The sequence below is a fragment of the Streptomyces sp. NPDC001922 genome (genome assembly GCF_042891165.1).
In the GTDB taxonomy this organism is placed as follows: Bacteria; Actinomycetota; Actinomycetes; order Streptomycetales; family Streptomycetaceae; genus Streptomyces.
The window spans coordinates 322,914-379,279 of sequence record NZ_JBIASV010000001.1; the positions used below are offsets into that span (position 1 = coordinate 322,914).

The 56,366-nt window shown below is 73.2% G+C and carries 47 protein-coding genes, 2 tRNA genes and 2 pseudogenes; 28 read left to right on the forward strand and 23 right to left on the reverse strand.

Translation table 11 applies throughout. The annotated features are described in order from the left end of the window. Positions 1–270: 270 nt before the first annotated feature. A complete protein-coding gene (locus ACFYYR_RS01400) occupies positions 271–942 on the reverse strand; it encodes a pirin family protein (RefSeq protein WP_388845536.1) in 672 nt (223 codons plus the stop codon). Positions 943–994: 52 nt separating this feature from the next. Between ACFYYR_RS01400 and ACFYYR_RS01405 the strand changes: the two genes are divergently transcribed. The 5 genes from ACFYYR_RS01405 to fabF all read left to right on the forward strand — a co-directional run bounded on the left by ACFYYR_RS01405 (position 995) and on the right by fabF (position 5,952). After that, positions 995–2,197 carry a PucR family transcriptional regulator gene (locus tag ACFYYR_RS01405; protein ID WP_388845539.1) on the forward strand — a complete coding sequence of 401 codons (1,203 nt, stop codon included), beginning with the start codon at positions 995–997 and terminating at the stop codon, positions 2,195–2,197. Between the two features lie 89 nt (positions 2,198–2,286). Further along, positions 2,287–3,237, forward strand: coding sequence for an ACP S-malonyltransferase (locus tag ACFYYR_RS01410; RefSeq protein WP_388846413.1), 951 nt, complete (start codon positions 2,287–2,289; stop codon positions 3,235–3,237). Between the two features lie 13 nt (positions 3,238–3,250). Beyond that, entirely contained in the window at positions 3,251–4,285 is a 1,035-nt protein-coding gene (locus ACFYYR_RS01415; protein WP_388845541.1) for a ketoacyl-ACP synthase III, read from the forward strand. Between the two features lie 83 nt (positions 4,286–4,368). Further along, a complete protein-coding gene (locus ACFYYR_RS01420) occupies positions 4,369–4,614 on the forward strand; it encodes an acyl carrier protein (RefSeq protein ID WP_388845544.1) in 246 nt (81 codons plus the stop codon). 75 nt (positions 4,615–4,689) lie between these two features. After that, the gene (gene fabF, locus ACFYYR_RS01425; RefSeq protein ID WP_388845547.1) at positions 4,690–5,952 is read left to right on the forward strand and encodes a beta-ketoacyl-ACP synthase II; all 1,263 of its coding nucleotides are present in this window, start codon (positions 4,690–4,692) and stop codon (positions 5,950–5,952) included. Positions 5,953–6,234: 282 nt separating this feature from the next. Here fabF and ACFYYR_RS01430 read toward each other — a convergent pair whose 3' ends face one another. Together ACFYYR_RS01430 and ACFYYR_RS01435 are read right to left on the reverse strand one after the other, a co-directional pair. Continuing rightward, a complete protein-coding gene (locus ACFYYR_RS01430) occupies positions 6,235–7,116 on the reverse strand; it encodes an NAD(P)-dependent oxidoreductase (RefSeq protein ID WP_388845549.1) in 882 nt (293 codons plus the stop codon). 109 nt (positions 7,117–7,225) lie between these two features. Further along, complete coding sequence (locus ACFYYR_RS01435) at positions 7,226–7,720, reverse strand: DUF3145 domain-containing protein (protein ID WP_388845552.1); 495 nt, start codon at positions 7,718–7,720, stop codon at positions 7,226–7,228. A 461-nt stretch (positions 7,721–8,181) separates the two neighbouring features. On the opposite strand from ACFYYR_RS01435, the gene ACFYYR_RS01440 reads away from it, so the two are divergent. Beyond that, positions 8,182–9,246 (forward strand): SGNH/GDSL hydrolase family protein, encoded by a 1,065-nt coding sequence (locus ACFYYR_RS01440; protein ID WP_388845555.1) that lies wholly within the window; start codon positions 8,182–8,184, stop codon positions 9,244–9,246. 195 nt (positions 9,247–9,441) lie between these two features. Here the strand turns inward: ACFYYR_RS01440 and ACFYYR_RS01445 are convergent, their stop codons facing one another. Then, positions 9,442–12,231, reverse strand: coding sequence for a glycoside hydrolase family 3 protein (locus ACFYYR_RS01445; RefSeq protein WP_388845558.1), 2,790 nt, complete (start codon positions 12,229–12,231; stop codon positions 9,442–9,444). A 267-nt stretch (positions 12,232–12,498) separates the two neighbouring features. On the opposite strand from ACFYYR_RS01445, the gene ACFYYR_RS01450 reads away from it, so the two are divergent. Both ACFYYR_RS01450 and ACFYYR_RS01455 read left to right on the forward strand, forming a co-directional pair. Further along, a complete protein-coding gene (locus tag ACFYYR_RS01450; protein WP_388845561.1) occupies positions 12,499–13,797 on the forward strand; it encodes a pyroglutamyl peptidase in 1,299 nt (432 codons plus the stop codon). A 171-nt stretch (positions 13,798–13,968) separates the two neighbouring features. After that, complete coding sequence (locus ACFYYR_RS01455; RefSeq protein ID WP_388845565.1) at positions 13,969–15,168, forward strand: hypothetical protein; 1,200 nt, start codon at positions 13,969–13,971, stop codon at positions 15,166–15,168. Between the two features lie 194 nt (positions 15,169–15,362). Here ACFYYR_RS01455 and ACFYYR_RS01460 read toward each other — a convergent pair whose 3' ends face one another. From ACFYYR_RS01460 to ACFYYR_RS01470, 3 genes and pseudogenes are all read right to left on the reverse strand, one after another. Beyond that, positions 15,363–16,208: an EI24 domain-containing protein gene (locus ACFYYR_RS01460; RefSeq protein WP_388845567.1), complete on the reverse strand. Its 846-nt coding sequence runs from the start codon at positions 16,206–16,208 to the stop codon at positions 15,363–15,365. Positions 16,209–16,388: 180 nt separating this feature from the next. Next, a complete protein-coding gene (locus ACFYYR_RS01465) occupies positions 16,389–17,363 on the reverse strand; it encodes a hypothetical protein (RefSeq protein ID WP_388845570.1) in 975 nt (324 codons plus the stop codon). Between the two features lie 271 nt (positions 17,364–17,634). Beyond that, positions 17,635–18,192 (reverse strand): annotated as a pseudogene (locus ACFYYR_RS01470) (RNA polymerase sigma factor); the annotation flags it as partial. 196 nt (positions 18,193–18,388) lie between these two features. Between ACFYYR_RS01470 and ACFYYR_RS01475 the strand changes: the two are divergent. Further along, on the forward strand, positions 18,389–18,868 hold the full coding sequence (locus ACFYYR_RS01475) for a cupredoxin domain-containing protein (protein ID WP_388845573.1): 480 nt from the start codon (positions 18,389–18,391) through the stop codon (positions 18,866–18,868). Between the two features lie 263 nt (positions 18,869–19,131). Here the strand turns inward: ACFYYR_RS01475 and ACFYYR_RS01480 are convergent, their stop codons facing one another. Continuing rightward, positions 19,132–19,560, reverse strand: a complete 429-nt coding sequence (locus tag ACFYYR_RS01480; protein WP_351506468.1) for an organic hydroperoxide resistance protein — start codon at positions 19,558–19,560, stop codon at positions 19,132–19,134. 140 nt (positions 19,561–19,700) lie between these two features. Further along, on the reverse strand, positions 19,701–20,720 hold the full coding sequence (locus tag ACFYYR_RS01485; RefSeq protein WP_388845576.1) for an NADP-dependent oxidoreductase: 1,020 nt from the start codon (positions 20,718–20,720) through the stop codon (positions 19,701–19,703). A 132-nt stretch (positions 20,721–20,852) separates the two neighbouring features. Between ACFYYR_RS01485 and ACFYYR_RS01490 the strand changes: the two genes are divergently transcribed. Together ACFYYR_RS01490 and ACFYYR_RS01495 are read left to right on the forward strand one after the other, a co-directional pair. Next, the gene (locus tag ACFYYR_RS01490; protein ID WP_388845578.1) at positions 20,853–21,290 is read left to right on the forward strand and encodes a MarR family winged helix-turn-helix transcriptional regulator; all 438 of its coding nucleotides are present in this window, start codon (positions 20,853–20,855) and stop codon (positions 21,288–21,290) included. A gap of 220 nt (positions 21,291–21,510) precedes the next feature. Continuing rightward, positions 21,511–22,134 (forward strand): DsbA family protein, encoded by a 624-nt coding sequence (locus ACFYYR_RS01495; RefSeq protein WP_388845581.1) that lies wholly within the window; start codon positions 21,511–21,513, stop codon positions 22,132–22,134. A gap of 108 nt (positions 22,135–22,242) precedes the next feature. Here the strand turns inward: ACFYYR_RS01495 and ACFYYR_RS01500 are convergent, their stop codons facing one another. The 3 genes from ACFYYR_RS01500 to ACFYYR_RS01510 form a co-directional block, all read right to left on the reverse strand. Continuing rightward, the gene (locus ACFYYR_RS01500) at positions 22,243–23,022 is read right to left on the reverse strand and encodes a hypothetical protein (protein ID WP_388845583.1); all 780 of its coding nucleotides are present in this window, start codon (positions 23,020–23,022) and stop codon (positions 22,243–22,245) included. Positions 23,023–23,331: 309 nt separating this feature from the next. Then, entirely contained in the window at positions 23,332–24,534 is a 1,203-nt protein-coding gene (locus tag ACFYYR_RS01505; RefSeq protein WP_388845586.1) for a PucR family transcriptional regulator, read from the reverse strand. A 3-nt stretch (positions 24,535–24,537) separates the two neighbouring features. After that, positions 24,538–24,705 carry a hypothetical protein gene (locus tag ACFYYR_RS01510; protein WP_351506455.1) on the reverse strand — a complete coding sequence of 56 codons (168 nt, stop codon included), beginning with the start codon at positions 24,703–24,705 and terminating at the stop codon, positions 24,538–24,540. Positions 24,706–25,175: 470 nt separating this feature from the next. On the opposite strand from ACFYYR_RS01510, the gene ACFYYR_RS01515 reads away from it, so the two are divergent. The 10 genes from ACFYYR_RS01515 to ACFYYR_RS01560 all read left to right on the forward strand — a co-directional run bounded on the left by ACFYYR_RS01515 (position 25,176) and on the right by ACFYYR_RS01560 (position 38,388). Further along, positions 25,176–26,111, forward strand: a complete 936-nt coding sequence (locus ACFYYR_RS01515) for a DUF3068 domain-containing protein (protein WP_388845589.1) — start codon at positions 25,176–25,178, stop codon at positions 26,109–26,111. 483 nt (positions 26,112–26,594) lie between these two features. Next, positions 26,595–27,884: a glycosyltransferase family 4 protein gene (locus tag ACFYYR_RS01520; protein ID WP_388845592.1), complete on the forward strand. Its 1,290-nt coding sequence runs from the start codon at positions 26,595–26,597 to the stop codon at positions 27,882–27,884. After that, the gene (locus ACFYYR_RS01525) at positions 27,881–28,630 is read left to right on the forward strand and encodes a class I SAM-dependent methyltransferase (protein WP_388845594.1); all 750 of its coding nucleotides are present in this window, start codon (positions 27,881–27,883) and stop codon (positions 28,628–28,630) included. Before ACFYYR_RS01520 ends, ACFYYR_RS01525 begins: the two co-directional genes overlap by 4 nt. Then, a complete protein-coding gene (locus ACFYYR_RS01530; RefSeq protein WP_388845597.1) occupies positions 28,627–33,231 on the forward strand; it encodes an alpha-(1->3)-arabinofuranosyltransferase family protein in 4,605 nt (1,534 codons plus the stop codon). The genes ACFYYR_RS01525 and ACFYYR_RS01530 overlap by 4 nt, the downstream gene beginning before the upstream one ends. Then, positions 33,228–34,739, forward strand: coding sequence for a condensation protein (locus ACFYYR_RS01535; protein ID WP_388845599.1), 1,512 nt, complete (start codon positions 33,228–33,230; stop codon positions 34,737–34,739). Before ACFYYR_RS01530 ends, ACFYYR_RS01535 begins: the two co-directional genes overlap by 4 nt. Continuing rightward, positions 34,736–35,521, forward strand: coding sequence for a class I SAM-dependent methyltransferase (locus ACFYYR_RS01540; RefSeq protein WP_388845602.1), 786 nt, complete (start codon positions 34,736–34,738; stop codon positions 35,519–35,521). The genes ACFYYR_RS01535 and ACFYYR_RS01540 overlap by 4 nt, the downstream gene beginning before the upstream one ends. Before the next feature lie 16 nt (positions 35,522–35,537). Continuing rightward, positions 35,538–36,605 carry a hypothetical protein gene (locus ACFYYR_RS01545; protein ID WP_388845605.1) on the forward strand — a complete coding sequence of 356 codons (1,068 nt, stop codon included), beginning with the start codon at positions 35,538–35,540 and terminating at the stop codon, positions 36,603–36,605. A gap of 114 nt (positions 36,606–36,719) precedes the next feature. Continuing rightward, positions 36,720–36,929: a Trm112 family protein gene (locus ACFYYR_RS01550; RefSeq protein WP_351506439.1), complete on the forward strand. Its 210-nt coding sequence runs from the start codon at positions 36,720–36,722 to the stop codon at positions 36,927–36,929. Next, complete coding sequence (locus tag ACFYYR_RS01555; protein WP_388845607.1) at positions 36,926–37,702, forward strand: FkbM family methyltransferase; 777 nt, start codon at positions 36,926–36,928, stop codon at positions 37,700–37,702. The genes ACFYYR_RS01550 and ACFYYR_RS01555 overlap by 4 nt, the downstream gene beginning before the upstream one ends. Before the next feature lie 38 nt (positions 37,703–37,740). Beyond that, complete coding sequence (locus ACFYYR_RS01560) at positions 37,741–38,388, forward strand: hypothetical protein (RefSeq protein WP_388845609.1); 648 nt, start codon at positions 37,741–37,743, stop codon at positions 38,386–38,388. Positions 38,389–38,623: 235 nt separating this feature from the next. Here ACFYYR_RS01560 and ACFYYR_RS01565 read toward each other — a convergent pair whose 3' ends face one another. Beyond that, on the reverse strand, positions 38,624–39,301 hold the full coding sequence (locus tag ACFYYR_RS01565; RefSeq protein WP_388845612.1) for an endonuclease: 678 nt from the start codon (positions 39,299–39,301) through the stop codon (positions 38,624–38,626). Between the two features lie 307 nt (positions 39,302–39,608). Between ACFYYR_RS01565 and ACFYYR_RS01570 the strand changes: the two genes are divergently transcribed. The 3 genes from ACFYYR_RS01570 (at position 39,609) to ACFYYR_RS01580 (ending at position 41,833) form a co-directional block, all read left to right on the forward strand. After that, positions 39,609–40,139, forward strand: coding sequence for a DUF6328 family protein (locus ACFYYR_RS01570; RefSeq protein ID WP_388845615.1), 531 nt, complete (start codon positions 39,609–39,611; stop codon positions 40,137–40,139). 66 nt (positions 40,140–40,205) lie between these two features. After that, positions 40,206–40,718 carry a hypothetical protein gene (locus ACFYYR_RS01575; protein WP_388845616.1) on the forward strand — a complete coding sequence of 171 codons (513 nt, stop codon included), beginning with the start codon at positions 40,206–40,208 and terminating at the stop codon, positions 40,716–40,718. Positions 40,719–41,164: 446 nt separating this feature from the next. Next, positions 41,165–41,833 carry an HAD family hydrolase gene (locus ACFYYR_RS01580; RefSeq protein ID WP_388845618.1) on the forward strand — a complete coding sequence of 223 codons (669 nt, stop codon included), beginning with the start codon at positions 41,165–41,167 and terminating at the stop codon, positions 41,831–41,833. A gap of 189 nt (positions 41,834–42,022) precedes the next feature. Here the strand turns inward: ACFYYR_RS01580 and ACFYYR_RS01585 are convergent, their stop codons facing one another. Continuing rightward, positions 42,023–42,880: a maleylpyruvate isomerase family mycothiol-dependent enzyme gene (locus tag ACFYYR_RS01585; protein WP_388845621.1), complete on the reverse strand. Its 858-nt coding sequence runs from the start codon at positions 42,878–42,880 to the stop codon at positions 42,023–42,025. Positions 42,881–43,079: 199 nt separating this feature from the next. On the opposite strand from ACFYYR_RS01585, the gene ACFYYR_RS01590 reads away from it, so the two are divergent. After that, entirely contained in the window at positions 43,080–43,526 is a 447-nt protein-coding gene (locus tag ACFYYR_RS01590; protein ID WP_388845624.1) for a hypothetical protein, read from the forward strand. A gap of 659 nt (positions 43,527–44,185) precedes the next feature. On the opposite strand, the gene ACFYYR_RS01595 is transcribed toward ACFYYR_RS01590, so the two are convergent. From ACFYYR_RS01595 to ACFYYR_RS01615, 5 genes are all read right to left on the reverse strand, one after another. Beyond that, positions 44,186–46,750 carry an ABC transporter permease gene (locus ACFYYR_RS01595; protein ID WP_388845627.1) on the reverse strand — a complete coding sequence of 855 codons (2,565 nt, stop codon included), beginning with the start codon at positions 46,748–46,750 and terminating at the stop codon, positions 44,186–44,188. A gap of 107 nt (positions 46,751–46,857) precedes the next feature. Next, positions 46,858–47,640, reverse strand: coding sequence for an ABC transporter ATP-binding protein (locus tag ACFYYR_RS01600; RefSeq protein ID WP_388845630.1), 783 nt, complete (start codon positions 47,638–47,640; stop codon positions 46,858–46,860). Positions 47,641–47,827: 187 nt separating this feature from the next. Beyond that, the gene (locus ACFYYR_RS01605) at positions 47,828–48,562 is read right to left on the reverse strand and encodes a response regulator (RefSeq protein WP_388845633.1); all 735 of its coding nucleotides are present in this window, start codon (positions 48,560–48,562) and stop codon (positions 47,828–47,830) included. Beyond that, entirely contained in the window at positions 48,555–50,267 is a 1,713-nt protein-coding gene (locus tag ACFYYR_RS01610) for a sensor histidine kinase (RefSeq protein WP_388845636.1), read from the reverse strand. The genes ACFYYR_RS01605 and ACFYYR_RS01610 overlap by 8 nt, the downstream gene beginning before the upstream one ends. Before the next feature lie 279 nt (positions 50,268–50,546). Then, entirely contained in the window at positions 50,547–50,987 is a 441-nt protein-coding gene (locus ACFYYR_RS01615; RefSeq protein WP_388845639.1) for a hypothetical protein, read from the reverse strand. A gap of 316 nt (positions 50,988–51,303) precedes the next feature. Between ACFYYR_RS01615 and ACFYYR_RS01620 the strand changes: the two genes are divergently transcribed. From ACFYYR_RS01620 to ACFYYR_RS01630, 3 genes and pseudogenes are all read left to right on the forward strand, one after another. Beyond that, entirely contained in the window at positions 51,304–51,690 is a 387-nt protein-coding gene (locus ACFYYR_RS01620; RefSeq protein ID WP_388845642.1) for a hypothetical protein, read from the forward strand. Positions 51,691–52,093: 403 nt separating this feature from the next. Next, positions 52,094–52,639 carry a hypothetical protein gene (locus tag ACFYYR_RS01625; protein ID WP_388845644.1) on the forward strand — a complete coding sequence of 182 codons (546 nt, stop codon included), beginning with the start codon at positions 52,094–52,096 and terminating at the stop codon, positions 52,637–52,639. Positions 52,640–52,683: 44 nt separating this feature from the next. Beyond that, positions 52,684–52,892, forward strand: a pseudogene (locus ACFYYR_RS01630) (transposase family protein); the annotation flags it as partial. A 739-nt stretch (positions 52,893–53,631) separates the two neighbouring features. Here the strand turns inward: ACFYYR_RS01630 and ACFYYR_RS01635 are convergent. From ACFYYR_RS01635 to ACFYYR_RS01650, 4 genes are all read right to left on the reverse strand, one after another. Further along, complete coding sequence (locus ACFYYR_RS01635) at positions 53,632–54,117, reverse strand: gamma-glutamylcyclotransferase family protein (RefSeq protein ID WP_388845646.1); 486 nt, start codon at positions 54,115–54,117, stop codon at positions 53,632–53,634. 353 nt (positions 54,118–54,470) lie between these two features. Continuing rightward, the gene (locus ACFYYR_RS01640; RefSeq protein WP_388845649.1) at positions 54,471–55,103 is read right to left on the reverse strand and encodes a hypothetical protein; all 633 of its coding nucleotides are present in this window, start codon (positions 55,101–55,103) and stop codon (positions 54,471–54,473) included. A 781-nt stretch (positions 55,104–55,884) separates the two neighbouring features. After that, positions 55,885–55,958, reverse strand: a tRNA-Ile gene (locus ACFYYR_RS01645). A 177-nt stretch (positions 55,959–56,135) separates the two neighbouring features. Further along, positions 56,136–56,208 (reverse strand) — tRNA-Asn (locus ACFYYR_RS01650). Positions 56,209–56,366: the final 158 nt, after the last annotated feature.

Below are 56,366 nucleotides of genomic sequence, written 5' to 3' on the forward strand. Positions count from 1 at the left end.
CGGGGGGGGGGGTTCCGGAACGTATATTTACGGGCCCTGGGGGCCCACAAATACACGGAAGCTTCCGGAACCCCCCACCCCTGCGCCCCCACCCCCTTGCGTCCACCCAGCCGCCCTGCGGCCCCGCGCCCCCACCCCCTTGCGTCCACCCAGCCGCCCTGCGGCCCCGCGCCCCGCGCCCCGGTCGGCGGCCGGCGGCCGGCGGCACCGCGCTGAGCTGGTCCTCCCGGGAGGAGCAGCCCCGCCGCGCCGACGGGGCCCGGTCGCGCGTCACATCTCCCAGATCAGCAGCTCGGCCGGGGTGGCGGCGGTGAGCTCCGGCGCGTGCTGCCCGGAGATCCGCAGCTCGTCGCCCGGCCCGAGCAGGTGGTCCGGCAGCCGCACCCGGCCGCGCACCACCTGCAGATGCGTCCGGGCTTCCGTCCCGCTGCCGGCGTCGCCCATCGGCAGCGCCGCGCGCTCGCCCTCCGCCAGCCGCACGATGTGCAGCACGGCCCCGGCGTTCGCCAGGGCGTAGGGCGTGCCGGCGGCGATGCCGCGGACGATCTCGTAGGACGGTTCGCCGCCCGGCCGCGCGGGCTCCAGCCACATCTGGACGAAGCGGAGCGGCTCCTCCCCCTCGTTGCGCTCGGTGTGCCGCACCCCGCTGCCCGCGCTCAGCCGCTGGACGTCGCCGGGGCGCACGACCGAGGCGTGCCCGGCCGAGTCCCGGTGGGTGAGCTCCCCCTCCACGACCCAGGTGACGATCTCCACGTCGCGGTGCGGATGCTCCTCGAAGCCCGCCCCGGGCTCCAGCCGCTCCTCGTTGCAGGCGATCAGCGGGCCGAACCGCAGGTTGTCCGGGTCGTAGTGCGGGCCGAACGAGAACGCGTGCCGGGTCTCGATCCCCGCCTGTGGATCGCCGCCCCGGTAGCGCTCCCCGGCCCGCCTCAGCTGCATCATCGGTCCACCGTACCGAGGCGCGAGGGAGGGGGCGGGGCAGGACGGACGCCGCATGAGGCAGTCTTGTCACGTGCCTGAATCCGGATCCGCCGACGCTCACCCACACGCCGCGACCCTGCGACGGCTGGAGAAATCCTCCGGCCACCTCGCCGCGAACGCGATCGCCCGCATGGACGAGACGCTGCCGTGGTACCGCGCCATGCCACCGGAGAACCGCTCCTGGATCGGCCTCGTGGCCCAGGCCGGTATCGCCGCCTTCACCGAGTGGTTCCGGCATCCGGAGACCCCGCAGGCGATCAGCACCGATGTCTTCGGGACCGCGCCCCGCGAGCTGACCCGCGCGATCACGCTGCGGCAGACCGTGGAGATGGTCCGGACGACCATCGAGGTCATGGAGGCCGCCATCGACGAGGTGGCGGCGCCCGGCGACGAGGCGGTGCTGCGCGAGGCGCTGCTGGTCTACGCCCGGGAGATCGCCTTCGCCACCGCCCAGGTGTACGCGCAGGCCGCCGAGGCGCGCGGCGCCTGGGACGCCCGGCTGGAGTCGCTGGTGGTGAACGCCGTGCTCTCCGGCGAGGCCGACGAGGGCGCCCTCTCCCGCGCCGCGGCGCTCGGCTGGAACTCCCCCGAGCACGTGATCGTGGTGCTGGGCACCGCGCCGGACGGGGACAGCGAGCTGACCGTGGAGGCGATCCGGCGCGCGGCCCGGCACGCCAAGCTCCAGGTCCTCACCGGGGTGCTCGGCGACCGGCTGATCGTCGTCGCGGGCGGTAGCAACGATCCGCTGCGCACCGCGAAGGCGCTGATCGGGCCGTTCGCCCCGGGGCCGGTCGTGGCCGGTCCGGTCGTCGGCGACCTGGTGTCCGCCACCCGCTCGGCGCAGGCCGCCAACGCGGGGCTGCGGGCCTGCACCGCCTGGCCGGACGCCCCCCGCCCGGTGCCGGCCGACGACCTGCTGCCGGAGCGCGCGATGGCGGGCGATGTCTCCGCCCGCGAACAGCTGGTGGAGGAGATCTACAGACCGCTGGAGGAGGCGGGCTCGGCCCTGCTGGAAACCCTCAGCGTCTACCTGGAACAGGCGAGCAGCCTCGAAGGGGCCGCCCGGATGCTGTTCGTTCACCCCAACACCGTGCGCTACCGGCTCCGACGTGTGACGGACGTCACCGGATGGTCGCCGTCCGATGTACGATCCGCGTTCACGCTCCGTATCGCACTGATTCTGGGGCGTCTGGCCCAAGGAGATCAGCAACTCTAGAGTTTTGTCGGACACCCACAATTACCCTGACGGTTCTTGGTCCCTGTCCCCACCGGTCTTCCGGACCGGCCGCAAGAGAGAGTGTGAGAGTGCTCGTACTCGTCGCTCCCGGCCAAGGCGCCCAGACGCCCGGCTTCCTGGCTCCCTGGCTCGAACTCCCCGGCGTCACCGAACGTCTCCAGTGGTGGTCCGCCGTCTCCGGTCTGGACCTGATCCACTACGGCACCAAGGCCGACGCGGAGGAGATCCGTGACACCGCGGTGGCGCAGCCGCTGCTGGTGGCCGCCGGTCTGGTCTCGGCGCTGTCGGTGTTCCCCGAGCCCGCCGAGGCCCGGCGGGTCGCGGGTGCGGTCGCCGGTCACAGCGTCGGTGAGCTCACCGCCGCCGCCGGCGCGGGCGTGATCTCGGCCGAGGCGGCGATGGTGCTCGTCCGGCAGCGGGGCCTCGCCATGGCGCAGGCCGCGGCCGTCACCGAGACCGGCATGTCCGCGGTGCTCGGCGGCGACCCCGAGACGGTCGTGGCCCACCTGGAGGGGCTCGGTCTGACCCCGGCGAACATGAACGGCGCGGGCCAGATCGTGGCCGCGGGCACCTCCGAGCAGCTGGCGGCGCTCGCCGCGGACAAGCCGGAGGGCGCGCGGGTCATGCCGCTGAAGGTCGCCGGCGCGTTCCACACCCACCACATGACTCCGGCCGTTTCCGCCCTGGAGACCCTGGTCCCGGGCGTGACGGTGCGGGACCCGCAGGTCCGCTACGTCTCCAACAGCGACGGCACGGTCGTCGGGTCCGGTCAGGAAATCGTGCGGCGGCTGGTCGCCCAGGTGTCCAACCCGGTCCGCTGGGACCTGTGCATGGAGACCTTCAAGGAGCTCGGCGTCACCGCGATGATCGAGGTGTGCCCCGGCGGCACGCTGGCCGGGCTGGCGAAGCGCGCCCTGCCCGGGGTGAAGACCGTCGCCCTGAAGACGCCGGACCAGATCGACGCGGCCCGCGAGCTCATCGCCGAGCACGCCGTTCCCGCCGACCGCCCCGCCGAATAGGAGTCGCGAGAGCATGAGCGCGAAGATCAGGCCCGGTAAGGGCGCACCGTACGCGCGGATCCTCGGCGTGGGTGGCTACCGTCCGACGCGGGTGGTGCCGAACGAGGAGATCCTCAAGCACATCGACTCGTCCGACGAGTGGATCCGCTCCCGTTCCGGTATCGCCACCCGGCACTGGGCCGGCCCGGACGAGACCGTGGCCGAGATGTCGCTGGAGGCGTCGGGCAAGGCGCTCGCCGCCGCGGGCCTCACCGCCGACCGGATCGGCGCCGTGGTCATCTCGACCGTCTCGCACTTCAAGCAGACCCCGTCGGTCGCGACCGAGATCGCGCACCGGCTGGGGACGGGCAAGGCCGCCGCGTTCGACATCTCCGCGGCCTGCGCGGGCTTCGGCTACGGCCTGACGATCGCCAAGGGCCTCATCGTCGAGGGCAGCGCGGAGTACGTGCTGGTCGTCGGCGTCGAGCGGCTGTCGGACCTCACCGATGTGACCGACCGGTCCACCGCCTTCCTGTTCGGCGACGGCGCGGGCGCGGTCGTCGTCGGCCCGTCCGACGAGCCCGCGATGGGCCCCAGCATCTGGGGTTCGGAGGGCGACAAGGCGGACGTCATCACGCAGACCGTCCCGTGGGACGAGTTCCGCGTCGGCGACGTGCGGCAGCTGCCGGTCGGCGAGGACGGCGAACTGAAGTTCCCGGCCATCCGCCAGGAGGGCCAGACGGTCTTCCGCTGGGCGGTGTTCGAGATGGCGAAGGTCGCCCAGCAGGCGCTGGACGCGGCCGGGATCAGCGCGGACGACCTGGACGTCTTCATTCCGCACCAGGCCAACATGCGGATCATCGACTCGATGGTGAAGACCCTCAAACTGCCGGAACACGTCACGGTGGCCCGTGACGTGGAGACGACCGGCAACACCTCGGCCGCCTCGATCCCGCTCGCGATGGAGCGGCTCCTGGCGACGGGGAAGGCGAAGAGCGGCGACACCGCGCTCGTCATCGGCTTCGGGGCGGGTCTCGTCTACGCCGCAACGGTCGTTACCCTCCCATAGGCACGATCCACGCAGTCCGGGCCAACCGGGCAGCCCCGTTCCACCTTGTACGGAAGTACCGAAAACACCGAAGGAGCGCCGCAATGGCCGACCAGAAGGAGATCCTCGAGGGTCTCGCCGAGATCGTCAACGAGATCGCCGGTATCCCCACCGAGGACGTCGAGCTCGACAAGTCCTTCACCGACGACCTGGACGTCGACTCGCTGTCCATGGTCGAGGTCGTCGTCGCCGCCGAGGAGCGCTTCGACGTGAAGATCCCGGACGACGACGTCAAGAACCTCAAGACCGTGGGCGACGCTGTCGACTACATCCTGAAGCACCAGGCCTGATCCAGCCGAGCGTGTGTCGCCACCCCGTGGTGGCGCCGTCGATTCGGACCCCTCGAACGTGGAGAAAGAATTCCTGTGAATGCGACCAACCGCACCGTGGTCGTCACCGGTATCGGCGCAACCACACCGCTGGGTGGCGACACCGTATCGACCTGGGAAGGTCTGATCGCGGGGCGTTCCGGCGTCAGCCCACTCGAGCAGGAGTGGGCCGAGCAGCTCCCGGTACGCATCGCCGCGCAGATCGCGGTCGAGCCGAGCGAGATCATCCCCCGGCCGCAGGCCCGCAAGCTGGACCGCTCGGCGCAGTTCGCGCTGATCGCGGCCCGCGAGGCGTGGGCCGACGCGGGCTTCACCGCGAAGGCCGGTGAGGACGCGGCGGTCGATCCGGACCGGCTGGGCACGGTCATCGCCTCCGGCATCGGCGGCGTGACGACCCTGCTCGACCAGTACGACGTGCTCCGGGAGAAGGGCGTACGCCGCGTCTCCCCGCACACCGTCCCGATGCTGATGCCGAACGGCCCCTCGGCCAACGTGGGCCTGGAGGTGGGCGCCCGCGCGGGTGTGCACACTCCGGTGAGCGCCTGCGCGTCGGGTGCCGAGGCCATCGGCTACGCCGTCGAGATGATCCGTTCCGGCCGCGCCGACGTCGTGGTCGCGGGCGGCACCGAGGCGGCCATCCACCCGCTGCCCATCGCCGCGTTCGGCAACATGATGGCGATGTCCAAGAACAACGACGACCCGCAGGGGGCGTCCCGGCCGTACGACACGGCCCGTGACGGCTTCGTCCTCGGCGAGGGCGCCGGTGTCGTCGTCCTGGAGTCTGCGGAGCACGCCGCCCGGCGCGGCGCCCGCGTCTACGCGGAGGCCCTGGGCCAGGGCATCTCGGCGGACTCGCACCACATCACGCAGCCCGAGCCGTCCGGCAACGGCATCGCGCACGCCCTGCAGAACCTGATGGACGGCACCGACCTGAAGCCGGCCGAGATCGTGCACATCAACGCGCACGCCACCTCGACCCCGCAGGGCGACGTGGCCGAGATCAAGGCGCTGCGCAAGGTCTTCGGCGACGACGTGGACCACATGGCGCTGTCCGCCACGAAGTCCATGACCGGCCACCTCCTCGGTGGCGCGGGCGGCATCGAGACGGTGGCGAGCGTCCTGGCGCTGCACCACCGGGTCGCCCCGCCGACGATCAACATCGAGAACCTGGAGCCGGACGCCGACGCGGACGTCGTGCGCGACACGCCGCGCCCGCTGCCGGAGGGCACCATCGCGGCGCTGAACAACTCGTTCGGCTTCGGCGGGCACAACGTCGTCCTGGCCTTCCGGACGGTCTGACCCGCACCACCTGCCGCCATCCGGCCACCGGCCGCCCCCCCACCACCGGGGCGGCGGGTCGGGTGAGGCGGCGCCCTACGCGGCCGACGGCCGGGCAGTCACCGACTGCCCGGCCGTTGCGTTGTCCGGGAAGAGTCCGGGGAGAGTTGTCCGGGGCAGGTGTCCGGGGCGGGGTGTCCGGGGCGGGGTGTCCGGGGCGGGGTGTCCGGGGCGGGGCGCCTGGGCCCGTCGGCGTTCCCCAGCGGCTCCGCTGTGCCGCGCAGCTCTGCTCTCCGGCCCCCCTCAGCCCTCCCGGATGAAGCCCGCGAAGTAGCTCGCCGCCATGTCCTCGTCGCCGTGGCCCGCCCGTTCGGCCCGGTGCAGCCGCTCGGCTCCGGCCTCCGCCAGGTCCATCCGCACCCCGGCCCGCTTCCCCGCCTCCAGGATCAGCCGGGCGTCCTTCGCGGCCGTGGTCACCGAGAAGTTCGGCGCGTAGTCGTCGTTCATGATGGCGCCCGCTTTGAGGCGGAGATAGCCGCAGTCCAGCAGCCCGCCGGCGACGGCGTCGAGGAACGCCTGCGGTTCGACGCCCAGCCCGTCGGCGAGGGCGAGCGCTTCCCCGACCGCGTTGTTGAGGGCCAGCACCCAGCTGTTGCAGACCATCTTCAGCCGGGACGCCGCTCCGCTCGCGCCGTCCTCGGCGATCCAGACGGTGCGGCTGCCGATCGCGTCGAAGACGGGCGTCAGGGTGGTCCGGGCCTCCGCGGGTCCCGCGGCGAGCACGGTCAGCTTCCCGTCCTCGGCGGGCTGCCGGGTGCCCAGGACGGGCGCGTCGACGAAGAGCAGATCGTGTTCGGCCGCGAACGCGGCCAGCGGTTCGAGGGCGTCGATGCCCGCGGTGGTCGACTGCGACCACACGGTTCCGGGGGCGAAGGAGGCGGCGGCCTCGCGCATGGTGTCCAGCACGGTCCGCCCGTCGTACAGCATCGTCAGGACGACATCGGCGCCCTCGACGGCGGCCGCCGGGTCGTCCGCGATGCGGGCGCCGTCCGCGGCGAGCGGCTCGGCCTTGTCGCGGGTGCGGTTCCAGACCCGGACGTCCAGACCGGCGCCGCACAGGTTGCGGGCCATCGCGGCCCCCATGATGCCGGTGCCCAGCACCGCCACTGAAGTGTTGTCAGCCATGACGGCACGCTACGGCGTGGGTCCGCCCGGGGCGGCGAACCGGGCGGCGGCGCTCAGGGGTCCTTGCACGATGCCCGCCCGGGTCGGGCGCTCATCGCGCAAGGACCCCTCAGACCACCTGGTGCAGCCAGCGGACGGGCGCGCCCTCGCCGGCGTACCGGAACGGCTCCAGCTCGTCGTCCCAGGGCTTGCCGAGGAGCTTGGCGATCTCGGCTTCGAGGTCGGTCTCCCCCTGGCCGGCCCGGGTCATCGCGGCGCGCAGCCGGTCCTCGGGGATCAGGATGTCCCCGTGCATGCCGGTGACCGCGTGGAAGATGCCCAGTTCGGGGGTGGCGCTGTAGCGCTCGCCCTCGGCGGTGGGGCAGGGCTCGGCCGTCACCTCGAAGCGGAGCAGGTGCCAGCCGCGGAGTGCGGACGCGAGCTTGGACGCGGTGCCCGGCTCACCCTGCCAGGAGAACTCGGCCCGCCACGTCCCGGGCGAGGCCGGCTGTCTGATCCAGTCGAGGTTGACACGCACGCCGAGCACGCCCGCGACAGCCCATTCGACGTGCGGGCACAGCGCGCGCGGTGCGGAGTGCACGTACAGAACTCCACGTGTCGTCACCGGGACCTCCAGTGTGGGACGAGGTTCGCCTTCCCCAGCGGCCTCGCGCTCCGTACCGGTCGCGTCCTGGACAGCACCTGACATTCTGCCCGAAAAGTCACTTCCGTACCAACTCCCGAGGTTACGTGCAGTAAACACCATGGGGAGCAAAAGTCCGTAAAAGGGGCAGTATGTGACGTGATGTAAGTCAACGATTTCCGGGGTGCACGCGCGCCACAGCTGAGGCGACCGGCCGTCAGGTCACTGCGCACGACGCGCAGCAGACCGACTGCCACGGGGAAAAGCTACCGTGCACCACCGGCCCGGGGGTGACGTACCGTCGGTCCCGGACGGATATCGGCAAAGCTTTCACTCGCGGGGACGGCGGGAAACCTCCGATCGGGGAACGCCCGAGCGGCCCAATCCGTCATCCGTGGAGGAAAGCGGGAGGAATGCCACCGACCGCGCGAGGGGAGCCGGCAATGCGGGACACATTCGGGCGCGGGCGCCGTGCGAGCCGGGGCCTGCGGGCGTGGGTCCTGCGGGCGTGGGTCCTGCGGGCGGGGGGCCGGGCGTGGAGGCAGCGGGACGCGGCCCGGCCGGGCGGCGGGGCGGAATCCCGGGCGAGCGCAGAGGTGGTCCGGACGAGCGCAGGAGCGGTCCGGCCGGGCGGCGGGGCGGCCCGGGTCGCGCTGGCCGCGGTCGTCACGGCCGCGCTGCTCGGTGGCGTCACCGGCTGCGGTATCGGCGACGAACCATCCGAACGGGCCTCCCACGGCCCGCGCCCCCGGCCCACCCCGGTGTGGGACACCAGCCCGGAGTCGATCGCCGCGCTCGGCGACTCGGTCACCCGGGGCTTCGACGCCTGTCTCGTCCTCTCCGACTGCCCCGAGGTGTCGTGGTCGACGGGGACGGACCCGAAGGTGGGCAGCCTGGCCGGCCGGCTGCTGAAGGACCCGGCCGGTGACAGCTGGAACTACGCGCGGACCGGAGCGCGGATGGCGGATCTGCCCGGACAGGTCCGCCGGGCCGTGGGCCACCGGCCGGAGCTGGTGACCGTCATGCTGGGCTCGAACGACGCCTGCCGGGACAGCACCGATCTGATGACCCCGGTGCCGGCCTTCCGCTCCGACTTCAAGCGGTCGTTGCGGGCGCTGCGGCGCGCCCTGCCGAAGACCCAGGTGTTCGTGACCAGCGTCCCGGACCTCAAGCGCGTGTGGGCCGAGGGGCGCCGGAACCCGTTCGGCAAGCAGGTCTGGCAGCTGGGCATCTGCGCGTCGATGCTCGGTCAGCCGGACGCGATGGACCGGGCGGCGACCCAGCGGCGGAGCTACGTCCAGCAGCGGGTGCTGGCGTACAACGCGGTGCTGAAGGAGGAGTGCGGCAAGGACCCGCTGTGCCGGTACGACGGCGGGGCGGTCTTCGACTACCTCTTCAGCGGGCGGCAGCTGAGCAAATGGGACTGGTTCCACCCGAGCAGAAACGGCCAGCGGGTGCTGGCGGAGATGGCGTACCGGGCGGTCACCGCGAAGAAGCCGGTGGGGTGAGCGGCCCGCACGGGGCGGTGGACCGCGGGAGCGCTCCACCGCCCCGGGCTCCGGCCTGGGGTGAGTCCGGGGGCCTGGGGTGAGTCCGGGGGCCTGGGGTGAGTCCGGGAGCGTGGGGTGGTCCAGAGCCGCGGCGGGCCCGGGAGTGCGTTCCCGGGCCCGGTGACAGGGGGCTCCGGGCCTGTACGGCCGGGGTCAGTCCGTGGCGTCCAGTGTGCCGGTGAGCCGGGGGTCGGTGGCGGACCTGCCTGCCTCGATCCGGTACCGGCCGGGCACGAACCGCCAGCGGTCCGTCGCCTCGTCCCAGGTCTCGAAGGCGCGGCGCGGGAGGACGACCTCCACGGCGACGCTCTCGCCCGGGGCCGCCGGGGCGGTGGCGAATCCCGCCAGCCGACGGGGCTCCCGGGGGCGGGTTTCCGAGGCGCCGGTGTCCTGGGGGTCCGAGGCGGGCGGGGTGAGGTAGATCTGGACGACCTCGCGGCCCGGGCGGGTGCCGGTGTTGCGGAGCCGGACCGTCACGGTGGTCCCGGCCGTCTCGACCGTCTCGTACTCCCAGGTGGTGTACCCGAGGCCGTGGCCGAAGGGGTACGCGGGCGTGGCGCCGGCCTTCTCCCAGGCCCGGTAGCCGATGAACACGCCCTCCTCGTAGACGAGTTCGCCGTCGGCGGGGACGACCCGGGACACCGGGGCGTCCTCCAGCCGGGCGGGCCAGGTGGTGGGGAGCCGGCCGCCGGGCTCCTCGCGGCCGAGCAGGACGTCCGCGAGGGCGGCGCCGGCCTCCTGGCCGGGGAACCAGCCGAGCAGTACGGCCGCCACGTCATCGCGCCAGGGAAGTTCCACCGGGGAGCCGGAGTTGACGACGACCACGGTGCGCGGGTTGACGGCCGCCACGCGGCGGACGAGCTCGTCCTGCCGGCCGGGCAGCCGCAGATGGGTGCGGTCGAAGCCCTCGCTCTCCACCCGTTCGGTGGTGGCGACGACGACGATCGCGGTGTCGGCGTCCGCCGCCGCGGTGGCCGCTTCGTCCAGCATCTCGTCGGGGTCGCGCACCGGCTCGCCGTGCAGCAGGGCACAGCTGACCGCGGCGACCGGGGCGTCCGTGGGCTTCACCACCGTGCAGACCAGGGCGACCTCGACCGGCTGTCCGGCCATCAGATGGAGCTCGCCGCGCGGCACCGGGGAGCCGAAGAAGGCTTCGAAGGGGTCGTCGTGGTCGGGGGCCTGCGCACCGTCGAAGAGGACCTGTCCGTTGACGGTGAGCCGGAAGCCGCCGATCCCCTGGGTGCCGAAGAGGTGCTCGCCGTTGACCCGCGGGGTGAAGGTCCCGGTCAGCTCGACGGTGTGCAGGGCCTGGTAGTCGACGCCTTCCGGGAAGTCGCCCATCCAGCTGACCTGGCCGCTCGGCAGGGGCTCGCCGCCGAGCTCGCGGCCCTGGCCGTCCCGGCACACGGCGTGCAGCCGGAATCCCTTTTCGGCGACGGCGAGTTCGTCGCTCGGGTCCGCGCCGACGGCGTGGACGACGTCCACCTCCCGGGGGAGCGCGTCCCGCAGGCCGTCGAGCGGGGAGACGACATGGGCGGGGAAGACCTGGGCCGAGCCGCCGCCGAGAATGCGGGCGTCGCGGGCGGCGGCGCCGATCACGGCGACGCTGCGGAGCCGGGACAGGTCGAGCGGGAGGACGGGCTCGGCCGGCCGCTCCCCCGGGGGCTCGGCCGGGACGGCCGCAGCGCCGTGCCCCGGGGCGTCGGAGCCGGTGCTTCCGGGGCCCGGGCTGCCGGAAGCCGTGGGGCCGGAAGCCGTGGGGTCGGAGGCCGTGGGGTCGGAGGCCGTGCTGTCGGCCGGGCCGTCGCCTGTGCCGTCCCCTGGGATCCCGGACTCGCCGTCGGCGTCCGCGGGCCGTCCCCCGGTGGCGTCGACCGGCTCCTGGCCGGGCACCTCCAGGGGGTGGGGGCCGGAGCGGGCCTCCTCGGCGAGTCCGGCCGGTACCCGGACGGGCGCCGGCTCGTTGCGGAGCAGGACGAAGGAGCGGCGGGCGATCTCCCGGGCGACGTCCTCACCGGAGAGCCGCTCCGGGAGGTCCTGGGGAGCGACGGCGGCGGGTACGCCGTCGAGGACGCCGACGCGGGCGGCCAGCCGCAGCACGTGCCGCACGGCCCGGTCGACCTCGGCCTCCTCCACCTCGCCCGCCCGGACGGCGTCGGCCAGTGCCGCGCCGTAGACGGTCGTCGGTCCGGGCATGGCGATGTCCAGGCCGCCGCGGATGTTGTCCGCGGTGGACCGGGCGGCCAGCCAGTCCGAGACGACCGCGCCGTCGAAGCCCCACTCCTCCCGCAGCACCTCGCGGAGGAGGGTGCGGTGGGAGGTCATGGCGGTGCCGTTGACCGCGTTGTAGGCGGCCATGACGCCCCACGGGCGGGCGTTTCTGACGATGGCCTCGAAGGGGGCGAGGTAGAGCTCGCGCAGCGGGCGCGGGGCCACCGTGTTCGTCACGGTGAAGCGTTCGGTCTCGGCGTCGTTGGCGACGAAGTGCTTGACGGTGGTGCCGACTCCGCCCTCCTGGACACCGCGGACGTACCCGGTGCCGATCTCTCCGGTGAGGTACGGGTCCTCCGCGTAGCACTCGAAGTGGCGTCCGCCGAGCGGTGAGCGGTGGAGGTTGACGGTCGGGGCGAGCAGGACGTGGACGCCCTTGCGGCGGGCCTCCTGGGCGAGGAGGTGCCCGGCCCGGCGGGCGAGTTCGGGGTCCCAGGTGGCGGCGAGGGCGGTGGGGCTGGGGAGGGCGACCGAGGGGTCGGCGGCGGTCCAGCGGACGCCGCGCACCCCGACCGGTCCGTCGGACATGACCAGGGACCGCAGGCCGATCGCGGGGAGCGCCGGCAGGGACCAGGTGTCCTGACCGGCCAGCAGCCGGGTCCTGTCGTCCAGGTCGAGCTTGCCGAGCGCGTCCTCCACCGCTGCTTCGCGTGCCGCGTCCTGCGGAGTCATACGGGCCTCCCCTTGTCCGGCGTGCGGCTCATCCTGCCCCGGAGCCGGGGCGGCGGGAAGGGAGCACGGGGCGCGGGACGGCCCGGCCCGCGCGTTCGGGGTGGTGGGGGTGCGTGCGGTTGGGGTGGTGGGGTGCGCGCGTTCGGGGTGGTGGGGGTGCGTGCGTTCGGGGGGTTCCGGCGGACCGGCGGGGAGTTCCGGCGACGGGCTCTGGTCACGGCGGCGATCCTCTGCTGGGATCACTCCCGACTCGACGAAGGGATTTCCATGCGACGCATGCGCATCCGACTGGGCCTGCTCGGTGCCGTTCTGGCGGTCTGCGCTCCGCCGGCCCTCGCCGCGGCGCCGGCCGGTGCCGCGGTCCGTTCCGCCGGCGCCGCGCCCACCGTCGCCGCGCCCACCGTCGAGGAGCAGCGGCTGGACGGCGCCGTGCCGCGGGAGATCCTCCGGAGGAGCGGATTCGACGCGGTGGCACCGGAGTTCACTCGGGAGCTGGCGGCCGTGGGGTCCGTGGACGGGGCCGAGCGGCTGGTGACGCGTGCCGGGCAGCGGCTGTGGCAGCGGGCCGTCGACCGTGTGCAGGGGCGGGGACCGGCGGGCGGCGACCTGAGCCGGGACGACGACCGGCCGCTGTACTGGGCCCGGCTCGGCATGACGAAGGCGCTTCGGGCGTGGCAGCCGCCGTTCGCGCTGCCGGAGTCCCGGAGGCAGGAGCTGATCACCCGTCTGGAGCGCGGGTCCCGGGGCCAGGACACGGTCGAGCTGCCCGCGGGCCGGGCGGTGAAGCGGGTGCTGGTGACCGGCTTCGACCCGTTCCAGCTGGACGCGGACGCGCGCCGCAGCAATCCGTCGGGCGCGGCGGCGCTGGCGCTGGACGGAACCACGATCCGCACGCCGTCCGGCCCGGCCCGGGTGGAGACCGCGGTCTTCCCGGTGCGCTGGACGGACTTCGCCGAGGGGACGGTGGAGCGGACCCTGGCCCCGTACTTCCGGAGCGGTCCGCACCGGGTCGACATGTTCACCACGATCAGCCAGGGCCGGCCGGGCCGGTTCGACGTCGAGCGCACCAACGGCGCCTGGCGCGGCGGCTACCCGGACAACGACCGGATCTCGCGCACCGGTACCGTCCCGATCCCGTCCGGGGTGCCGACCGTCCATCCGCAGCCGCAGTGGACGGTGACCACGCTGCCGTACGAGCGGATCGTGGCGGCCGGGACCGGTGGCTTCCCGGTGCACGACAACACGGCCGTGACCGAGATCCCGGCGGGCGGGACCCAGCCGGTGGACCGGCCCGACGGCCCGACCCCCGGTTCGACGGCCCGCGCGGGCGGCGGGGGCGACTACCTGTCGAACGAGATCGCCTACCGGGCGACGCTGCTGCGGGACGCGCTGCGCCTCCGGGTGCCGGGCGGCCATCTGCACACCCCGGTGCTGCAGTTCGGCGCGGGAAACTCCGACCCGTCCACGGGCACGGTCACGGACCCGGACTTCGTGCGCAACCGGCAGGCGATCACCGGTCAGATCCGCGCGATCCTGACGGTGACGGCGGGCACGCTGCCGCGCTGAGGTCCGCTGCCGGGGCCGGGCGGATGAGGGGAGGCCGCGCCAACGGGCCGGAGAGGAACGGCGGACGGCCCGGAAGCCGTGTGATGGCCGACGGACCTGGGCGGATGCCCGGGGGAACCGGGCGGAAGAATGCGTCCTGTTGTTCAACAGCACGCAACGGAGGACCTCGCCGTGACCCTGGACATCAGCGCCTTCACCGACCCGGACCCCGAGCGTCCGCCCGCCCCCGTCGCGGTCGACTGGGCGGCGGTGGAACAGTGGCTGGGGCTGCGGCTGCCGGACGACTACAAGCACCTGGCCGACGTCCACGGCCCCCTGGACTTCGGGGAGTTCCTCTGGATCCACGTCCCGTGCGTCGAGGAGGGCCGGTTCACGTACGGGGAGTGGCTCCGGGACACCCACCGCGAGGCCCGGATCGACGCCCGCGACCTGCCGGAGGACGGGCGGCCGGTGCTGCACCCGGCACCGGGCGGGCTGCTGGCCTGGGGGTGCACCCGGGACAGCGACGTGCTGTTCTGGGACACCTCGGTCTCCGAGGACCCGAACCGGTGGACCGTGGTCGTCAGTCACTGCGGCACCGTCCCGGGCAGTGGCCTGCAGCCGTGGCACCGGTACGACCTCACCCTCACCGAGTATCTGCGGCACACCGTCCGCGAGGGCTGGGAGCTGCCGTCGCCGCCCGGGCCGCTGATCGGCCCGCTGCCGGGCACCGTCGCGCGCACCGCGTTCCTGCCGGACGCCGGGCCCTGGACACCGCCCGAGCCCGTGCCGCCCCGGCTCTCCGCGGCGGAGCGGCGCGTCGCGCTGGAGACCGGTACGGGGCCGGACGCGCTGCGGCTGCTGTGCCCGCCGCCGGACCACCCCTACCTCGGCGACGGCACCTGGGACGGGCTCTTCGCGGAGCTGGGCACCCGACTGCCGCGGGAGTACGTGACGCTCATGGAGCGGTACGGCGCGGGCTGCTGGACCGAGTGGCTGCGCTTCTTCACCCCGCTGCGGACCGGCGAACGGCGGTTCGTCCACCACGTCGAGGAGACCACGGACGCCTACCGGCAGCTCAAGGACGGATCCGAGGACTGGTACCCGCTGACGGTGTGGCCCGCCGCCGGGGGCTTTCTGCCGTTCGCCGTCTCCATCGACGGTGACTACCTCGGCTGGCTGACCGAGGGGGACGACCCCGACGCCTGGCCGCTGATCGTCTGGCCCCGCCACGCCCGGCAGGGCCCGCCCCTCGACGGCGGGCTGGTCGACACACTGCTGGCCTGGCAGCGCGGCACGTTCTCCACGGAGGGGCTGGCCGGGCTGGACGAGGAGGACGACCCGGTCGAGTTCGCCGTCTTCCGGGCCTGGGACGACCGCGCGTACTGGTGACGACCGCACGTACTGGTGAGGGGCGCGCGTACTGGTGAGGAGCGACGCAAGAACCCCCGTCCGGGCGGGGCCCGGGCGGGGGTTCTGCGGCTGCGTTGCAGGTCAGTATGTTCAGGTGCAGGCGTCTAGGGGCGTGTTTCGAAAGTAGCGTCGTCCGCCCGATACCGGCCAAGCGGGACTTTCGAAACACGCCCTTAGGTGTACTGCCCCGGAGTCAGGGTCTTCTGCCCGGCGGGGCCGGTGGTGGGGTTTCCGTGTGCGGCGGCCCCGGCGGTGCCGGCCCCGGTGGTGGCGTCCGGCTCCTCCGGGCCGACGAGGTCCCGGGTCAGCAGCGTCGCCCCGGCCACCGCGCCCGGCATCAGGAAGACCGCCACGAGCGGGATCAGGAAGAGCAGCGCGAGCGGCACCCCGAAGCCGAGGCTCAGCATGCGCCGGCCGCGGAGCAGCGCGAGGCGCTGCGGCAGCCGCACGCCGCGGCGCTGGAGGGCGACGGCGGTGAGTTCCTCGGTGAGGAAGAAGCCGGTGACGCAGAAGCCGAGGGCGGGCACCACTGTCTGGCCGATGAGCGGGACGAAGCCGAGCGCGAAGAACAGCAGCGAGTACAGGCCCACCCGCAGGAGGATCGCCAGGCTCTCCCGTGCGGAGATGAGCAGTTCACGCCAGAACGGGAGTCCGGACTCGGGCGCGGTGCCGTCCTCCGAGAGGTCGACCTGCTCGGAGAGCGACTCGTAGAAGGGCTGCCCGATGAGCAGGGTGACGGCGGTGAAGGACACCACGGCGAACAGCAGGACGACCGCGAACAGCAGCGCGACGAGGAAGCCGCGGAAGAGGTCCTGCCAGGGCGAGCCCCAGTCGTCGGCGAAGGGCGTGGCCCAGGCCGTCAGGTCGGTGCCCCAGAAGCCGAGGCCGGCCAGCGCGGCGCCGTACAGCACCACGGTGGCGAGCGCGGGCAGCAGGCCGAAGCCCCACCACCGGCCGTGTGCGGCCACCCAACGCTGGCCCTTCCAGAAATAGCCGAAACCCGCCCCGAGATCATGCATGGGGAGAGCATAGTGCGGCGTCGTCCGGGGTCTGCCGGGACCTGCCCCCGGGGGACGCGGCGGTTCCGGAAGGGGGCCGGAAGGGGGCCGGAACGGGGCGTCCTGGGCGGGCGGCGCGCGGCGGTGGGCCGGGCACGGCGGGCTGGGCACGGCAGGCTGAACGCGGTGGGCCGTGCGCGGTCAGTGGCCGGGGGCGTCGAAGTCGGCGGTGGCGATAACCATGCCGTCGGCGCCGACCAGGCGGGCCCCGGAGAGGGTGTCCCGGTCCACCGGAGCCGGAGCGGCCCAGTGGCCGTAGTCGCCCTTGAGCGTGAACGACCCGATGGTGACGGTGCTGCCGTCGTCCCGCACGAACTGGCAGGAGACCTTGCCGTACGCGTGCGGGAAGTCGAGGTCGTCGATCGACATGTACACCCAGCTCTCCGGGCCGGGGTGGGCGAAGACCTTCCCGACGTGCCGGTTCCCGGCGGTGAAGTCGGCCGTGAGCAGCTGTCCGGTGGCACCGGCCGTCGTGGCGGCGGGAGTCCCCCCGAGGGCCTGGCCCACCGCCCAGCCGCCGAATCCGAAGCTGATCGCGAGGATGGCGGCGACGACGGTGGCCCGCAGCTTGCGCCGGGGCCGGCGATGCCGGTGGCCGGACGCCGGCCCGCGCCGTGCGTGCTCCCGGCTGCCGGCGGGCCCCGGGCGGGCGTGACCCGGGCGGGCGTGCTCCGGGCCGGTCCCCCGGCCGCCACTCCCCCGGCCGCCGGGCTCGGAGCTGCCGGACGCAGGTTCGGCGGAATCGAGGCCGTCAGGATCGGGGGCTCCCGGCTCCTGGCTGCCGGAGCCCTGGTCCGCGGGGCGGCGTCCGGCCGGGCGCACGTAGGAGAAGCGCCGCCCGGCGGGCTCCGTGCGGGAGGTCCGCCGTCCGGCGGGGCGGGCTCCCGACATGCCCAGGCGACGGAGGACGCGCTTCTCGAAGCCGACCGGCGGTTCGCTGCCGGGCAGCAGGCCGAGCAGCCCGTCCTCGGCGAGGGTCAGATGCTCGATGTACTCCCGGCAGCTCGGGCAGCGGTCCAGGTGGGCGATGGCCACGGCACGCTCCCGACCCGGGAGGATCCCCAGTGCCAGCTCGGCACCGAGCTCCCTCAGCTCTGCGCAGGTCAGGTCAGTCATGGCCGTCTCGCTCGGCTCGTCCCGGGGCTCGCTCGGCTCGTCCCGGGGTGCTCCGTGAGTCGTTACGGTGTGCCGCCGGGTCGTCCGTCCCCGCCGCGTCCGCCCCGGCTGCCTCCGTCCCCGCCGCGTCCGGCTCCGCGCCTGCCGACGCCGTTCCGGCCGCCCGCGTTCCGGCCTCCCGCCTGCCTGCCGTCCCCGGATCGTCCCGCCGCGCGCCGCTCGGTTCGGTGCCGGAGAGCTCCGCGCTCTCCCGCTCGGCGCCGGGCCACGGCGGGCCCAGGGCCAGGCGCAGCTTTCCCATCGCCGCCCTGATGCGGGTCTTGGCGGTGCCGACGGGGATGTCCTCGAACTCCGCGACCTGCCGGGCGGTCATGCCGTAGATCCCGGCCATCACCAGGGCCCGCCCCTGCGCCCCGGGCAGTGCGGCGACCGCCGCCCGGATCCGGGCCGCCGTGTCGTCGGCGACCGCCCGCTGCTCGGGGGTCTCGGTGACGAGTTCGAGCATTGAGTCCAGGTCCTCGGGGGCCACGGGGGTGGGCCTGCGGGCCCGTACCGCGTCGATCGCCAGGTTGTGGGCGATCGCCGTGAGCCAGGTCTTGACCGAGCCGCGCCGGGAGTCGTACATCTGCGCGTGCCGCCAGGCGCGTTCGAAGGTCTGCTGGGCGATGTCCTCGGCCAGCTGGGAGTCGCTGACGACCGCGATCGCGACGCCGTAGACCGTGCGCTGGAAGCGGCGGACGAAGGCGACGGCGATCTCGGGATCGCCGGTGCTGAGCCCCGCCAGAAGCGTCTCGTCCGCGGCGCGCCCGAGGGGAAGGCCCGTCCTCATACCTCTGGATACGGCCCTGCCACCCCGGGGGATTGCCGGGCGGCCGTGGCGAGGGACGCGGGCGGACATGAAGGGCACCTCACCGCCATTCTCCGCCCGCGCGGCAATCCCGTCACGCGACTGCCGCCGTATTCAGAGCAGGACCGGGTTCGGAGCAGGACCGGGAAATGACGCCGAAGGGCCGGAGGGCCGAGCCATGACACGCATCGTGACCGTGCGCAGGAGCATTGGAGTGGGGATCGGCGCCGGAGTCCTGGCCGGGGTGCTCGCGGCCTGCGGCGGCGGCGGATACGGGGGCGGGTCGGGCGGTGACGGGAACGGTTCGATGTCCCCGCCGCCCAAGAACAGCGGGACGACCAGGGTCGCGGTGACGATGACGGACTACCACTTCCGTCTGAACCCCGACACCTTCCACGCCGGCGCCTACACCTTCGTCGCCACCAACGACGGCCACCACCCGCACGCCATGGAGATCACCGGGGCGGGCGGGGAGCAGCGCAGCGCCACGGTCGGGCCGGGTCAGTCCACCACGCTCAAGGTGACGCTGAAGAACGGTACGTACCAGGTCTTCTGCCCCGTCGACAGCCACGCGGACCTGGGCATGAAGACCACGATCACGGTGAGCGGGACCGGCGGCTCGAACGGGAACAGCACGGGCGGCAACAACGGCTACTGACGCCGTGGGGCACACGGGAGCACTGTGGCAGCGGTGGCACGGGGGCTCTGTGGCACGGGCTGTGGCACGGGCGCTGTGACACAGGTTCTGTGGCACCGGCGGCTCGGGTCGCTGTGACACCGTGCCGCGGTGAGCACCGGTGAGCACCGCGGCACGGACGCGGTGGGCCTGCGCAGCGAGTACCGCGGTCGGCCGCCATGCGCGGAGGGCCGCGCCCCGCTGCTGCGGGTGCGGCCCTCCGGACGCCTCAGCGACTCAACGCCTCAGACGACGCTGAGCTCCACGGCGATGTTGCCGCGCGTGGCGTTGGAGTACGGGCACACCTGGTGGGCGGCCTCGACGAGCTGCTCGGCCGTGGCCCGGTCCACGTTCGGGATGGAGACCTCGAGGGCGACCTCGATGCCGAAGCCCCCGTTGCCGTTCTTGCCGAGGCCGACCCGGGCGGTCACGCGCGACCCGGAGATGTCGGCCTTCTGCTGACGCGCCACGACGCCGAGCGCACCCTGGAAGCAGGCGCCGTAGCCGGCGGCGAACAGCTGCTCCGGGTTGGTGCCCGCACCGCTTCCGCCCAGCTCCTTGGGCGGGTTGACGACCACGTCGAGCTTGCCGTCGTCCGAGGCGACCCGGCCGTCGCGGCCGTTCTCGGCGGTGGCGACCGCGGTGTACAGGACGTCTATGGACTCGATGGACATACGGAATTCCTCCTGTTGTCGCGCACGGGTGTGCGCGTCCCGACTCGGGTACGCGTCCGGCTCACCCTCACATGACCGGAACGGTCCGGACCAGATGTCCGGAACGGCGGGAGTGAGCCCGGCGGTTGAGCTGTGCGAGGTCAGTCGCCGAGGGCGACGATCATCTTCCCGGTGTTGTCGCCGCGGAGCATGCCGAGGAACGCGTCGAAGGCGTTGTCGATGCCCTCGACGACGGTCTCGCGGTACTTGAGCTCACCGGAGCGGATCCAGGCGGACACCTCCTGGACGAACTGCGGCTGGAGCGCCTGGTGGTCGCTCACGAGCATGCCCTGCAGCCGCAGCCGCTTGCCGATGACCATGGCGAGGTTGCGCGGCGCGGGGGTCGGCTCGGTCGCGTTGTACTGCGCGATCATGCCGCAGATGGTGGCGCGGCCGTGCAGGTTGAGGGAGCCGATCGCCGCTTCCAGGTGCTCGCCGCCGACGTTGTCGAAGTAGACGTCGATGCCGTCGGGGGCGGCCTTCGCCAGCTGCTCGGCGACCGGTCCGTCCTTGTAGTTGAAGGCGGCGTCGAAGCCGTACTCCTCGGTGAGGAGCCGGACCTTCTCGTCCGAGCCCGCGCTGCCGATGACCCGGGAGGCGCCCTTGAGCCGGGCGATCTGCCCGACCTGGCTGCCGACCGCGCCGGCCGCGCCGGAGACGAACACGGTGTCGCCCTCCTGGAAGGAGGCGACCTCCAGCAGCCCGGCGTACGCGGTGAGGCCGGTCATCCCGAGCACCCCCAGGTACGCGCCGAGCGGCGCCAGCTCCGGGTCGACCTTGACCGCGCGCTTGCCGTCGACGACGGCGTACTCGCGCCAGCCGAGGCCGTGCAGGACGTGGTCGCCGGGTGCGAAGCCCTCGGCGTTCGACGCCAGCACCGTGCCGACCGCGCCGCCGTCCATCGGGCCGTCGAGCGGGTAGGGCGGCAGGTACGACTTCACGTCGTTCATCCGTCCGCGCATGTACGGGTCGACGGACAGCAGGGTGTTGCGGACCAGGATCTGTCCGGGGCCGGGCTCGGTGACCGCCGTCTCACGGAGGGCGAAGTCCTCGGGCTTCGGCCAGCCGTGCGGGCGGGCGACCAGGTGCCATTCGCGGCCGGTGCTCGGCAGTGCGGTCATGGTGGGCGCGCCTCCTTCTGCCCCAGCTGTACTGGGCTCCTGCCACAGGTTTACTGGGCAATGTTTCATGTACTGAAACAACCATGCTCCTGGATGTTTCATGTTGTCAAGTAAATGGGTACCCTGGAGACCATGGCCACTCGCACTGATCCCCTGACCTTCGAGGTCGTCGAGCTCATCGGCACCGTCGTGGCCCGCTACTACGACGAGTACGAGGACGCGGCGGCCGAGCACGCCCTCACCGGTGCCCAGGCGCGCGTACTGGGTCTCCTCTCCCACGAGCCGATGCCCATGCGCCGGATCGCCCAGAAGCTCAAGTGCGAGCCGTCGAACGTCACCGGCATCGTCGACCGGCTGGAGAGCCGCGGCCTCGTCGAGCGGCGCCCCGACCCGGCCGACCGCAGGGTGAAGCTGGCCGCCCCGACGGAGGAGGGCCGGGCGACGGCGGCCCGGCTGCGGGACGCGCTGGACTTCGCCCGGGAACCCCTCGCCGGCCTGTCGACCGAGGAGCGCACCACCCTGCGCGACCTGCTGCGGCGGATGCTGGGGGAGGACGGCGCGGGGAGCTGAGCGGGACGGGGAGCCCCGCGCCACGGCCGGCCGCGCGCTACGGCGGACAGGGCGGCGCGTCCGGCAGGGCACCACGGCCGACGGGGCGGCACGCTCGGCGGGGCGGCACGCTCGGCGGGCGCGGGGCTTCGCCTAGCGGCCCACGGGGCCGATTGGCCCACGTTTCCCGCGGTCCAGTGGCCCGGGGCACAGGGCCACTCCCCGGATAGGCTCACCGCTCATGAGCGCTGACCAGACCACCCGGCACACGATCGACTTCTACTTCGACCCCATCTGTCCGTTCGCCTGGATCACCTCCCGGTGGATCCTGGAGGTCGAGCAGCAGCGGGACGTCGACCTGCGGTTCCGGGTGATGAGCCTCTCCGTCCTCAACGAGGGCCGGGAGAACCTGCCCGAGAAGTACCGGGAGCTGCTGGACCGGGGCTGGGGCCCGGTCCGGGTGTGCATCGCCGCCGCGCAGCAGCACGGCGAGGGCGTGCTGCGCGACCTCTACACCGCGCTGGGCACCCGGATCCACAACGAGGACACCGACGACTACACCGCGGCGATCGCGGCGGCGCTGGCCGACGTGGGCCTGCCCGCGGAGCTGGCGGAGGCGGCCGGCCGGACCGAGTACGACGACGCGCTGCGCAAGAGCCACCACGAGGGCATGGACCCGGTCGGCGAGGAGGTCGGCACACCCACCATCCATGTCGACGGCGCCGCCTTCTTCGGACCGGTGCTCAGCTCGATCCCGCGCGGCGAGGCCGCGCTGCGGGTGTTCGACGGCGTGCGACTGCTCGCCGGCCACCCGGACTTCTTCGAACTGAAGCGCACCCGCACCGGGGGACTCGACTTCAGTTAGAGGGCGGCTCCAGGGGCCCGGGCGTGCTGTGCCCCCTCTGGGTCCTCGGGTGTCGACCGGCCTGTGGCCTCTGCCGAGAGGGCCGGGCCGGCAAGGCCGCCGCCCCTCTCAGGTGGCGCACCACCACAGGAAGCGGGCGGTGCAGGTGGGCCGTGGTTCCGGACGGGGATCCGGGCGCTGTGACGAGGAGGGCGCGGGGGCCGGCGCGGCGGTCGTCCGGGGCGGCGGCGGGGGCGCGTCGGGCGCCGTTCCGGATCCGGAGGAACTGCGCGTCGTGGTGGCGGCCCCCGGCTCGTCGGAGGTGCTGCTCCGCCGCTTCCGGGCGGCGTCGTCGGGGTTCCGGTTGTCCTCGCTCCGGTCGCCGTCCCCGGCTCCGTCGCGGGGGCTCCGGGAGGCCGAGGGGCCGCCGCTCGACGCACCGTTGCCGCTCGCGGGGGAAGCGCTGAGCGAGCCCGTGGACGCGCCCGGGTCCCGGTCGGCCGTGGGCCGTTCCGACCGGGCCGCGGCGGATCCGTTCTCCCACGGCACCCGGAAGGCGCCTTCCGTGGCGACCTCCGCCACGGTCAGCGCGCCCAGGACGACCCCGAGCAGCGCCGCGGCAACCACGACCCGGCGCCCCCGGCCACGACGGCCGCGCCGGCCACGGCTCGGGCGGGCGCGCGGGCCGCGGTGGCCGCTCCCGGCCTCGCGTTCCCGGGCGGCGAGCCGTTCCCGGGCGGCGAGCCGTTCGGCGCGGCGCCCGGTGGGGGCCGCGGGGGCACCCCGGCGGGACTGCTCCCCGGACGGGGCGGTCCCGGCCCGCGGCGCGGGGTCCCCGATGGGCGCGCCGCATCCCGGGCAGGACAGGGCGCCGTTGAGGTGCCGGCGGCACGGAGAGCAGTAATCCATGGCGCCCGCAGGCTATGTGCCTCCGGTAACGATTGAAGCGGCCTTCTGTGAGGATTCCGTGTCGACCGGCGTGCCGGGGTGACGCATGCACCGCGGTATGCCGGAAAGGGTCACAGACCCGGACCGATGCACGGAGAACTCCCCGGTTCGGGCGCGGGGAACGGGCGCGCGGAGGCGGACGTCGGGGGACGCAGAGGCGGACGCCGGACCCTTCCCCGGACCCGGGCCCTTCTCCCGGCCCCGGGCCTTTCTCCCGGCCCCCGGCCCCGGACCCGGGCGCCGTTCACCGAGCCGTCCGCCCGGACGCGGTCACGGCCCCGCCAGTTCGCCCCGGAGCCGGCGGGCCCGCAGCACCATCTCCAGTTCGAAGCGGCGGTCCGGGTCGTCCACCTCGTCGCCCCACAGCTCCCTGATCTGCCGCAGCCGGTAGCGGACGGTCTGCGGGTGCACCCCGAGCCGGGCCGCCACCTCCGGCGCGCCGCCGCGGGTCTCCAGCCAGGCCAGCAGGGTCTCCGCCAGGCGCCGGCCGTGCGCCGGGCCACAGGCGGCGAGCGGTGCCAGCCGGCGGCGCGACAGGTCGTCGATCAGCTCCTCGGGCGGCAGCAGCACCAGCGCCTCGGTGTGTTCGGTGCACTGCAGCACCTGCCCGGCGGGCAGCAGGCCGCGCTCCATCAGCCGGACCGCGGTACCGGCCCAGCGCAGCGACTTGGCCGCCTCCACCGGTGGCACCGGGGGGCCGATCGCACCCGACCAGCCCCGCATCGCGCGGCGCAGCAGTTCGCCCCGCCCGGCGACGTCCGGTTCGGGCACGACCATGCGCGGCTGTTCGCTCTCCATGTCCAGCAGGACGTCCTGGCCGACGGCGGGCGCGACCGCGTCCCGGGCCGGGCGCAGCAGGACCGCGACGGCGACCCGGGAGGGCAGCGGCCAGCCGATGCGCGCGGCGCGTTCGGTGAGCGCGTCGGTGGGGTCGGTGCGGTGCTCGGCGAACAGCAGGTCCATCAGGCGGCGCTGGAGCCGCAGCCGCTCCCCCGCCTGCCGGGCGAAGGCCTCGGCGTGGCCGCGTACGGACTGGGCGACGAGGCCGTCGAGGTACTCGAAGCCGGATTCGACGAGTTCGTACATGGCGGGCGGGGGGATCTCGGCCTGCTGCCCGATCTCGGCGAGCCGGCGCCAGGCCAGCCGGACACCGAGGCGGTAGATCGCCTGGAGGGAGTCGAGGCTGCGGCCCTGGAGGAGTTCGCCGCGGCCGAAGGCCTGGAAGACCTCGGGGTGGACGGTCGGCCGGCCGCGCCCGGTGGCGAGGTGTTCGACGAAGTGCTCCAGCGCCCGCCGGATCCCGACCAGGGCCATGGGCTCGCCGGACTCGTCGAGCACCAGCGGGAGCCCCGGGAAGGTGCGGCGTATCTCGTGGAGGATGAACTCGGCCAGCTCGGGGGCCTCCTTCATGACGAGGGAGGCGAACTGCCGGACCCGTAATCGGGGGACGTCCTGCCAGGCCGACCGGGGCACGGATCAGGGCCCCGTGCCCGGGGAGCCCGAGGGTGCGTCCGGGAACGAGACGAGCGGCACATTGGGCTGTTCCGGGGTGGCGTTCAGCGCGGTGACGATGCCGACGGCTGCCCCGACGGCGAGGGCGGCGGCTGTCACGCAGGTCAGAGCCGCGGCGAGCAGTCTGCGCATGGGACGGCGAGCCTCTCTGCTCGGTGAGGAGAACGTCCGGTGCACCGGCCCCGGTCCGGTGCTGGCTCAGTGTGGGAGCAATATTGACACTCCGTCAAGAGTCCCCCTACGGTTCCCGGTTCATAGACCGTCTCCCGGCGCACTCCGGACGAGTCGGCTCATCCCCTCCGGGGCGGGGACATCACGGAACGGCCCGGCTCCCGGCGGCTGAACGCGCACGGTCCCGGACCCACCCCCGCCTTCCAGGAGTTGCCCGTATGCGCCGTTCCTCGTTGCCCGACAACCCCCTCGGGAACCCGCCGGGGAAGCCGCCCGGGGGTCCCGGCGGAGACTCGTCCGCGGACCCTTCCGGGCCGGCCGGACACCCGACCGGCACCCCCTCCGGGAATCCGCCCGGGTCACCCGGAGAGCGGTCCGGGACCCCGTCCGAACCGGGAGGTCCGGGGCGCGGGCGGCCGTGGCCGTCGCTGGTGCTGCTGGGGGCCGGGGTGTTCCTGCTGGTCCTCGCCCCGCTGCTGGCCTGGTACGTGGAGCCGCGCGCGGAGCGGACGCCCGTCGATGTGAACACCACGACGGTCTTCACCGGCCGGGGAAGCTACTTCGACGCCGGATCGCTCGACGAGAAGGACGGCCGGATCACGGTCACCCGGCGGGTGCTGGGCGACGTGGCCGCGAGCGAGCGCAGCGGACGGGCGGTGTGGGACGTGTCGACGGCGATCGACACCCCGGCGACGCTGCCGCTGCGGGACCCGCGGAAGTCGTTGCAGTGGACCACCGAGCGGTGGGTGACCGACCGGCGCACCAATCTGCCGGTGCACTGCTGCGACGAGCGGCCGTCCTTCAGCGGGGAGGCGTACCTCAAGTTCCCCTTCGATCTGCAGAAGCGCGGTTACCGCTGGTGGGACAACACGCTGGGGGCAACGGTTCCGCTCCGGTTCGCGGGCACCGCCACGGTCCAGGGGTACCGGGGCTATCGCTTCACCGGGACCGTGCAGCCGACGCGGACGGGCACCCGGCAGGTGCCCGGCCTGCTGGTGGGGCGGCCGAAGCAGGGTCAGGTGATGGCCGAGGAGTGGTACGCGAACACGGGCATCGAGCTGGTCGCGGACCGGCGCACCGGCCGGATCATCAACGCGAGCATCGCGCCGCGGAAGACGCTGCGGGCCCCGGGCGGCCGGCGGGACGCGGTCACCCTGCTGCGGAGCGACCGGCTGGAGTTCACCGCGGCGACCCAGCGGGAGCAGGTGGATCTGGCGTCGGAGGACAGCGATCGGCTCGAACTCCTGGGCCGGACCGTGCCGTTGGCGGGTGGCGCGGCGGGCGCCGTGCTGGCGCTGACCGGGGGTGTCCTGCTGACCCGGGGACGACCGCGCGGCGCGCGGGGAACGGGCCGGGGCCGGGACTGAGGCCGGTGCGGCCGGCGAACCGGCCCGGGGCGCGCGCCGCTGGAAGCCTGTCCGGCGCGCGCCCCGGGCCCGCCCCCGACGCACAGCCCCCTGCACCCCGAAGCCCTGACGGGAACCGGCCCGGCACACGACCCGCACCCCGTCTCCCCGAGCCCCCGCTCCACGGCGGGGGCTCACGCGTTCCCCGGGGCCGGGTCGCTCCACAGCCGGGTCGCCCCACAGGCCCCGCAGGACACTTGGGCCCCGCCCGGACGCCTACCGCGCCCCGCGACATCGCACAATGCTGCGTGATGTGATGAGTCGTCAGGTCGATACGGGGCGGAACTTGTCATCCCGGTGAGTAGCCGCACCGAACAGAGGGGCGAAAACTGACCACCCCGCGCCATCCGCCGTCCGTGGTCCCCCGGAACGTCACCCCGCACGGGCGGTGGCAGCACACCCCGCCCCCATAGGTTCCGCACCCTGAGACGAGTTGGAGCCCGGATGCCCCAGCACGTACCTCCGCAGGCCGCCGCTGCCCCCTCCCCCGCGCCGTCCCCCTCCCCCGTACCCGAGCCGGCGACCCCGTCCGGGCCGGCGCCCGCGCTCGCCCCGGTGCCGCTCCCCGGACCGGCCTCCTCCGCGCCGGTGCCGCGGCGGATCGTCTTTCTCGCCCGGCGCGACCTCGGCAACCCGGCGGCGGGCGGCTCCGAGCTGCTCGTGGACCGGCTCGCCGACGGTCTCACCGCCCTGGGCCACCAGGTGACGCTGCTCTGCGGCGGGCCCGCCGCGTACCGGGACTACCGGGTCGTCTCCGCGGGCGGCGACGCGGGCCACTATCTGCGGGCCAAGCGGGCGTTCGCCCGGCAGGTCGGCGACTGCGACCTGCTGGTGGAGGTCTGCAACGGCATGCCGTACCTGGCCCCGCTCTGGCACCGCGGGCCGACGCTGTGCCTGGTCAACCATGTCCACACCGATCTGTGGGGCATGCGGTTCCCCGGTCCCGCGGCGCGGCTCGGCCGCAGGCTGGAGCACTGGGCGCTGGCCGGGAGCCACCGCGGGAATCTGCTGGTCGCGGTCTCCGGGTCGACCGCTGCCGCGCTGCGCGCCATCGGGGTGCCCCGGGACCGGATCCGGGTCGTCCACAACGGTGTCGAGGAGCCGGGACCGCTGCTGCCGAAGGCGCCGGAGCCGGTGTTCCTCGCCATGGGGCGGCTCGTCGAGTACAAGCGGATCGACCTGCTGCTGCGGCTGTGGGAGCGGGTCCGCCCGGTCACCGGCGGGCGGCTCGTCATCGTCGGCGACGGGCCCGAACGGCAGCGGCTCGCGGCGATGGCCGGGCCGGACGTGGTGTTCACCGGACGGGTCTCCGAGGCCGAGAAGCACCGGCTGCTGTGCGAGGCGTGGCTGCTGCTGCACCCGTCGCTGGTCGAGGGCTGGGGGCTGGTCGTCACCGAGGCCGCGGTGCGCGGGACTCCGGCGGTCGGCTTCGACATCCCGGGGCTGCGGGACTCGGTGGAGAACGGTGCCACCGGCCAACTCGTCGACGGCGAGAGCCGGTTCGCCGCCGCCTGGTGCACGCTGGCGCTCAGCGGGGAGCGGCGGGCCGCATTCGGCCGGGCCGCGCTGCTGCGGGCCGCGCGGTACCGCTGGAGCAGTACGGTGCGGCAGTTCCGGGCCGTGGCCGCCGAGGCGTGTCCGGCGTACGGCGCCGCCGCCCTGCCGGACCTCCCGCCCGCCGGCCCGTCGTGGCCGCGTCCCGCCGCCGGCGGAGCCGCCCGCCCGGGGAGGTGACCGGGGTGCGGGAGCTCTCCCTCAAGGACCCCTCGCTCCGCCGGTCCGTCGCCCTCTTCCGGGCGTTCCTGCGCGAGCAGTCCGACCCGGAGCACTGTTACCGGCTGCTCGCCCGGGACGCCGCCGACCAGCTGGAGCGGTACACCCCGCTGGCGGGCAAGGTGGTCGTCGACGTCGGGGGCGGCAGCGGGCACTTCACCGCGGAGTTCCGGCGCCGCGGCGCGCGGGGCTTCCTCTTCGAGCCCGACCCGCGGGAGCTGACCGCGCACGGGCCGCGGCCGGAGGGTGCGGTGGTCGCCGACGGCTATCTGCTGCCGCTCGCCGACGGCAGCGCCGATGTGTGCTTCTCCTCCAACGTGCTGGAGCACGTGGCCGATCCGCGGACCTTCCTCAGCGAGCTGGTGCGGGTGACCCGGCCCGGCGGGCTGATCTACGTGTCGTTCACCAACTGGCTCTCCCCGTGGGGCGGTCACGAGACCGCGCCCTGGCACTACCTCGGAGCGGACCGGGCCCGCCGGCGCTACCGGCGGCGGACCGGGCGCGCCGCCAAGCACACCCTGGGCGAGAACCTCTTCCCAATCCACATCGGCCCCACCCTGCGGCAGGTGCGCGAGCGCCGGGACGTGAGCGTGGTCGCCGCCCGCTCGCGCTACTGGCCGTTCCTCGTGAACGCCGTCACCCGGGTGCCGGGCCTGCGCGAAATCGCCACCTGGAACCTCCTCCTCATCCTCCGGCGGTCGCCATGACTTCGAGCAGTCTGCTGTCCCACCCGGAACCCCCGTCCCCCGCGGAGCCGGGGGCGCCGCGGCCGGGCGGGCGCCCGGCGGGACCCCGGCCCGCGCCGGCGCCCGGCCGGCGGCGCCGCGGTCTCCTCTGGTTCTGGGCCGCCGCGTTCGTGGCGTTCCTGGTGCCCGCGCCGGGGAAGGTCACCTTCGAGACCAAGCTGGGCGTGGCCCTGGACCCGCTGCGGTTCCTCGGTGAGCTGGGCTCGCTGTGGCAGGACCGGGCGGGCTTCGGCGGCCTCGCCGACCAGTACGTGGGCTACGCCTTCCCCGCCCTGCCGTACTACGCGGCGGCCCGGCTGGCCCACGTCCCGGTGTGGCTGGCCGAACGGCTGTGGCTGTCGCTCGTGGTCACCGCCGCGTTCTGGGGAGCGCTGCGGCTGGCCGAACGGCTGGGCGTGGGCACGCCCGCCACCAGGCTGCTGGGCGCCGTCGGGTACGCGCTGTGGCCGACGTTCACCATCGTCATCGGCTCGACGTCGGCCGCCGCCCTGCCCGGGGCGGTGCTGCCGTGGGTGCTGCTGCCGCTGACCGCCGCGGCGGCGAGCCCGCGCACCGCCGCCGCCCGGTCCGCGCTGCTGATCCCGTTCATGGGCGGGGTGAACGCGGCCTCGACGCTCGCCTCGCTGCTGCCCGTCGGGCTGTATCTGCTCAGCCGCCCGGCCGGGCCGCGCAAGCGGGCGCTGATCGCCTGGTGGACGCCGGGGGTGCTGCTCGCCACGGCGTGGTGGGTGGTGCCGCTGCTGCTGCTCGGCGCGTACGGCGAGAACTTCATGCCGTACATCGAGCAGGCGGACACCACGACCGCCACCATGTCCGCGACCGAACTGCTGCGCGGGGCGGGCAACTGGGTCGGCTATCTGCACTTCGGGGAGGCGTGGCTGCCCGCCGGCTGGACCGTGGTCGCCGCGGCCGCGGCCGTGCTCTCGTCCGCCGTCGCCGCCGCGCTGGGGCTGGGCGGGCTGGCCCGCCGCGACCTGCCCGAGCGCCGGTGGCTGCTGCTCACCGTGCTCGCGGTCGCGCTCGTCGCGCTGGCCGGCTACGGCGGCGCGCTGGGCGGCCCGTTCCACGGGACCGTGCAGAGCTGGCTGGACGGCGGGCTGCGGCCGTTCCGCAACATCTACAAGTTCCAGCCCGGACTGGCCCTCGCCCTGGCGCTGGGCCTGGCGCATCTGACGGCGGTGGCTGCCGAACGGCGCGGCACCCGCCCGCTGCCGGGCCGCCGCTTCGTCCCCGCGCTCGCCGCGCTGCTGGTGCTGCCCGGCCTGGCCCTGCCGTACGTCAACGGCAGCATCCTCCAGCCCGGCGCGTTCGACCGGCTGCCGGACCACTGGTCGAAGGCCGCCGCCTGGCTGGAGAAGCACGCCCGCCACGACCGGGCGCTGGTCGTCCCGGCCACCGCGCACGGCCTCTACACCTGGGGCTCCCCCATCGACCAGCCGCTGGACGTACTCGCCAGGAGCCGCTGGGCGCAGCGGGACTACGTGCCGTTCGGCACCGCCGGGTCGCGGCGCGCCCTGGACGCCGTCGAGCAGGCGCTGATGTCCGGCGGCCGGGTGCCGGGGCTGCGGGACTTCCTGGCGCGGGCCGGGCTGCACACCGTGGTCGTCCGCAACGACCTGGACCCTGACCAGATCGGCTACGTGCCGCCGCGGACGGTGAAGCGGACCCTGGAGGCGTCCGGCTACCGCCGGGTCACCGGCTTCGGGCCGCTGCTCACCGGCGGCCGCATCCCCCGCGACACCCCGCTTCAGGTGGCGGGGCTGTTCCCGCGGCAGCAGGCGGTGGAGATCTACGCACCGGACGGGGAGCAGGGCGCGGGCGGCGGCCGGCCGGGCCCGGTCGCCCTGCGCCCGGCGGCGGACACCGCCGTCGTCAGCGGCGGGCCGGAGGCCCTGCTCCAGCTCTCCGCGGACCCGGCGCTGCGGGACCGGCCGGCCGTGCTCACCGGGGACAATCACCCCGGCGTCGGCACCCCGCCGCTGCAGGCCGTCGCCGACGGGCTGCGCCGCGCCGACACCCGCTTCGGGCTCGTCAACTCCGGTACCTCCTACACCTATACGGCCACCGAGCGGAACCACTCCGGCAGCCTCCAGGACCCGGGCGCGGAGCCCCGGCAGATCCTCCCGGTGCACGGGGTCGCGCACCAGACGGCGGCCGTGCTGCGCGGCGCCCGCTCGGTGACCGCCTCCAGCAGCGGCAGCTGGCTGTTCCACCTGCCGCAGTACGACCCGGTGAACGCCTTCGACGGCAACCCGGACACCGCGTGGGCGGAGGGCAGCCCGGGGCGCCCGGCCGGCCAGTGGCTGCGCGTCCGGTTCTCCTCACCCCTCAAGCTGCCGTCCTCGCTCCGGGTGACCCCGCTGGCCGGTGACGGGATGCGGGCCGCGCCCACCCGGGTCCGGGTGGAAACCGAACGGGGCGGCGCCGAGAGCCCGTTGCAGCCGAACGGCACCGCCCAGACGGTCCGGGCCCCGGTCGGCGTCACCGGCTGGCTGCGCATCCGGATCCTCGCCGCGCAGGAGGCCGGGCCGGGGCTGTCCGGCGCCGGGTTCTCCGAGGTGTCGGTGCCGGGCGCGCAGGTGACCCGGCTGCTGGCGCTGCCGCGGGACGCGGAGCGCAGCGAGGCGCCCGCCCAGGTGTTCTCCCTGCACCGGGGCAGCGACGCCGGCGGGCTCTCCCCGGCGTCCTCCGAGGTCGGCCTGCACCGGCAGTTCGGCACCCGGGCCGGCGGTGCGTACCGGGTGACGGCGTCGGCGGTGGCGGTGCCGGGCGACGCGCTCGACGGGCTGCTGGACCGGGTGGCGCCCGGCAAGCGGAAGCGGATCACCGCGACGGCCGACTCCACGAGCCGGACCGGTATCTCGCTCAGCCCCCGCAACCTGGTGGACGGCGACCTCACCACCGCGTGGATCGCGGGCGACCGGCCGGTGATCCATCTGCGCTGGCCGGGGAAGAAGAGGATCAGTGAGATCGTCCTCGCGGCGGCGGGCGGCGTGTCCACCCGGCCGGAGGAGATCCTGATCAGCTCGCCGGACGGGGCGGCGACCGCGGGCGTGGACGCGAACGGCCGGGCGCGCTTCGACCCGATCCGCACCGACCGGCTCGACATCACCGTCAGCCGCACCGCGCCGCTCACCGTCCACAACCCGGTGGCCGACGGGCGGTTGCAGCTCCCGGTGGGGCTGAGCGAGGTGTACGTCCCGGCCCTGGACGGCCTGCGGGTGCCGCGGCCGGGGCCGGACGAGACGTTCTCGGTGCCGTGCGGCGAGGGACCGCCGCTCGCGGTCGACGGCACCCTGCACGCCACCCGGGCCTCCGGGCTGGTGCGTGACCTGACGGAGCGGCGGCCGGTGCGGGTCGAGCTGTGCGCGGGCGAGGCCGAGGACGGAACCCTCGAACTGGCCACCGGGCGGCACCGGGTGGAGGCGGGTGACGCGGGACCGCTCGCGCTGACCGATGTGACGCTGTCGCTGGGGACGCCGTCGGCGGTGTCCGGGGCGGACCGCCCGGCCGAGGCCGGCGACTGGCACGGCGACCGCCGCACGGTGCGGGTCGGCTCCGGCGCGGCCTCGTACCTCCAGACGTACCAGAACGCCAACGACGGCTGGCAGGCCACCCTGAACGGCAAGGAGCTGACCCCGCTGCGGCTGGACGGCTGGCAGCAGGCGTGGCTCGTCCCGGCGGGCCGGGGCGGGACGGTCACCCTGGAGTACACCCCCGCGCGGCTCTACCGGGCGGGGCTGATCGGCGGGGCGGTGGGCGTGGCGGTCCTGGCGGCGCTGGCGTTCGTCCGCCGGGGCGCCTCCGGCCCGGGGCCGGCCGGCGGCAGGCCGCGGGCCCTGGCGTTCCTCCGCCGGGAAGCCGCGGGGCCGGTGGAGGGGGAACGGCCGGCCGGTTCGGAGCGGCCGTTGCCGTCCGGGCCCGCCGTGGAGCCGCAGGCGCTCGTCCCGGCTCCGGGGGTGCTCCTCGGCGTGGTGGCGCTGACCGCCGTGATCGCCGTGGTCGCGGGCCCGATGGCCCTGCTCGTGCTCCCGCTGGCGGTGCTGGCCCGGCTGCGGCCGGGTGCGCTGGTGCCGGTCGCCCTGGTGGCGATCGCGGGCGCGGGCATCGCGGCGGCGACGGGGGCGGGCGAGCCACCGGCCGCGAGCGAGGGACCGTTCGGCGCCCCCGCCCAGGCCTTGGCGCTGGTGGCGCTGATGGCCGCGGTGGTGACCACGGACCGGCCGGGGCGCGACGGCCTCGCGGCGCGACCGGACGGGAGCGGGCCGGATTCGACGGAGTGGAGCGCTGCGGGGGCGGCCGGGCCGGAGGAGGCAAGCGGTTCGGAGCATGGGAGCGGTTCGGAAGGTTCGGAGGGACCGGGCGGCTCGCGGGGACCGGGCGGCTCGCGGGGACCGGGGGAGCGCGGACCGGCCGTGGACCCGGACGGACGCGGACCGCAACGATCCGGATCCGACACCATCCACCCGTCCGGCACCACCCGCCCGCACGACAACGCCCGCCCGCACGACAACGCCGACAGCGCGGGCGGTTCCCCCGCGGGAGAGGAGACGGGCCGATGACAGCGCTGCCGCACACCCGGCGGGCCGGGGCCGGGGGTCCGCCCGTGGCACGGATCCCGTTCCCCACCGTGGACGAGGTGTCCCGGCACTGCGCCCAGGACGAGGAGCCGGAGACGGTGCTCATCGAGGTGCACCTGCCGGGCAGGCCCGAACCCGGGCGGCTGCGCGACGCGTTCGGGGAGGCGCTGCGCCGCCATCCGCGCATCCTGATGCGTCAGGCGCCGGGCCACCGGTTCGCCCGGCGCTACCACTGGGAGCTCACCGGCGACGCCGACGTGGACCCGGTGCACTTCCCGCCGCCGGGCCCCGACGCGCTCGACGAGGCCCGGGCCCGGGCGCTCTCGGCCTGTCCGCCGCTGTCGCTCTCGCCCCCGGTCCGGCTCGACGTCATCACCCCCGCGACGGACGGCGGCGGCTGCGTCCTGCTGCTCACCATCAACCACACCGCCCTCGACGGGCCCGCCTGTCTGCGCGTGCTGGCCACCGCCGCCGAGCTGTACGGGGGCGCGGACAACTCCCCCGCGCCCCCGCCGGTCCGGCCCCCCGGCACCGGCCGGAGCGCCCCCGCCGGAACCCCGGTCCCGGCGGACGCCCCCGGCGGGACGGGCTGGGCGCGGCCCGCGCGGGTCGCCGCGGACGCCCGGACCGCGGGCACCGGGAACGGCCTGCTGCTCGCCGAACTCCCCGTCCCGCGGCGGGCTCCGCGCGGGACCGGCGGCGGCCCCGGGTACACCGTCAACGACCAGCTCCTGGTGTCCACGGCGCTCACGGTGGCCCGCTGGAACCTGCTGCACGGCCGCCCCACCGGCCCCATCCGGATCACCATGCCGGTCGACGACCGGACCCGGGGCGCCCGGATGCCGATCGGCAACGGCACCCGGCTGGTCGATGTGGCCGTCTGCCCGGAGGACCGTGCCGACGAGGAGCTGCTGAGCACCGAACGGCCGGACCCGGAGGCCGTCGCCCGGCTGCTGCGCCGCACCGCGCTGCGCACCCGCGCCCTCAAAGCGGTGTCCCGGCCCCCGCTGGGCCGGGGCGCCGCGCTGCTCACCGCCCCCGTGCTGCCGGTCGCCGCCCGCGCGGCGCTGACCCGCCGGCTGCGGCGGGCCGTCGCGCCCTGGACGTCGACCACGCTGGTGAGCAACATCGGCCGGATCCCGTACCCGATGGACTTCGGCGACGCGGGCCGCGCCCAGGCCGTCTGGTTCTCCGCTCCGGCCCGGATGCCGCGCGGGCTGACCGTGACCACGGCCAGCACCGGCGGGCGTCTCCATGTGGCGCTGCGCTGGTCCCGGGCGCTGCTGGACGACGACGCGGCCGCCGCAGTCGGCCGTCTCTTCGCCCAGTCCCTGGAGGTCACGTCGGCGGTCACATCGGAGGCGACGCCGGAGGCCCCGTGGCCGGAGACCACGCCGTCGAAGACCACGCCGTCGGGGACCACATCGCCGGAGACCACATCGGAAGCAACGGCCACGTCGCCGGAGACCGCACCCGGAGGTGCCGGATGACCGCGCCGCCCGGCAGCCGCCCGCCGGGGTCCGACGCCGGACTCACCGCGTCCCGGGAACCACGGCCGGGGCTGCGGGACTTCTACGAGGATCCGGCCGTCCCCGTCGCGAGCGGCACCGAACGGACCCTGCGGCAGGCCCGGATGCTCGCCGCCGCCCTCGGCCCCGTGGGGCCCGGCCGTCCGCCCGCGACCGTGCTGGACATCGGCTGCGGCGACGGCTCGGCCGCCGCCACCGCCGCCCGCGTCCTCGCCGGGCACCGGATCGTCGGCGTCGACTGGTCGCAGGACGCGCTGCGGCGGGCGGCACCCCGGATCCCCCGGGTCGTCCGCGGTGAACTGACCGGCGGCGGGCTGCCGTTCGCCTCCGCGGGGGCCGACGCGGTGCTGTTCAGCGAGGTCATCGAGCATCTCGTCGACCCCGACTCGGCCCTGGAGGAGCTGCACCGCGTCCTGCGCCCCGGCGGCGATCTGCTGCTCTCCACGCCCAACCTGGCCGCCTGGTACAACCGGGGGCTGCTGCTGGCCGGGGTGCAGCCGGTGTTCTCCGAGGTGAGCCTGCGCCGGATCCACGGCCGTCCGGGCCGCCAGGTCGTCGGCCATCTGCGGCTGTGCACCGCCCGCGCGCTGACCGGGTTCGTCGCGGCCTCGGGCTTCGAGGTGGTGCGGGTCGCGGGCGCGCCCTTCCACGGAGTGCCGGGGCCGCTGCGTCCGCTGGACCGGGCCCTGTGCCGGGTGCCGTCGCTCGCCTCCATCCTGCTCGTGCACGCCCGGCGGGTGTAGCGCGGTGTGGTGGGGGGTGGCCTCCGCGCTGCTGGCGAACGTCCTGTACAGCGGCGGATTCGTGCTGGAGAAACGGGCGTTGGCGGGACTGCCCCGGCTCAGCGCCGACCGGCCCGCCCGGGTCGTCCGGCTGCTCCTCGGCAGCCCGCTGTGGATCGGCGGGTCCGTCGCCCTCGCCCTGGGTTTCGCCGCGCAGCTCGCGGTGTACCGCACGCTGCCGATCGCCGCCGCCCAGGGCCTCTTCGTCTCCGGGCTGGTGCTGCTGCTCCTGCTCTCCTCGCTGGTCCTCGGCGAACGGCCCACCGGGCGGGAGCGGAAGGGCGTCGCGGCCATCACCCTCGCCCTGCTGATGGTGGTCGGCTCGCTGCCCGGGAGCGCCGAGCCGATCGGCCGCGGCGCGCCCGCCGGGCTGCTGCTGGCGCTGTGCGTGCCCTCGCTCGGCGCGGGCCTCTGGCTCTACACCTCCGCCGAGCGCCGCGCCCGGCACCGCCACCGGCTGCCCACCACCGGCGTGGAGTACGGGGTGGCCGTGGGCCTGCTGTACGGGGTGAGTTCGCTCGCCGTGAAGGGCGTCTCGGGGCTGCTCGACGCGGCCGACCCCGCCGGTACGGCCCTCGCGCTGCTCCGCTCCCCGTACCCGTACCTGCTGCTGGTCACCGGCGGCACGGGCCTGGTGCTGTCGCAGACCGCGCTGCAACGCTGCCGGGCCTCCCTGATCGTGCCCGTCTGCACCACCGTCACCTGCGTGTTCACCGTGGTCAGCGGCACGTTCGCGTTCGGTGAGCCACTGCCGCAGGACCCGCTGCGGCTGGTGCTGCGGCTCGGCGGCACCGCCCTCGCCGTCCTCGTCCTGCTGGCCCTGCCCCGGCACGACGCGCCGGAGGGGGCGCCCGGGTGGTCCGACCGGCCGCCGGGCGGGGCCGCCGCCGGGCGGTCCGACGGCGCCAGGAGCCCGGCTGTCACGCCCGGGTGGCCCGACGGCGGCGTGGGCGGGGCGGCGCCCGGGTGGTCCGGTGCCGCGCCGGACCGGGCGGTCGCGCCCGGGGGATCACGGGACTCGCCGCTGCGGGAGCCCCCGGCCTGAACCAGCCGTCCGAAGCCCCGGACCGGGGCACAGGACAGGCGCCCAGCGAACGTCGCGCCTCGCGAACGGATCACCGCCCGAACAGAGCGACACCCGGCACCGGAAGGAGCTGCCGTGACCCCGGACGACCCCCTGCTCGACATCCTGGTCTGCCCGCTCGACAAGGGACCGCTGACGCTGGTCGACGCCGGGGAGGCGCTCTACAACCCCCGGCTGCGCCGCCGTTACCCCGTCCTCGACGGCATTCCGCAGCTGCTGCCCTCCTCCGGCGAACCGGTCCCGGACGAGGAGCACGCACGGCTGACCCGCCGGAGCGGACCGTGACGCTCGCCGCCCGGCTCGCTCCCCGGCTGCCGCCCCGGTGGGTCGGCGCCGCGGCGGCCCTGCTCTATCCCCGGTTCGAGCCGGAACTGGCACGGCTGGACGACTTCTGCCCGCCCGGCGGCACCGCCGTGGACGTGGGCGGCTGGTACGGGCCGTGGTCGCGGCGGCTGGCCCGGCGCGCGGACCGGGTCGTCGCCGTCGAGCCCGTACCGCACCTGGCCCTGCTGCTGACCGCGACCGCGCCCCCGAACGTGACGGTCGTCCAGGCCGCCGCCGCGGAGGAGGACGGGCAGGCGCAGCTATGGCTGCCCCCGGGCGACCGCGGCGACCGCGGGGTGTCCTCCCTGGTGCGCCGCGAGGTGCACGGCAGCGCGGTGGAGGTGCGCTGCCGGTCCCTCGACGGCCTCGGGCTGACGGACGTCACCTTCGTCAAGGTCGATGTGGACGGCAGCGAACTGGCGGTGCTGCGCGGGGCCGAGCGGACCCTGCGCCGCGACCGGCCCGCCCTCCTGGTCGAACTGGAGGTCCGCATCCAGCCCTTCGGGCCGGTCCTGTCGCATCTGGCGGAGCGCGGTTACCGGGGCTGGGTGCTGCCGGAACGGGAATGGGTGCCGCTGGTCTCCTTCGATCTGGCCGCCCACCAGCGCAGGACCGCGCACGTGGCCGAGCACGGGCTGCTGCGCCGCACGCTCGCCCCGCACAGCCGGTCCGTCCGCTACGTCAACTCCGTCCTGTTCCTGCCCCAGGGGAGGCGCCCGTCGGCCGGCCGCTGACCCGCCGGCGCCCGGCGTCGTCGGGCTACGGTTCTCCCATGCCGGATCCCTCCTCACGCGGGCCGTCCCCGGGCGACTCGGACGGGCCGTCCCCGGGCGGCCCCGCCGCGAGCGGCGCCTCCTCGGGTGCGTTCGGCCCCGCGCAGTTCCAGCTCGTCCTGCTGCGGCGGATGGCCGACCACCGGCCGGAGCTGGTCGAGGCCGCCCTCCGGGAACTGGGCACCGGACGGGCCGAGATGCGGGAGGCGAACCGCCGCTGGCAGGCCATGGTCCGCTCCCCACGGGCCCGCGCGGCCGTGCGGCGCTACCGTTCGGTGCTCGGCCCACCGGAGCAGACCCTGCGCCGGCGGGTCGGCGACCTCGACTGCGAGGCGCTGCGCTGGCCGCTGCCGCTCTGGCCGGACCTGCGGTTCGAGGTGCTGACCGGGCCCGGCGGGCAGGTCTGGAACGAGTGGCTGGTGCGCGCCCCGGGCTCAGCCGGCCCGGAGCTGCGGACGACCGACGATCTGCGGCCGTGGTGCTGCACGGTGGACGAGGTGGCGCGGGCGTTCGCCCCGGCCACCCCGATGGAGGGCTCGGCGCCCACCCGCTGGGGTCTCGCCTTCACCGCACCGGACGGCGCGGGCCGGCGCGACCGCCATGTCGCGGAGTTCACCTGGGGCCTGCTCCAGCGGCTGGATCCCTGACGCCGGCCGGGCCGCCGGCTGGGGCAGGACCGTGCGCCGGCCGCTCTGCGCCACCAGCGGTCGGGCGGTCGGGCGGGGTGCGAGCGAGCCACCGGGCGACGTGCGGGCCGCCGGGCGGGGCGCGGGCCGCCGGTTCGCTCAGGGCCCTTCCTTGCCGCTCGGCGCATCGCCGGCCTGCGCCGGTTCGCTCAACGCCCTCGGCCACCGCTCAGCTCGACGCCGTCCCGCCGTTCACTCAGCGCCGTCCCGCCGGTTCGCCCGCCCGGCCGGCGGCGGACCGCACCTCCTCCGCTGCGTCCTTGCCGAGGGCGACCCGGACCAGCGCCGCCGCGAGCCGCGGCAGATCCTCCTCGTCGACGAGGGCGGCGAGCTCCTTCGCCGAGGCCGGCAGGCCGATGCGCCGGGCCCCGTCCAGCGCCTTGCGGTCGAGATACGGCCGGACCTCCGGCCAGACGGCCTGTGCCTCGCGCAGGAAGATGTGGACCCCGATGGGACCGATCCCCGGAACCTCCCGCAGCCGCCGCGCGGGATCCGCGCCGTAGCTCCCGCCACCCTCGCGCAACCGCCGCAGATCCCCGCCGTACTCCCGGAGCAGCAGGCCGGCGCCGTCGCCGAGCTGGGTGGCGGTCCGTTCGTCGTAGCGCCGGTACCCGCCGTCGCCGAGCGCGTCGACCCGCTGCTGCCAGGTGGCCTGCGCCATGGCCCGGGGGCTGCGCAGCCCCGCGGCGAACAGCGCACGGGCCGCCGACACGGCGATGTCCGCCCGGATGCGCGCGCTGAGCAGCAGGGACAGCACCAGCAGCTGGTAGAGCGGGGCGGGGGTGTTCCGCAGCGCGATCCCGGCCTCGGCGGCGTAGGTCCGCCCGCACCGGTCGAGCAGGGCCCGCACCAGATCGTCGTGGGTGTCGCTCATCGCGCCTCACCGCCCTTCCGGGGCGGAGCCGGGGACCGGTCGGGGTGGGGCCGGGGACCGGTCGGGGTGGGGCCGGCGATCCGGAAGGCCCGGTGCCTCGGGTGCCCGCCCGCGCGGCAGGCATGCGGACGGCCCGGCTCCGCACCCCGGGGGCACCGGGCCCGCACCTCCGGGGACAGCGGCCGGATCTTCTCAGGAATCACCGGCCCTGCCCCGTCCGGAGCACCGGCTCCGCACGCTCGGACCACCAGCCCACCGGCCCCGCCGTCCCGGTTTGTGGCCCGAGCGTCGGGGAACCCGTCCGGCCATGAGTGGCGACGCCCAGCCACACGACGGATCCGGCCGGGACGACTCCGGCGCGGTCCGGCGCACCGGACGCGACGAGAGCCGGGAGGAACGCGCCGACCGGCTGTGGATGGAGCTGCTGCAAGAGGTGCGCGTCGCGCAGACGGGTGTGCAGATTCTGCTGGCGTTCCTGCTCAGCGTGGCCTTCACCCCGCGCTTCGCGCAGCTCGGCAGCTTCGACAAGGGCATCTACGTCACCACCATCATGCTGGGCGCCGGGGCCACCGGGGCCCTGATAGCCCCCGTCTCCTTCCACCGCATCCTCACCGGTCACCGGCTCAAGACGGAGGCCGTCCAGTGGGCCTCGCGCTGCACCGTCACCGGGCTCGTGCTGCTGCTCGGCACGGTCAGCTGTGCTCTGCTGCTGATCCTGCGGGTGGCCGTGGACAACCAGCTCGCCGTCTGGCTGACGTTCGTGGCGCTGCTCTGGTTCGGCGTCTGCTGGTTCCTCCCGCCAGTGTGGCTGCGGCACCGCGAGCGACGGAGCCGCTGAACCGCGCCCGCCCGCACCGGACGCTCCGCACCGGACGCTCCGCACCGAACTTCCCGGAGGACCACCATGGACCGTTCACCCGCACTGCTGGGGATCTATCTCAACGACCATCTGGGCGGCTCCACCGCGGGGGCCGAGCTCTCGCGCCGTATCGCCCGGGAACACCACGGCACGGCACACGGCGGCGAACTGCGGCGCATCGCCGACGAGATCGCGGAGGACCGGCGGGCGCTGCTCGACGTCATGGACCGGCTCGGGTTCCCCGCCCGCCGGTACAAGATCTACGGCGGCTGGGCAGCGGAGAAGGCGGGGCGGATCAAGCCGAACGGCCGGATCCGCCGCCGTTCCGGCCTGAGCACGGTCATCGAACTCGAATCGCTGCGCCTGGGCGTCGAGGGGAAGGCGGCACTCTGGCGCGCCCTCCTCGGTCTGTCGGCGCGGTATCCGGGCCTGGACGCGGACCGGATCGAGCACTTGCTGCACCGGGCCGAGGACCAGTCGGAGACGCTGGAGAGCCTGCGCCTGGCCGCCGCGTCACGGGTGTTCGACCCCACGCACGCGCCCGAGCGGACCGGCTGACCCCGGCTGAGGCCGGGGTCAGCCGGGGTCAGCCGGACGCTGAGGCCGACCGACCGCCCGCCCAGCTCCCCGGCGGCCCGCCGCTCCCGAGGCGCCGGTGCCCGGGCAACGGGCAGCGGGCAGCGGGGCCGGGGCCTCGGCAGCCCCGGCTCCGCCGGTACCTGGGGGAAGCGCCCACTGCGCGTGCGGGGGTGGGCGCCTACCGCGAGCGTTCGCGGTCCAGCACAGCCCTGGTCGCCTGCCGCAGCGCGATGACGGCGGGCCGGTCACGGTCCTGGCCGCGCCAGGCCAGGGCCGTCCAGCACGGCGGAAGATCGCTGACATCGACATACGCGACACCGTGGCGGCCAAGACACGGCGGTTCACTGGCCCGGGGCCCGGGGCGTGAGATGACCTCTGAGGACCATTTCAAGATGATCTTCAGGGCTCCCTGACATGATCACGGTGTGACCCTTAAGCCTGTGCAGCTCGGCCCCAGGAAGTGCGTCCTCTTTGATGTCGACGGCACATTGATCGACGCCGTGGACAACCAGCGTCGGGTCTGGGCCGCATGGGCGGGGCGATACGGACTGGACGCGGTTGAGGTCTACCGGGTGGCGCTGCGGACGCGGCCGATGGAGACCTTCGCGAAGGTGGCTCCGGACCAGGATCCAAGAGAGTGCCTGGCGGCGCTGCACGAACTGGAGGACGAGGATGTCCGGTCCGGTGTCTACGCGGCCTTCGATGGTGCGTCGGAGCTGCTGGGCGCTCTGCCCTCGGGGGCATGGGCGCTCGTGACCTCCAACTATGAGCACCGGGTGCGCGGGCGTTTCACTCGGACCGGTCTGCCGGTCCCGTGCGTCATCGTGGACGCCGCCGCGGTGGAGGAAGGTAAACCCTCGCCCGTGCCCTATCTGCACGCCGCCGAGCAACTCGGCGCCGAGCCGGAGAACTGCCTGGTCATTGAGGACGCCCCATCCGGAGTCGAAGCAGGGCTGCGGGCCGGCATGACGGTATGGGGCGTCAACACCGCGGCTGCGGTGGCCGGCGTGCACCGTCACTTCGCGAGCCTGCGCGAAGCGGTACCCGACATCCTCACCTTCGCCCAGGCGGAGGGGCCTGCCGAAATGGGATGATCCCGTTGCGGCCGGTGTGATCACGGGACCGTCGAGCACGTCTTCGCGAGACGAAGTGCTGGAAGATGCTGCGCAACGTGGAGTGGGCGCCAGGCTGAAACCGCATGTGCCGAAGGCGGTCGCTGCGATCCGGCTGTGGCTCTGTACCTGAAGTGCCATCCATAAGCCGCGGCCGGATTAGCGTCGGAGTCAATAGACGATGGACACGATCTGGCAAGCTGCTTCGGCTAGTTGACGGTCACCGTCGATCCGGGTCCTGGAGAAGGCGACCGCTGGTGAGATCCCACGGGTGCACAGCCGCCACGCGGTCGGCGCATCCAGGCTGACACGGGTGACGGGCCGACCAGTACCCGGCTCGGCCAGGGACCAGCGGCCGTCGATGGCGGTGGCGGTCCAGGTGCCGCCGGCCGGGCCGCCAACGTGCACCTGGATCTGTGTACCGGACGGGGCAGAGGTGTTGCGCAGAGTGTGGGGCAGAGCTCGCATGAAGGTGTCCAGGACCACGGACAGGAAGCGCGGGCTGGGATCGGTGTCCTGACCGGTGGCATGGCGGATCTGCTGGCGATGAGTCCAGAACTCGGTGAAGTCCCGCGCACTGTCGAGCCACATGGGAGCGGGGTCGACACCGGCCCAGGACACTCCCAACGAAGCGTTCTCGGGGTCGGTGGTCTCGAAGAGGCGGACCACCTGCCCGCCGACCAGATCCAACGTGTCGGTGAGCGCGGCGGCGCTGACCCGGCGGTAAGCCTCGACCCACTCCTGGTTGATGCGGTGGATGAACGCCTCCAGGGTCTCGCCCGGTGCGAAGGCGACCCCGTCCTGGTGGCCGTCGCGGTCGCGACTGAGGCGTCCGTAGAAGTCGCCGAGAAGGTGCGCGACAAGATCACGCACAGTCCAGCCCGGCACCGCCTCGTTACGCCAGTCGGCAGGTTCCAGCCCCCGCAAGGTGGCCATCAGCGCCGCCTGCTCCGGAGCGAACAGCCGCCGGGCATCGATCGGCGAACCGAGCCAGGAGTAGCCGGGAACCTCATTGAGCTTCGAGTTCATGGCCACAGGCTGCCAACTGAATGCTCGATCCACCAGTGATTACCACTCTTTGAGGCGACCTGGGTCGATCCATCGATTCCACGTTCCGTCAGGCACGCTTTGGCCTAGTAGCAGCCGGTGCTCGTCATGATGTGCCTGGTCAGCTGGGTGTGATGTCGGCAGGGCTGTGCGACAGGTGTCGCGCACGTAGGGTTGGCCGGTGATAATCGAACTGCGGGAACGGTGGGGCAGGCAACCGTTATGGGTGAGATGGGCTCTCACGGTGTACTTGATCGGGTTCCTTGAAGGATTCTGTGCCCACGTTTTCGATCTGGCCCGTGGCGGCATCCACGCTTATACAGCGTTTCAGTGGATTCCCCTGCAGATATTCTTCGTCAGTCTGGTGGTTCTCGATCCACTGGTCGGCGTGTTGGTGGGACTCGTACGAAGGGAAGGCATCTGGCTGGCAGTCTCTGTGATGGGGATGGACATGTGCGCGAACTGGATGGGCAACTGGCAGTGGCTGCGGGATGACCCTGCAGGGCTGTTGCGTCCTGACGGGCTGTTGTTCATCAACCTGTTCGGCCTGTTCGTCGTCGCGTTCTCACTTCCCTTGCATCGCGCAATTTCCGGGACCGGGGCAAGGCACTTGAGGAATTCCAGCTAGCGTGTCACCAGCATCCCGGGGCAGCAGATCTGGAACGTCCCCCTGCAAGACCCTTGGAGGGTGTCTCACGTGGTGAGTTTTGCCAGCGTCTTGTAGCAGGTCAGGCTTGCGGCGAGGCCGAGGTGGGCGAGGAAGTGACTGCCCTTGCGTTCGTATCGGACGGTGAGCCGGCGGTAGCCGAACAGCCAGGCGATCGACCGCTCGATCTTCCAGCGGTGGCGGCCGAGCCGCTCGCCGGACTCGATTCCCGGACGCGCAATGCGAGGATCAGGCCGCGGCCGCGGAGCCAGGCCAGGTGGTCGGCGGAGAAGTACGCCTTGTCAGCCCGGATCTTGCTTGAAGAACGTGTTGCCGTCGGCAGCGCGGGCGGGGTGGGAGGAGCCGATCAGCGATATGCCGGTGAGGAAGGTGGCGGCGCGTGCACCCGTCACCGGACTGCCCTTCCGTCGGCCTCGACGAGCAGGAGCTGTGCACAGTGTGGACACGGGGATCTCCTTGACTTGTCGGGAACGTCTCGGGCGGCGACCGCTGGTAGGTCGCGCTCCGGTATTCAGAGGGCTGTTCGGGGGCTGTTCGGGGGCTGTTCGGGGGCGGATCGCGGCGCCACGGCAGCGCAAGCGGCACCCCGACGCGGCCCGGTCGGGGTGCCGGCTCGTGACTCAACTCGACTGGATCGCTTGCAGCATGTTCAGGCGGGCCGCCCGGCGGGCCGGCCAGATCGCGGCCAGGACTCCGACGACCAGCGCCAGCACCAGGAAGATCGCCAGCCTCCCCCACGGCAGCGCCATCTCGTACGTCTGCATCGACGACGCCATCAGGCTGCCTCCGGCCCAGGCCAGAAAGATTCCCGTGCCGATCCCGAGCACCGCGCCGAACAGTGAGATCACCACCGACTCCAGCCGGACCATCTGCTTGATGCCGAAGCGGTCGAGGCCGATGGCCCGCAGCATGCCGATCTCGCGGGTGCGCTCGAAGACCGACATGGCCAGGGTGTTGACTACGCCGAGGATCGCGATGATGACGGCCATGCCGAGCAGCCCGTACATCATGTTGAGGGCCGTGTTGATCGAGCCGCCTTCCGTCTTGACGACCTGCTCGCGGCTTTGGACCTTCAGCAGGGGGCTGTCGCCGAGCGCGGCGCGGATCTTCCGCTCAAGGCCCGTGGCCTTGCCGGGCTCGGCCTTGACCAGCAGTTTGTCGAGCTCCTTGGTGTCGGAGTACGGGAGCACGTCGGCGAGCGTGGCCAGTGCGTCCTTCTCGGCGCGGGTCTGGGCGTAGACGCCGACGACCGTCAGCTTCTTCTTCTCGGTCCTGCCGGTGTCCGTGCCGACCTCGAGGGTGGCGCCGAGTTCGAGGCCGGCCTTCGCGGCGAACCCGTCGGAGACCGCGATCTTCCCGGGGCCGATGTCACGCAGCGACCCGGCGCGGAAGTCGAGCCCCACGGTCTTGCCGAACGCCTTGGGGGCGGTGCCGGTGATGACGGCGGGCCCGCTCTTGGTGCCGAGTCGCGTCGAGTCGACGGGGGCGGCCGCGGCTACCCCGGGCACCCTCGCGACCTTGTCGGCCGCGCCCGGGTCGAGACCGCCGCCGTGGGAGCTGTTGGAGACCTCATAGTCGGTCAGTCCGTGGGCGAACTGCTTGTCCCTGGCCTGTTGGGTGGAGTGCCCGGCGACGGTCAGACCGGTGATCAGGGTGAGCCCGATCATCAGGGCCGATGCGGTGGCGGCGGTGCGGCGCGGGTTGCGCAGCGCGTTCTCCTCGGCCAGCTTGCCGCTGACGCCGAACCAGCGGGTGGTGACCTTGCCGGCCAGGGTGATCAGCGGCCGGGAGAGCAGCGGGGCCAGCACGATCATGCCGCTCACGGTCAGCCCGGAGCCGAGCATCGCGATCGTCACGTCGTCTTGGGAGATGGTCTTGAACGTGGATACGTAGAACATCACCGGCACCCCGGCCCCGGTGAGCAGGGTGCCGAGCACGTTGCGGATCACCAGGGCGCGCACTGGTGGGGCCTGGTCGACGCTGCTGAGGGCCTCGACGGGGGCGATCGTCGCGGCCTTGCGGGACGGCAGCCAGGCGGCCAGTACGGTGACGAGGACGCCGACCGCGAGCGAAGAGGCAACGGTCCCGGGCGTGATGACCAGCGGCCCGTCGGGCAAACCGGCTCCGCCCGCGTTGAGCAGCGGGCGCATGGCGGCGGCGATGCCGAGGCCGAGCGCGAATCCGGTGGCCGAGGCCACGAGGCCGAGGAGGGCGGCCTCGACGAGGACGGAGCGTACGACCTGGCGGCGCGAGGCGCCCACGGCCCGCATCAGCGCGATCTCGCGGCTGCGCTGGGAGATGAGCATGGTGAAGGTGTTCGCGATGATGAACGCGCCGACGAACAGCGCGATGCCGGCGAAGATCGTCAGTATCGTGGCGAAGAACCCGTTGTCCTGGGTGATCTGCCCGGACTGCTCGGCTGCCAGGTCCGCGCCGCTGGTGGCCCTGGCGCCCTTCTCGGGCAGCAGCGCCTGCACCTGGTCGGTCAGCGCACGCTCGTCGGTACCGGCTTCGGCCGCGACCGTGATCTCGTCGAACCGACCGGCGTGAAGGAACAGCTTCTGCGCGGTCGGGGTGTCGAAGAGGGTGAGGGTGCCGCCGACGGTGACCCGTGGGTCGTCGGTGGAGACGATGCCGACCAGCTTCTTGGTCAGGGCGGGCCCGTCGGTGGCGAAGCGGACGGTGTCGCCGATCCGGTAGCCGGCCTTCTCGGCGGTCTTGGCGTCCAGCGCCAGCTCGCCCTCGGCGGTGGGGCCGCGGCCTTCCTTCAGCGGGAAGTGGCCGTCCTTGCCGTCCTTGCCGGGCAGGTAGTTGGTGGCCAGGTTCTGCCAGTTGTTGTCGGCGTTGACCGGACGGCCGTCCTTGCCGGCCAGGGTGGCCGAGCCGTTGACGGTGGGGCGCACCGAGGCGACCCCGGGCAGCGTGCGGATCTTCCGCGCCAGCTCCGTGTCGAGGACGGTGACCGGCTTGCCTTCCGAACCGCCGGGTCCGGAGGCGTCATCGGCCCGTACGGAGAGGGCCACGCCCTTGAGGCTCCGGGCGGCGGCGTTGTTGAAGGAGCCGGCGACGGTGTCGCCGAAGACAAGGGTGCCGGAGACGAAGGCGACACCGAGGAGGACCGCGAGTGCGGTCATGAGCAGTCGGGCTTTGTGCGCAAGGACGTTGCGCAGAGCTGTACGCAGCATGTCGGAGCCAGTCCTGGAGGTACGCGGTCGGGACAGGGAGGCCGTGCGGGAGGAAAGCCGAACGGGAGGGAGCCGTGCTGGAGGGAAAGCCGTGCGAGCGGGACGCGTCAGCTCGTCCGTGCCTCGGTGTCGAAGAGCCGCATACGGTCGAGCACGGCTTCGGGGGTGGGGTCGGACAGTTCGCCGATGAGCATCCCGTCGGCGAGGAAGACCACCCGGTCCGCGTAGGAGGCGGCCACCGGATCGTGGGTGACCATCACCACCGTCTGCCCCAGCTCGCGTACCGATTGTCGGAGGAAGAACAGGATTTCCCCGCCGGAACGGGAGTCGAGGTTGCCGGTCGGCTCGTCCGCGAAGACGATCTCCGGCCGTCCGGCCAGCGCGCGAGCCACGGCCACGCGCTGCTGCTGGCCGCCGGACAGCTGCGACGGACGGTGCCGCAGCCGCTCGGAAAGGCCGACGGTCCCCACGATCAGCTCCAGCCACTCCTGGTCGGGCTTGCGGCCGGCTATGTCCAGGGGAAGCGTGATGTTCTCCAGGGCATCCAGCGTGGGCAGCAGATTGAACGCCTGGAAGACGAAGCCGATCCTCTCCCGCCGGAGCCTGGTGAGTTGCCGGTCGCCCAGTCCGGACAACTCGGTGTCACCGATACGAGCAGACCCGCTGGAGATCGAGTCGAGCCCTGCCATGCAGTGCATCAGCGTCGACTTGCCGGAGCCGGACGGCCCCATGATCGCGGTGAATTGACCACGGCCGAACTCCACAGAGACCGCGTCGAGGGCGACCACGCGGGTCTCGCCCTCGCCATAGACCTTGGTCAGCTCCGCTGCGCGAGCAGCGGCGCCCAAGGGGGCCCGGAGGCCAGGTTCGGGGGTGGCGGGCTGCGACATGGGGACTCCTCGCGGTGGTGCGGTGCGGAACTCCCGACCATCGTGGCCGCGGCCCACCCCCGCATAAGTCGCTCTCAGGTCGGGAATACGCCGCCTGCCGAAGGACAGACCCGCCGCGGCCGCGTCACCCTCACGGCCCATGGCCTCTCTGTCCAAAGAGAGACCCGACGGCCCTGGCCGGGGGGGCTCAGCCCATGAGCCCGGCCTGGTGCGCCAGTAGTGCCGCCTGTACCCGGCTGCCGCACCCCGTCTTCCCCAGGACCGACCGGACATGGGTTTTGACCGTCCCCACACCGATACCGAGCCGCCCGCCGATCTCCCGGTTCGACAGCCCCTCCCCCAGCATGACCAGTACCTCCCGCTCCCGGTCCGTCAGCCCCGCCACCCGGCTGTCCAGGGCGGCGACCCCGGCGGCGACCTTGGCGCCATCCCCAGCGGCGGCCCCGGCGGCGGCCCCGCCGCCGCTCAGCATCCGCCGGACGACGGTCCCGGTGACGCCGGGCGAGAGGACCGCGTCCCCCGCGGCCGCCGCCCGTACCGCGCGGATCAGCTCCTGCGGCCCCTCGTCCTTGAGCAGGAAGCCGGTGGCCCCCGCCCGCAGGGCCCGGAGGACGTTCTCCTCGTCGCCGAAGGTGGTGAGCATGACCACCTGCGGCGCGGGGCCCAGGACGACCAGCGGTTCGACGGCCGCGAGCCCGTCGAGTACGGGCATGCGGATGTCAAGGAGCACCACATCGGGCCGGAGCTCGGCGGCGAGCCGGACCGCCTCGGCACCGTTGGCCGCCTCGGCCACCACCTCGATGCCATCGGCGTGCCGGAGGATCAGCCGGACGCCGTGCCGGATCATCTCCTCGTCATCGGCGAGCAGCACCCGGATCGCGGAACTTGCCCCGGAGTCGGCGGAGTTGGCCTGGTCAGTCATGCGTCCTTCTCCCACGGGGTGGTTCGGTCGCCTCTTCGGTCACCATGGGGACCGTGAAGCGGTCGATCGCCATCAGGATGTCGGACCGGAAGCAGTAGCGGACGATCTCCAGCCGCCCGCCCCTGGGAATCCCGCGCGGGTACGGGTACAGGCAGTCCGTGGCGGAAGCCGGCCGCGGCGGCTCGCGCCCGGCAGCGGCCGCGCGCGCCCCGTGGTCGTCCGGTGCCACGGAGCGCTCCACCCGCTCCCTGGCCATCCCCACCCGGGGCTTCTCAGGGGTCCGGTGCTCGGAACCGTCGTGCGCATAGTGCACCAGCACGACCCCGAAGAGCATCATCGCGCCCACCCCCGCCAGGCCGAGCAGCCCGGTGACGGCGCCGGCCAGGCGCCGCTGGAGGGCGGAGAGCCCGCTGCCGGGCCCGTCGACGGTGGCCGGCCTGCTGTCGTACGGGGCCGTGTCCGCCGCCTCCGCGCCGGGCCCGGGGTCGGCGGGAATATCGGCCGCCACGACGAAGCCGCCACCGGGCGTCCGGTGTGCCTCCAGGCCGCCGCCGAGCAGCGCCACCCGCTCCCGCAGGCCGATCAGCCCGCGCCCGGAGCCGAGCCCGGTCGTGGCGGTGGGCTGCACGGGCGGCACGCCGTTGCGCACCGCCACCTCCACCCGCTCGTCGGCGTGGCGGACGGCGACGGTCACATGGGCCCCGGCCGCGTACCGGTGGACGTTGGTGAGCGACTCGCGCACCACACGGTGGACCGCCCGCCGCACCCGGGCCGGCCGGGCGTCGAGATCGGGCCCCTCCCAGGAGAACGCGACGGGGATGCCGCCGCCGCGCGACTCCTCGACCAGCGCCTCGATGTCCGCGCGGGTGCCCGTCGCGTCGGTCAGCGCATCGGTGCCGGTGTCCCGCTCCAGCGGGCCGAGTACGCCCAGCGCCTCCCGCAGCTCCTGCATCGCGTCCCGGGCGGCACGGCCCACCACGGCGGCCTCGTCCTGCAGTCCGGGCGCTTCCTTGGACAGCGCCATCTCCAGCCCGCCCGCGTGCAGGGAAACCAGGCTCAGGCGATGCCCGACCAGATCGTGCATCTCCGCCGCGATCCGCGACCGCTCGCGCATGCGGGACTCGCTGTCTGCCAGTCGCCCCGCCTCCTCGGCGGCGGCCGTGCGCTCCCGCAATGCCCGCAGCAGCCGATCCTGCTGTCCCGCGACGGTGCCCACCAGCCCGGGAATGACCACCGTGGTGGTGGCGAGCACCGCACTCAGCATGAGACCGAACGACCTGCTGCCCATCTCCAGCACGGGCGCGGACGCCACGCAGGTGACCACCGTTACAGCAGCCGCACCGAACAACAGCCCGGCTCGCTGCCGCGACGTCTCCAACTGCCGGGCCGCGGTGTACACGGCTACCGCGGTCAGCAGCGCCACAGCGGGCACCACCCCCATCAGCACCGCCAGCCCGAGCACGCTGACCACCGGGAACCGGCGCCGCACCAGCACCAGCACGATGCCGACGAGCCCCAGGGCCACCGCTGCGCCCTGCAGCCTCTCATCGGTCTTCGACTCAACCGTGTAGACGAGCAGCATCAGCGCCCCGGCCAGGACCGCTTCACCCGCCGCCCGCAACAGCTGCCATCCGCTCTCCCCGGGCCCGGCGAGGGGGCTTCGGGTACGGCGGTTCTCGGTGGCAGGTGGAGCGCTGGACGGCATAAAGCCGATTATCGGGGTCTTCCTTCGGGGACTCCCTGCACCTTGGGGACGACCCTCCTCTACCCAAAGGCAGAGGCCCCACCGAAGGGCAGAGGAACTCGGTGGTGCCCGCATCCCCTGCCGGGCGGAAGGGGATGCGAGCGGGGCCGACGGGGTCAGCCGCGGCAGCTCTCCCACGCAGGCCGCCCGGCCCCCGAGACGTACACCCCCACCCTCGCAAGCCACAACGAACCCGGCCTGACCGGCTGGACCCGGCTCCGGGTCCAGCCGCGCTCAGCGTTACGCCGGCCAGAACTGCAGCAGGAACTGTTCCACGCCCGCGGGCACCTCCTGCTGCGCGAGTTCCCTCACCCGTTCCTGCCCGGTGACGTATGCCCGTGTCCGCCACCGCAGGCCCGCCTCCCCCAGCTCCACCACCGGGTCGCTGGGACCGCCATACGACCACAGCGAGACCTCTCCCGAAGGGCAGAGCCACTCCGCTTCGGCGCTCGCCTCCCAGGGCCGCTCGTCCTTCGGTGGGGTGCCGTCCCACACCTCTGCGGTAACGGAAGCCCGGTGTGTATGACCGCCGCTTCTGAGGACGAGCCGGCCCTCCCGAGATTCCAGGAGCTCCATTGCAGGCTCAGGGCTCTCGCCGGGCCCCTCCTCGTCCGCATTCTCCGCCCACAAGGCGTAGAACTCGACATATACCTCAACTTCTTGACGACTCAGCATCGGCATACCGCCTCCTCCCGCGAACTGCCCGGCAACCACAACCGACAGTATCCGGGCCCGACTCCGTGTCACCAGCACGTGTGACCCGGTCGGCGAGCACACTGCTTGTGATGTGGGGCGGAGGTGTCTTCGGCGGCGCCCTCCTCACGATCGGCGTCGTGCGGATCGCCGTCCGTCTTCGCACCGCTGCTGCTGTGGCTGAACAACGATCGGGCTGCGCTGACCCGAGAACGGAACATAGCTGTGAACAGGACTGCCGCCTTAGCTTGTTACCCAAAACCGTCCCCTCCTGAGCCCCGATCCTCCTCCTAGAGTGCTGCTCATGGACATGGGAGCCGCACTGATCGCGATAGTTGGGGTTGCAGGAACCCTCGGGGGCGCGTTGCTCACTCAGCGCGGTGCCGACCGGACCAAGCAGCGCGAGCTGGAACTGAGCCGCGCTATCCAGGAGGCGCGCGAGGATCGCGAGCTGCGCCGCAGGATCTATACCGACCTGCACCGCGATGCTCGGCAATTCGCTACAGCCCTCAGTCGACACCTCTACGTCATCCGGGATCGTGCAGTCGCGGACGAAGATGTGCGCACGCTGGAGGAATCCAAGGACGCTCAGCGAAATGGCTGGTCCGAGGCCATCATGATTGCCCCTGGTGCAGTACTCGCGGCGGCCCAGGAGGCAAATGGGGCATTGACCCGTGTCTATGGCCGGTGAAGCGTCAGGAGCAGGGGAACCCGCGGCTGGGCGAGACGCTGCAGACGGCCGCGGAGGCGCAGCAGGCACTCTGGCCGCTGATCCACGCCATGGGTGATGCCATGCGTCACGACCTCGGGGTGCCCGGCGAAATCAGAGCTACGTTGCGAGTCGCAGAGACAAGTAGCAGGGGATTGAAAGACGACATGCCCGACTCCGGCTCGCCCGCCCGCCCGCTAAGGGCTGTCCCACAACCATCAGGAAGCCCCGCTCGCGGACACACGAGCTGTGCGAGGAGATCGTGCGCCGCACCGAGCCGATTGCGGTTCGTTCGCTGAGCCCAGGGAAACCGTTGGCCCTGACGCCGGGAGCAGGTCGTAGAGTTCGGGGCGCGGTGACGCGGTCGGCGAAGGGGGAACGGTGGATGGCGGGACTGTACGAGATCTGGCAGCGGGCGGACGTGTCGCGCAGACTCGACGTGTTGTCGGGCTTCATCGCGATGTGCGTGGCGGGGGACGACGACGCGCGATGCCGTCTCGCCCAGCTGATCGCCGGCGCGGACGCGGCCCTCTCCACCTCGCCCCCGGATTTGGTGGCCGCCTCGGAGCACCTGGACGAACTCGTCTGGTGGGCTGACACGGAGTGGGCCGGTCACCCCTATCGCCCCGTGGAACCCCGGCCGGACGAGGCCGACCGGCAGACGCGTGACTACGCCAAGGATCTCCGGCACGCAGCACTCCCGGTCCGCGTCCGGGACGAGATGGTCGGCATCGAACTCAGTCTTGAGGTGCGGTTTCTGGCCCTGTGCCGCCAACCGGAGTTGGACTGTCGGATCCGCCAGGATGTCTTCTACGTCGCCGGGCGTGCTGCGATGGCCCTCGACCTTGGACACTTGGAAGCGGCAGAGCGGGAGATCCGGCGCATGGAACAGGTGGGCTCCGTGGAGCCAGGGGAGAGCCGCTGCGGCTGATTCGCGGCCTTCCGAGGTCCACAGATGTGGAACGATCTCTTCACATGTCTGGCGTGATCAAGGCGTCGGAACCGCATTGGACAGCCTCGCTCAGCGGGCTGCGGCCGCGCGACTTCCGCAGGCTGACCGCTATGTTGCGCCGGGGTGCTGAGCGAACTGGTCGAGGGCGGCTTGGTCACTACCGCCGGAAGACCGGGTGCTGCTGGTCACCGCGTACTGGCGAACCAACCTGACACTGCGCCAGCTAGCCCCACGGCATCCCTCCTGGACTTCGGCGCTCACGGGGCGATGGTCCGGCTGTGGACGACGACGGTGCGCGGCAGCGCCGCCGGGCACGCGGCCCCCAAGGCGGACTTCCAGTCGGTGACCCTCACGCTGAGCTGGGAGTCCAGCGAGATGCCTCCCTGGGTTGATGGATTGGAAGCGCCCGTATGATGCGCACTGAACAAGATCGACTACTCTTGGCGCAGGGAGACATCACCATGCAACCGGTCAAGCGTCTCGCAATAACTGCCTCCGTAGTAGGGGCAGTTTTGGCTGGCGGGCTTCCCTTCGCCGCCTCGGCCAGCGCGGAGACCCCGACGTACACCGTGATCACGAATGTGAATGTACGGGCGAAGAAGACCACGCAGTCCACCTCTTACGGGATCATGCCGAAGGGCACGCGCGTCAAGCCGCGGGGCAACATTGCGTACAAGGGCGGCACGTACCGGGCCTGTGGCGACAAGGACAACGCGTGGGTGGGCGTGACGTGGAAGGGGCACAAGGGCTGGATCCCCAGGCTCTGCGCCCGTGTAAACGGGTAAGGGTCTACGAGGCACGCCTCCTCTCTCGACGCGAGCCTCGATCCTTCGTGACGGCCCGTCGGCTTCTTCGGCGGGCCGTTTCGGTTCTTCGGGCTGGTATCGGCCAGGCTGATGGCCCGGCTGTCGCGCCGGGTGGGCGCCGGGTTCCACGGCTCCGGTCGGAGGGCCCCTCGAACACGGCTCGGTTCACTGGCCAGCTTCGGCGGCCAGTCTCGGAACGATCCGCGCGCACCGAGCGGCGTATTCCTGGAGATGACGGGCCCGGAACTCCTCGGCATCCCAGACCTCGTCGCATACCTCGCCGTCCGGCCACACATAAGCGAGCCCGCGCCCGCCGGAGGTCAGCGAAACCTCGCGCAGGTCGTAGCGATCGTCCTCGAAGGCGTCGAGAATCGCCCACTCCCTCCGGCTGAGGTCGGCGAGCAGCACGCCGGGCGCCGTGAAGCCGGGGGCCGCTACGAGCCCCGGATAGACGCGCCCGGCCAGAGAAGCTGCGCGCCAACCGGACGCACTGGCCTTGAGGCGCTCAGGTATCCGGCCGATCAGAGCTTCGAGAACCGAATCGAACTGAAGCGTGCCGTATGCGAACAGGGCAGTGCCCTCGGGCGAGAAACGGTCCCGGCGAGTAGCAGCCCCCGGGACCGGCGCGGGCTGAGCGGTTGGTTGGTACATAGTCATTCGAGTCGTCACGAGCCGGGCAGATACATGGCGTTGTAGGTTGGCGATTCAGGGGCGTGCTTGATCTCCCCCATCACCGAGTACCCCCACCGCAGGTATGCATCGTGCGCCGGCTGGTTATCGATGATGCACGTCAGGGTTGTGGCGCTCTCCGCCCGCCCCGTGATCACAGGCGCGCCGCCTTGGTCATCGCCGCAATCGAAGCGGCTACCTTTCCCGGCCTGCCCACACATCAGCAACGGATAGCGGTTCTGAGGCCAGGGCGCGCGGTCGGCCCGCACCCTTGACGAAGGATGCGGGCCGACGGTGGTTCTCCAGTGGTGAGTGCGAGCTCCTCGGGCGCTGGCCTATTCGGTGAGGTGCTTGACGTCGCCTACTACGAACTCCCCGTAGTGGAACGCTCTTCCCAGGGCTTCCAGCCTTGCGTATTGGGCCTCGGACACGTTCACGGCGTCCGGGAACATCGCGGCGCTCTTGACGGGCAGGGCTTGGAGCAGCAGGCGGAAGGCGAGATCGGGAGTACAGCCGCGGACGCACTCGGCCAGTGCGGCGGTCACCTTCTGGTCGAGGATGCCGTTGAACTCCGTCACCGTGGACAGGACCTCATCGGCCAGTCCACGGCCCTCGTCCAGGTCAGGGCCGGTGAGTGTCGGTGTGTCCGGGCGGTGGGATAGCCAGTCCTCGCATACTTGGATCACCTGTCGCATCCACTCGGCGCCGTCCGGGACCCTGTCGTGCCGGAAGAAGTACTCGCCGTTCTGCGCGCATGCTTCCCACAGCACGGTGATGTGCTTGGCGGGAAGTCCCTTGAGCAGGGATCGAGCGTCCCGGCGGACCAGGAGCACCGATGCCGGGTGCAGCTCCTCGACAAACTGGTTGCTCACAGCTTCTGGTTCCGAAGCTGCGTCCAGTGTCCAGTCCTGGTGGAAGAAGTTCATGATCCACGGGATGCCGAACGTGAAGTCGGTAGACCGCTCCATCACCGTCGTCCCCTCCTTAGACCGGATATCCGGTGTAGACGTAGTACACAAGGGGGTGCCCAGGTGCCCGCTTGAGGACGATCACGCGAACTGCCGACGGGCGGCAGCGGTACGGGCGGTCTCCGGCTGACCTCCGCTCGCGCGGAGAGAACTGGAGCTCGGCGTACATCGCCTGCACGTGCCGCGGCTGACCTCCGCTCGAGCGGAGGTGGGTCGATCACGGCCCGGCCGTAGTACCGGTCCATCACGTTCTCTCCGTGCAGGCGGGTGGGCTCGCAGAAGTACGTGACTGACGTGATCGCGGGTGAGCCTGGTCCCGCGATCGGAGACCGACAGTTCTCCGAACCACGGAGTCATGTGGTTGATGAACTTCGTGTAGTTGGTTCGAGTGTGGTCGGAGATGTCGGTCAGCAGCCCCACGTAGGCATGAGCGTAAGCGGGGACTTCTCCGAGTCCGGCATGGGGCGCTCGTCCGGTTGGACGAAGCCTTCCCCCTTGACCCACCCAGGCGGCCATTGCTGTCCGTGACCGTTGACCAGGTCGCGGAAGGTTTCGCCGCGTCCAGGTCGTCGAAGAGCTCGCTCTGCCATCCCCCGGTTCGGGAGCCTCCGGCCCGCCACACCACGGTGTGGCCGCAGTCACCGGACTGGCGCTCGTAGGTCTTGATGGAGGGCCATGCGAGGGAGCCTACGGGGCCCCGGTGTGGCGATTACGTGGCGAACGCCCGACCGGTGCTAGCGTGAAAACGACGTTTCCGCAGGTCACGTCGTTTCTGCTGGTGTGGGGCGGGTGGGACTCGAACCCACGACCGACGGATTATGAGTCCGCTGCTCTAACCGGCTGAGCTACCGCCCCGTAACGGCGCGCCGCGCACAACTGTGCGCGCCGTCTGCCGCAGCATAGCTGCTCATAGGATCTGCCGCCCGTGTGGGCCACAGTGCCTCGCATGGAGGACATCGATCACGCTCCCGGCGGTTCCCGGGTTCGCGACGCCATGAAAAAAGGCCCCGCGACCGGGGCCTTCATCATGAGCTCCCCCGACTGGACTCGAACCAGTAACCTGCCGGTTAACAGCCGGCTGCTCTGCCAATTGAGCTACAGGGGACTGCTCTGCTCGGACCCGCCTGACCGGTTTCCCGGGGGCGTTCCCTCGCTGCGAGCAATACATTAGCGCATGCCAGGGGGTGCTTTGAAATCGGTAACCGCATCGGCACCCACGAGGCGGGGCATGCGCTCAGTACGCATCGAGTGAAGGGTGGAAGC

What these genes read in the sequence shown, in the direction of transcription:
- ACFYYR_RS01400 (WP_388845536.1), bottom strand. Translation starts at nt 942, where the DNA reads ATGATGCAGCTGAGGCGGGCCGGGGAGCGCTACCGGGGCGGCGATCCA.
- ACFYYR_RS01405 (WP_388845539.1), top strand. Translation starts at nt 995, where the DNA reads ATGAGGCAGTCTTGTCACGTGCCTGAATCCGGATCCGCCGACGCTCAC.
- ACFYYR_RS01415 (WP_388845541.1), top strand. Translation starts at nt 3,251, where the DNA reads ATGAGCGCGAAGATCAGGCCCGGTAAGGGCGCACCGTACGCGCGGATC.
- ACFYYR_RS01420 (WP_388845544.1), top strand. Translation starts at nt 4,369, where the DNA reads ATGGCCGACCAGAAGGAGATCCTCGAGGGTCTCGCCGAGATCGTCAAC.
- ACFYYR_RS01430 (WP_388845549.1), bottom strand. Translation starts at nt 7,116, where the DNA reads ATGGCTGACAACACTTCAGTGGCGGTGCTGGGCACCGGCATCATGGGG.
- ACFYYR_RS01440 (WP_388845555.1), top strand. Translation starts at nt 8,182, where the DNA reads ATGCGGGACACATTCGGGCGCGGGCGCCGTGCGAGCCGGGGCCTGCGG.
- ACFYYR_RS01445 (WP_388845558.1), bottom strand. Translation starts at nt 12,231, where the DNA reads ATGACTCCGCAGGACGCGGCACGCGAAGCAGCGGTGGAGGACGCGCTC.
- ACFYYR_RS01450 (WP_388845561.1), top strand. Translation starts at nt 12,499, where the DNA reads ATGCGACGCATGCGCATCCGACTGGGCCTGCTCGGTGCCGTTCTGGCG.
- ACFYYR_RS01460 (WP_388845567.1), bottom strand. Translation starts at nt 16,208, where the DNA reads ATGCATGATCTCGGGGCGGGTTTCGGCTATTTCTGGAAGGGCCAGCGT.
- ACFYYR_RS01465 (WP_388845570.1), bottom strand. Translation starts at nt 17,363, where the DNA reads ATGACTGACCTGACCTGCGCAGAGCTGAGGGAGCTCGGTGCCGAGCTG.
- ACFYYR_RS01475 (WP_388845573.1), top strand. Translation starts at nt 18,389, where the DNA reads ATGACACGCATCGTGACCGTGCGCAGGAGCATTGGAGTGGGGATCGGC.
- ACFYYR_RS01480 (WP_351506468.1), bottom strand. Translation starts at nt 19,560, where the DNA reads ATGTCCATCGAGTCCATAGACGTCCTGTACACCGCGGTCGCCACCGCC.
- ACFYYR_RS01485 (WP_388845576.1), bottom strand. Translation starts at nt 20,720, where the DNA reads ATGACCGCACTGCCGAGCACCGGCCGCGAATGGCACCTGGTCGCCCGC.
- ACFYYR_RS01490 (WP_388845578.1), top strand. Translation starts at nt 20,853, where the DNA reads ATGGCCACTCGCACTGATCCCCTGACCTTCGAGGTCGTCGAGCTCATC.
- ACFYYR_RS01495 (WP_388845581.1), top strand. Translation starts at nt 21,511, where the DNA reads ATGAGCGCTGACCAGACCACCCGGCACACGATCGACTTCTACTTCGAC.
- ACFYYR_RS01500 (WP_388845583.1), bottom strand. Translation starts at nt 23,022, where the DNA reads ATGGATTACTGCTCTCCGTGCCGCCGGCACCTCAACGGCGCCCTGTCC.
- ACFYYR_RS01510 (WP_351506455.1), bottom strand. Translation starts at nt 24,705, where the DNA reads ATGCGCAGACTGCTCGCCGCGGCTCTGACCTGCGTGACAGCCGCCGCC.
- ACFYYR_RS01520 (WP_388845592.1), top strand. Translation starts at nt 26,595, where the DNA reads ATGCCCCAGCACGTACCTCCGCAGGCCGCCGCTGCCCCCTCCCCCGCG.
- ACFYYR_RS01530 (WP_388845597.1), top strand. Translation starts at nt 28,627, where the DNA reads ATGACTTCGAGCAGTCTGCTGTCCCACCCGGAACCCCCGTCCCCCGCG.
- ACFYYR_RS01535 (WP_388845599.1), top strand. Translation starts at nt 33,228, where the DNA reads ATGACAGCGCTGCCGCACACCCGGCGGGCCGGGGCCGGGGGTCCGCCC.
- ACFYYR_RS01540 (WP_388845602.1), top strand. Translation starts at nt 34,736, where the DNA reads ATGACCGCGCCGCCCGGCAGCCGCCCGCCGGGGTCCGACGCCGGACTC.
- ACFYYR_RS01560 (WP_388845609.1), top strand. Translation starts at nt 37,741, where the DNA reads ATGCCGGATCCCTCCTCACGCGGGCCGTCCCCGGGCGACTCGGACGGG.
- ACFYYR_RS01565 (WP_388845612.1), bottom strand. Translation starts at nt 39,301, where the DNA reads ATGAGCGACACCCACGACGATCTGGTGCGGGCCCTGCTCGACCGGTGC.
- ACFYYR_RS01570 (WP_388845615.1), top strand. Translation starts at nt 39,609, where the DNA reads ATGAGTGGCGACGCCCAGCCACACGACGGATCCGGCCGGGACGACTCC.
- ACFYYR_RS01575 (WP_388845616.1), top strand. Translation starts at nt 40,206, where the DNA reads ATGGACCGTTCACCCGCACTGCTGGGGATCTATCTCAACGACCATCTG.
- ACFYYR_RS01585 (WP_388845621.1), bottom strand. Translation starts at nt 42,880, where the DNA reads ATGAACTCGAAGCTCAATGAGGTTCCCGGCTACTCCTGGCTCGGTTCG.
- ACFYYR_RS01595 (WP_388845627.1), bottom strand. Translation starts at nt 46,750, where the DNA reads ATGCTGCGTACAGCTCTGCGCAACGTCCTTGCGCACAAAGCCCGACTG.
- ACFYYR_RS01600 (WP_388845630.1), bottom strand. Translation starts at nt 47,640, where the DNA reads ATGTCGCAGCCCGCCACCCCCGAACCTGGCCTCCGGGCCCCCTTGGGC.
- ACFYYR_RS01605 (WP_388845633.1), bottom strand. Translation starts at nt 48,562, where the DNA reads ATGACTGACCAGGCCAACTCCGCCGACTCCGGGGCAAGTTCCGCGATC.
- ACFYYR_RS01610 (WP_388845636.1), bottom strand. Translation starts at nt 50,267, where the DNA reads ATGCCGTCCAGCGCTCCACCTGCCACCGAGAACCGCCGTACCCGAAGC.
- ACFYYR_RS01615 (WP_388845639.1), bottom strand. Translation starts at nt 50,987, where the DNA reads ATGCCGATGCTGAGTCGTCAAGAAGTTGAGGTATATGTCGAGTTCTAC.
- ACFYYR_RS01620 (WP_388845642.1), top strand. Translation starts at nt 51,304, where the DNA reads ATGGACATGGGAGCCGCACTGATCGCGATAGTTGGGGTTGCAGGAACC.
- ACFYYR_RS01625 (WP_388845644.1), top strand. Translation starts at nt 52,094, where the DNA reads ATGGCGGGACTGTACGAGATCTGGCAGCGGGCGGACGTGTCGCGCAGA.
- ACFYYR_RS01635 (WP_388845646.1), bottom strand. Translation starts at nt 54,117, where the DNA reads ATGTACCAACCAACCGCTCAGCCCGCGCCGGTCCCGGGGGCTGCTACT.
- ACFYYR_RS01640 (WP_388845649.1), bottom strand. Translation starts at nt 55,103, where the DNA reads ATGGAGCGGTCTACCGACTTCACGTTCGGCATCCCGTGGATCATGAAC.